A 45,492-nucleotide genomic window follows, 5' to 3' on the forward strand; every position below is an offset into this window, starting at 1 on the left:
TTGTTAACCCTGCAAGCATCTTGATAAATTATCCGGCATTGGTGGATTTTGACAATCTGCTCTCCCCTAACGGAGAATATATCCTTCAGGTCCCTGTAGATAAAACCATGACATTAATAAATCCCAATGACCAATTACTTGTTGACACCAATTATGATGGGATTTTTGAAAGCGGTATTACACAATTCTCTTCATTTGAACTCCGTTTCCGGTTAAATGGCGGTATTCCATTGAACGCCGGCGCGGGAACATTTTCAATTCGGTCAAAAGACATCGGTTATTTGATCTTTACCCAAAAAAATCTCATTGATTCTGGAAATATCAAAGCCAGTTTCAACTTACTGCTATCCTGTTTGCCTAAAGATTCTGATCTCGATGGGATTTTTGACCAGGATGATTTTGACAGTGACAATGACGGAATCCCGGATGCGGTTGAAGCACGGGGCATACTGGCGCAGAGTAGCCCTATCACAGACGCAAACCAAAATGGCATGGATGATGCTATAGAGCCTGGTCTCGGGCAGCTTGATTCTGATGCGGATGGTGTACCGGATTTTTATGATCTTGACAGTGATAACGACGGTATTTCTGATCTTATTGAATCCGGGGCCGGAGCTGCCGATGCCAATAATGATGGCGTTATAGACGGTGTTCCTGCAAACTTCGGAGCAAATGGCTATTTAAATACGCTGGAAACTGCTCTGGACAACGGCATTCTTAACTTTAGCATCGCAAATACAGATGGGCTGGACGAGATTCCAAATGCAATATCTAAAGACAGCGACAACGATGGCTGTAATGATGTGATTGAAGCAGGTTTTACCGATCCGGATGGCGATGGAAAACTCGGCAGCGCCCCAGTTTCTGTGAATCCAAATAATGGACTGGTGACTTCCGGTTCCGATGGAAACACGGCTCCTGTAAATAACAATTACACCACAGCGGCTCCCATTATCATTAATAGCCAGCCCGAAGCACAGACGGGATGTGAGGCATTGCAGGTTGTTTATACAATCGATACTACTCCGGTAGATGGATACCAATGGCAGGTAAGTACGGATGAAGTAAGTTACACCAATTTGGTCAACAACACCCAATATACAGGCGTGAATAGTATTTCATTGACGGTTGGCATGCTAAACCCGACAATGTCCGGCTATCGTTATCGCGTGGTACTAAGCAAGACTGGTAACACTTGTGGACTCGCGTCAGAAGCTGCCACACTGACGGTACTGCCAAGACCCACAGTTCCAGCAACAATCAACTTGGTACAATGTGACGACGATGCAGATGGCTTGTCAGACTTTAATTTGAGACAAAAAGAAAGTCAGATTTCTACGAATGCTGCCAATGAAACATTTAGCTATTTTAAAACACAGGCAGCAGCTGAAACAAATGACAGTACCCAACAAATCACGAACGAACTCGCGTACAACAACACCGATGGAAACACAGTTTGGGTTCGGGTGCAGAATAATGATGGCTGTTACAACGTTACCCGCATGAACCTGATTGTTTCCTTTACCCAGATTCCACCCGGAACGCTCTGGACCTTTTCAGAATGTGATGATTTTGTTGACACGGTTAATGATGACCGCGATGGGATTACAACTTTCAATTTCAGCAGCGTGAATACGAATATTAATGCTTTACTGGGAAACAGCGCCGCCTACACAATCAAATATTTCCGTAATGAAGTCGACGCATTGGCAGAAACCGATGCCTCGGGAAATTCGCTGGCCATCGCTGACATTTCAAATTATCGGAATATCGGTCTCCCAAATGAGCAATTCGTTTGGGTAAGGGTTGAAAGTAACGCGGACAATGCCTGTTACGGACTTGGACCTTACGTGAAGCTGACTGTAGAGGCGCTTCCAGTTCCAAATCCGGTTGCCGTTCAGCGCCAATGTGACAGGGATCCGTCCGATGCCGCTGTAGATTTTGATTTCGATACTTCAAATATCCAATCTATGATCCTCAATGGACAGTCCGCGGTTAGTGTTGCATATTTTGACCAAAATAACAATCCATTACCAAGTCCGTTACCGAATCCATTCAGAACAGCAACACAAAATATTAAGGTGGTGCTGACCAATGATAATGGCAAACAATGTACGGATGAGATGACCATCCGGTTTGTCGTGGATGCAAAACCGGTGGCAAACCCTGTAACTGTTGCTCCTGTCTGTGATGACGAGCCGGACGATACCGACGGTCTTTACAGTTTCGATACTTCAACTATTCAGGCTGACCTGCTCCAGGGACAAAGCGGCTTCAATGTAAAGTATATTGACGGAAACGGTACGCCACTGGCGAGTCCTTTGCCAAACCCATTCCTAAGCCCGACGCAAAACATCACAGCCGTAGTCGAAAACCCGATAAATACGACATGTGCCGCATCTACCGTAATCACATTTACGGTGAATCAGTTGCCGGAAATACTGGATGACAACGCCGAAATCATTTGTAGCGGAATCATTAATGAGTCCGTAACATTGTATGCCGGTCTCGCCAACGGAAATCCAAACAGCTTTACGTATGAATGGAGCCGCAATGGTGTGGTAATCCCAAACGAAACCAGGAACGAGCTTACTGTTAACCTTGATGGTGTATACACCACATTGGTTACAAATAAACTCACGGGCTGTTCAAGAACCCGCACGAATACAGTGACCTATTCACAGATTGCCACCATAACTTCAGTCGACATCAATGACCTGGTTCCGGAAAATAGTATTAATATTAACGTAACCGGGGCCGGAATCTATGAGTATAGCCTTGACAATCCTGTAGGTCCTTTTCAGGATAGTCCATTCTTTGAAAACGTTTCCGCCGGCTTCCACGAAATTTTTGTAAATGACAAAAATGGCTGCGGACAGGTAAAGCAAACCATATCGGTCGTCGGTGCCCCATTATTCTTTACACCCAACGGCGATGGATACAATGACTACTGGAAAATTAAAGGCGTAAATGCCGTCTATCATAAAAATACTGTCGTCTATATATTTGACAGATATGGAAAATTACTCAAAGAAATTCCTTCAGGTGTTGAGATTGGGTGGGATGGATTGCTCAATGGTAACCCGCTACCTGCCGATGACTACTGGTTCGTCATTAACCTTGATGACGGCAGAACGGCAAAGGGCCATTTTACGCTCAAAAGATAAGTTTGCCCGACCATGAAAAGCCTGTCTATATTAGTGCTATTTTTTTTACTATCCGTTAACACCCTTTTTTCTCAAAGTGATTGTGTCGATGCCATTGTGGTTTGCGGAAATTCAGGTTTCAGCGGGCTCACCGTGAGTGGCCCCGGAAATCAGGAGCTCAATAACAATGTTACCTGCGGGAGCTCCGAAAATAACAGCATCTGGTTGCGGCTCGATATTAGTACCACTGGCACGCTCGGCTTTGAACTCATCCCCGAAAGCAATAGTATCAATGAGGATTTTGATTTTTTTATTTTTGGCCCAAACCCCACTTGCAGCAACCTGGGTGCAACAATCCGTTGCTCAACTACCAATCCAGCTTCGATCAATCAATCCGATAATCACACTGGTCTTAATAGTAGTGAATCAGATACTTCAGAAGGGCCTGGTGCAGGCGGAAACAGCTTTCTTAGTATACTTAATGTAACCGCGGGGCAATTTTATTATCTCGTAATCGACCGTCCTGTGGGCAACAGTAATTTTTCCATTCAATGGACCGGAACCGCGAGTTTTAATACGCCACCTAGTTTCGAATTGCCCAGCGGTGTCGACAACCTCAACTTAAGGCAGTGTGATGTTGACGGAATTCCCGATAATTCCAGTGCATTTGACCTGACACAAAATACGCCGCTGATTATCGGGACACAAACCAACGTAACCGTAACGTATTATACCAACCAAAATGACGCTATTGTGGGCAACAATGCGATTACTGGCCCTACATTTTTCCCTAACACCCAGAATCCCCAAACCATTTTTGCACGGATTGAAAACAACACAACCCACTGTTTTACCAACACTGATTTTACCATAGGAATTAATGATGACATTGCTTTTCCTGTCGACTCATTTGCTGTTTGTGATGATGCTGCCGATGGCGATGACACTAATGGAAAAGCCACATTTAACATGGATGCAGTTACAGCCGGAGTTTTTACAGGAAATGACTTGTCCGGCTTTGACATCAGGTATTATGTGGATCAGGATGATGCAGATGCCAATCAGAATCAGCTGCCGCAGTTCTTCAATAACACAATACCATTCCAACAGAGAATCATTATCAAGGCGACGAACGGAACCTGTATCGGCACGCACGAAATAAACTTAATCGTCAATCCGCTTCCGGACCGCATCACAGCGGATTACGTGCAATGCGATTACGACGAAAACGCTGATGGCATCAGCCAGTTCAACATCCGTAATGCGGATCGCTTTTTCACAGGAAATCCAGACGTGGAAATTTCCTATTTTGAAGACATGCAACATGTGCAGGACCATCAGTCAGTGGGAGATTCATTTACGAATGCAACAAATCCACAGACCATTTTGGTACAGCAAACCAATTTGATCACGGGCTGTACGTCGTAAACACCGATGGTATACTGCCCGATATCGTCCTGCAGGGCTGCGATGTCCAGGGACAGGAAAATGGATTTACGACATTTAACCTAAACAATACCAATGTGGTGCTGTCGCCGGGACAAACCCTACAATATTATCGTACCATAGAAGATGCACTTCTTGAAGCCAATGCGATTACGAACACCACATCATTTCCCAATCCTGTAGCTTACGAAAGTTATGCTTATCTAAGGGTCGACAATGGCGGGGTAAACTGCGATGTCATCCGCAGGATAAAATTGGTCGTAAATACACTTCCACAAATCGTAGAACATAGCGAAGGTGTAGATTTTGTGTGCACCAACCTGCCCGACAAATACATCACAATCAATGCTGCGGTACTTGATCCTTTTTTTGGTGATTACGAATATTTATGGCGGTACAATGGCATTCCGTTTCATATGAACACCTATTCTGTGCAGGTAAATCAGCCAGGAACTTACGAAGTTACAGTTGTAAAACCAACTGGCTGCCGAAAAATCAGGACTATTGAAGTATCTGCTTCTGTCGATGCAACCATAGCGGCTGTGATTATTGAAGATATTACCGTCGAGAACAATACGGTAACGATAAATCTAAGCGCAGACAGTATTGGAAACTACGTCTACAGCCTTGACGATGAATTCGGCACTTTCCAGAACAGCCCTTTTTTCGAGAATGTGCCTCCAGGCATCCACACTGCCTATGTACAAGACATTAACGGCTGTGGAACCGTGTCAAAAATGGTAGCAGTACTTGGAGTCCCTAAATATTTCACCCCAAACGGTGATGGGATACACGATTTCTGGCGAATTGAAGGGGTTGATATTGTTTTCAACAAAGAAACAAAGGTACTGATTTTTGACCGTTTTGGGAAGTTTATCAAAGAGATTGCAACACGAGACACTGCTGGCTGGGACGGCAGCTATCTTGGCAAGCCGATGCCGTCAGATGATTACTGGTATGTTGTGAATTTTGAAGATGGCAGGACGGCGAAGGGCCATTTTGCATTAAAAAGATAGTAAAAACCTACGTTACACCATGAAAAAGATTGCTATCGTGTTATCTATTATATCATTCACGCTGAAGGCGCAACCGAAAGTTTCCACTGGCGCAATCAGGCATTTTGAGGATTTTAAGTCGGAGCTTGTTACTCCAAGAAACGTCGACGTCTGGCTTCCGGATGGGTACTCCTCCAATGAAAAATATGAAGTGCTTTACATGCACGACGGGCAGAATCTTTATGATGCTCCCGCAAACTGGAACAAACAGGCTTGGGAGGCCGATTCAATCTCCGGGAAACTCATCAGGGAAAACAAAACCAGGAAATTTATCATCGTGGGTATTTCGAATATTCCGTTGCAGCGTTTCAGCAACTATTTTCCGCAAAAGGCTTTTGAATCGCTGACCAGGAAAACGCAGGATTCATTGTATGCTTTGGAATGGAATGGTACAAAACTTTTTTCGGGGGCGGTTAGTTCTGACGCTTATCTTAAGTTCATTGTATCAGAACTAAAACCGTTCATTGACAAGAACTTTTCTGTCTACCCTGATCAAAAACACACTTTTATAGCAGGCTCAAGTATGGGTGGACTAATATCCATGTATGCCGTGTGCGAATATCCAAATATATTTGGTGGTGCGGCGTGCCTATCGACACATTGGCCGGGAACTTTTGAGAAAAACAACAACCCAATTCCAGCCGCCTTTTTTAACTACCTTAAAAATCATTTGCCAAATCCTGCATCGAACCGTTTCTATTTTGACTACGGCGACCAAACCCTTGACGCACTTTACCCGCCGCTTCAGGCTAAAGCTGACGAAGTGATGAAATTGAATGGGTTTAACGAAGTGAACTGGATTACAAAATACTATCCGGGAGCCGACCATTCTGAAAATTCCTGGCAAAAAAGATTCGAAATTCCGTTGGTTTTCTTGCTTGGAAAATAATGTTGCGCTGGATGCCTTTTCAGTGAGTAGATTTACCAAACTGATATTTAAACTTCATTTTCGGTTGGTTGGCCATTCATCTCATCCCGTATACGCTCCAAATACCGATTGTGTACTACGACCGTCCCCGCTATAAAATCGTGTGTCGCCCTTTTCCGTGGATTGGAAAGTAACACAATCAACCCGGCAATCACCCATAACGCAATCAACCATGAAGACAGTTGAAAAAGACCGGGCGACATTGACGTGAGGTATTCATTTTTATCCAAAAAGCCCAAACCCTCATATTCGTCCCAGTCCATCAACCGAATCGCATTGATGGTGATTGCTTCAGTGAGAAGGCTAAACAAAAACATTACGAGATACCGTAAATAAGATTCCTTCCATAATATTGGCTGTCCATCCAGCCTGATAATCTTAATTTCCAATATCATCTTCCCAGGTGTTGCACCAAATCGCTTTGGCAGGTAAATATTGTATATCAATACTGCTATCAAATTAATAAAGGCAGCAAGCAAATACAGATCCAATCCCATCGTCTTCATAAACATTACCACCAGTGTTACCGGGCTCAATATAAGGCCATCGAGGAGGATTGCGGCAATTCTGGGGCCAAACCCAGCGTAGATATTGCCGTGAACACCATTAAGGTTTAGTGGAATTTGTTTCATTTTTTTAATTATTTCAAGGTTATCGATTGACTATTTAAAATAGCATTGCAAATCTCATCATTTGTTTGGTTTTCAGCCTAAACAAGAGTACCGATTTTATAATTTTTCATTGCAGGAAATGCACAGGATTAGACGTCATTACCTTATTTTTCGAGATTCTTCTTGATGTTAACCAAGTTTTGCTCGTACGCATCACCGACAAATTTTTTACCAATCAATGACATCAACCGACCGATCGGGTAAGCACCATGTCCGTAAAACGTGCAGGTGATATTTGAGTTGTTCGCATCAACTGCGTCCACAATCATTGAGGCTTTGGCTTGGTCCGCCATCGGTTTAATAAAATTTAGATCGACCTCAATCTTATCGCTGCTAACTGCTGTGATGGTTTGGCTGCCTTCTCCCATTTTTTCACTTTTCCAGGCTGAAGACGAACCAACGGTGCCATCTACGCCGGTATAGGTGACTTGAATTTTGGGATCTTCCATCACCCAAACGCTATATTGTTCCTGATTTTTTAAGGATTTTACATAGTCAAACACTTCCTGTTTGGGCCGGTTTACAGTCGACATTCTCGTCACCGTATAATCCGCAGGAATAAAAATGGCAACAATTAACAACAATACAATAAGTACAACAATGCCAATTAGAATCTTCTTTACTATTTTCATAAAAATTTGGTATTGGTTCGGTATTTCTCTTTACTAAAGTAATAAAAAATGGATTGGCTTTATTTAAAATGATTGCTATTTTGGATTTCCGGCGCTCCTATTGCTCAATTACTGGCTGTTTTTTAATTAACTTTGACACTTTAAAATGACCAAAATTCAAGTTTAAAACATGACTGCACTTCAAAAAACGATCGAAAACGCCTGGAATGACCGCGCTTTACTCCAAAACACTGATACTATAAATGCGATCCGCGAAGTTGTCGATCTGCTTGACGCGGGAACACTGCGCGTCGCTGAACCTACGGCAAACGGCTGGCAGGTGAACGAGTGGGTAAAGAAGGCCGTTGTAATGTACTTCCCAATCCAAAAAATGGAGACGCTCGAGGCAGGAATCTTTGAATATCATGACAAAATTCCGTTGAAGCGCCACTACGCCGAAAAAGGAATCCGGGTGGTACCGAACGCCGTAGCGAGGCATGGAGCGTACATTTCAAAAGGAGTAATCCTAATGCCCAGCTACGTCAATATCGGCGCGTATGTCGATGAAGGCACTATGGTCGACACCTGGGCTACCGTCGGGAGTTGTGCACAAATAGGCAAAAATGTCCATCTAAGCGGTGGCGTTGGAATCGGCGGAGTACTGGAACCTTTGCAGGCCGCACCTGTAATTATTGAGGACGGCGCTTTTATCGGCTCAAGGTGTATTGTTGTGGAAGGCGTTCGTGTGGAAACTGAAGCAGTGCTTGGTGCGAATGTCTGCCTGACCGCGTCCACAAAGATTATCGATGTAACCGGCGACACACCTGTTGAGATGAAAGGTGTGGTGCCAGCACGATCGGTCGTTATCCCCGGCAGCTATACCAAAAAATTCCCAGCTGGAGCATACCAGGTCCCATGTGCATTGATCATTGGTAAAAGAAAACCTTCAACGGATTTAAAGACCAGTTTAAATGACGCGCTTCGGGAATATGACGTGGCTGTCTAAGTAATTTTATGCCTATGAAAATCCTCGTTATCCAGCAAAAGATGATTGGAGACGTCCTCGCATCCAGCATCATATGCAATAACATCAAGCAAGAATATCCTGATGCTCAGGTGGATTACCTGATTTATCCGTTCACAAAACCGGTCGTTCTAGAAAACCCCAATATCGACAACATCATTCTGTTTACGGACAACTATCGGAAAAGTAAGCTGTCGCTGCTCAAGTTTGCGTTTGAAATAAGAAGCCAACATTATGATGTGGTGATCGATGCCTATGGAAAAACGGAAAGCAACCTTATTGTGCTATTTTCAGGTGCAAAACAAAAGCTGGGGTTTTACAAGCGATACACGCAGTTCCTTTATACCAAAACAGTGCGGGAAATTCCAGTACCGCGAACCAATGTAGGAACGGCATTGGAAAACAGGCTGAACCTGTTGCGGTTATTTGATGTTTTCCCAAACGCGTACATCAAGCCGAAGATTTGGCTGACCGATGCAGAAATCGCACACGGTCAAAGAATCCTGGAAAACCACAAAATACCGTCCGGTCAGAAAATATTGATGATTGGCGTTTTGGGCAGCGGCGAGAATAAGACCTACCCATTTCCCTTTATGGCACAACTGCTCGATGTCATCGCATCAGAAACCAACGCAGCGTTAATTTTCAACTACATGCCTTCACAGAAAAACGAGGCATTGATGATTTACAACTTGTGCAAACCGGATACCCGGAAAAACATTAAGATTGACATTGTACCGGGAAGTATCCGGGAATTTCTTGCGATCACTTCCCACTGCGATGCCCTAATTGGAAATGAAGGGGGGGCTGTTAACATGGCAAAAGCAATAGAAATTCCAACATTTACAATATTCTCAACGTGGATTAAGAAGGAAGCGTGGAACGCCTTCGAAAATGGGAACACGAACATTTCAGTACATTTAAAAGACTTTAAGCCTGAACTGTATGGCGGGAAATCTCCTAAAGAAATGAAAAAACATGCCATAACACTGTATCGGGAATTTACGCCAGACCTCATACTGCCCTTACTCAAAAAATACTTAAGATTTTAGGATTTCTGCCCTTCTTTGATAATGCCGAACGGTGTCCAGGAAAGCCTTTTTTCCTTCACCTCTTTGCGAATCGCAAGATTTGCCGCAAGTGATTCAGGCGTTTTATAACTACGGGCATGGTCAAGGTGAAGACAAACCGCTTTGTGGCGTATTTGCAACCCTTTCACACCAAAATTCTCAAGCCGCTCTCCAAACTCCCTATCGGGACCTCCATATTTCATGCGTTCATCATAACCGTTAATCGCAATCATATCTTCACGGAATCCTGATGAATTGCAGTTGTTGAAGGACGGATTGGTTGGTGTCACCGTATCGAGGATATTCCCCAACAGTCCCTGAGAAGACAGCTTAAGGGTTTGCGAAAAACCAAGCTTTCCTTTTGTTTTGAGCCACCTGACGTTAAAGCAACGCCCGGAAAGAATATCATCGCCGGAAATCTCTTCGCTGACCTTCATATTCAGTTTGCAGTAACCCCCGGAAAGAAATCTTCCTTTTTCTGCATAAGCTGCATGAACGGCAACAAAATCCTTTCTCGGAATACAATCGCCATCGGTCATGATAATGTATTCGTTTGCCGCTTCCAAAATGGCAATGTTCAGTATTTCCTGCCTGCGATACCCTTTGTCTTCATGCCATAAATGCCTCAAAGGAACCGGAAAGTTTTGTGCGTAACTGTCAATCAGGCTCTTTGTTGACTCACGTGATCCATCATCAGCGACTATCACTTCAAAATCCTGGAAGGACTGATTGCTATACCCGATCAGGACTTTTTCGAGCCACTTTTCAGCGTTATAGGTACTAATAATCACAGATATTTTCATGCGTCGCAAATTGGCATTGGTTATAAAAAGAAATTACGTATATTTAAATCACACCCGCAAATCCTAAATCTTTGAGTTTTTTTAAATTAAACCTTTGCAAAAATAGTAAATAAATTATATTTGTTGAATATTTAATATTGAATGGAATTTAAGCCGCAAACCAACATATCGGTTCTTATCATAACATTAAATGAAGAGGTTCACATGCAGGAGTTACTAAGTGACCTCGATTTTGCAGAAGAGGTGATTGTGGTAGATTCCTACAGTACTGATCGAACCAAGGAAATTTCAGAGTCATTTGAAAACGTCCGTTTCATAGAAAATAAATTCGAGAATTATACGAGTCAGCGGAATTTTGCAATCAGCCAGGCAAAGAACGACTGGATACTTTTTATCGATGCTGACGAACGGCTGACACCAGAGCTCAAACGGGAGATTATCGACACGGTTCACCGCAACGAGGATATCAGTGCTTACCTTTTTTACCGGAAATTCTTTTTCAGGAAGAAACAGCTTCATTTTAGTGGATGGCAGACCGATCGCATTTTTAGGTTATTCAGGAAAGACAAAGCACATTATACCGCGAAAAGGCTGGTACACGAAAAACTCGATGTGGACGGCCGCATAGCTGTATTCCAGAACAAACTGATTCATTATTCTTATGCAGATTACGAATCGTATAAAAGAAAAATGATTGCTTACGGGAAGCTTAAGGCAATGGAGAAATTTCGTTCTGGTTTTAAACCGACGGTTTTTCATTATTTTGGCCACTCTGCATACAATTTTCTGTACCAATATCTTGTACGGCTGGGTATTCTGGATGGAAAAAAAGGAATTATCATCTGTTACCTGAATGCGCTCAGCGTTACCTACCGTTATAAGGAACTCAGACGGCTGTATCAGGGTGTTTCAAAAAAATCCGTATGATAGATGTTTCGATAATAATAATCAACTACAATACTTCGCTCCTGACATACAATTGCGTCGTTTCCATCATAGAAACCACGCCAAAAAATATGCAATACGAAATTATCGTAGTGGATAATGCTTCCAGAAAAGACGACTTTCACGACCTGGAAGAAAAATTAAAAGCGCTTCAAACGGACAATATCCAGTTGATCCGGAGCAGAATAAATACCGGATTCGCCTCAGGGAACATGTTCGGGGTACAATTTGCGTCGGGGAAATACCTCGCTTTCATTAATAATGACGTCGAACTCACCACCGATTCATTTACAGCGCTTGATCAATTTTTCAAGCAAAACCCGGATACCGGAGTCATCGGCATCCAGCCAATTTTTGCCGATAAAAGGAAACAGGTCGCTTTTGGACATTTTGACACCTTCAGCAATAGGTTTTTTGGGTATTGGCTTTATGAGAAACTAAATCCGAACAAAGCCAAACGCCATAAGACGTATACTGAACCCATACAGGCAGATTACGTAGTGGGCAGTTTTATGTTTTTTAAATCGGAACATTTTAACGCAGTCGGGGGATTTGACACGAATATCTTTCTGTATTTTGAGGAAATGGATATTTGCAAACGGTTGCTTAACAATAACCTGAAGACCATTTTTTACCCCTCAATCGACTATGTCCATATTAATGGGGCCAGTACGAATCTGGGATATACCAAGAAAATCGAGCTTAAGATTTCGCACCTTTATATCGTTCGCAAAAATCACGGCTTTTTCAGTTATGCGCTATTAAAAACTTTTTTTGTTCTCATCTTCTTTTTTAAATCCCTTTTCAACCCCAAGCATTTCCGTCTGTTTTTTAAGCTTATTACGCTGGGTCCTCCCATGGCATCTTCTATTCGCCACCTGCAGAAAATACAGTAACAACGCGCCTCAGAAATTTCATTCCGACGCTTATTTCGGCTGGATATTTACAATTTGTTAAAGAAATATTTATCGTAAATTTGCAGCATTTACAAACGCTTTTTTTATGGACAAAAACCAAAAGTGGAAATACTTCCTGAAAGAACTTGCCAATCAGATTTTTTTCTGGTTTTTCGGAATCATTTTCTTCACGCTCTTTCGCATTGTTTTCATCTTCCTTTTCAGAAAACAGTTGGGTCCTTCTGCCGACAGTACCGAAATATTCAAAGCCCTTGCTTCCGGTTTCAGTTTCGATGCTACCGTCATGGGTTATTTCCTCATTTTGCCCTTTTTGCTGCTGCTTGTGTTTGCTCCTTTTGATACATTCAGACCCGCAATTATCACCCGAAAAATTACACAGGCGCTTTTTGTCATTCTTTCCACCATAATTTGCATCGTAACCATTGGGTACTTCCAGGAATACCATGACCAATTTAACAACTTCCTCTTTCTGTCGCTGTATGATGATCAAAAGGCAGTCGCCAAAACGCTGATGGCAGATGAATACCACCCCTTATTGAACATGTTGACATTTATTGTCGTAATCGCAACGGGAATTGTCATTTTAATTTACTCAGAAAAGAAAGACATCACCTACAGGATGCTGCAGAAATTCAATTTCAAATACAGCAGGCCGCTCCTTGTCTTTATCAGCGTTGCCTTATTTGTTTGCAGCTTGCGCGGCTCGTTTTCTACGGTCCCGGCAATTAGAAAATGGGCTGGTGTTTCAAAAGACGCTTTTTTGAACAAAACCATTGTAAATCCATTTCGTTCGCTGAAATACGCATTGGAAGATTTCAATGAGCTGAATCTGCTTGAAGGCAAAAATCCCTATTTAGCCGAATCGGATTTTAAGGCCAGTTTTCCCGAAGATCAGATCACAGATATACTTCGTAAAACGGCTGGAGGGCCTACGATTGAAAAGCCAAAACAGATTTTCCTCGTGGTAATGGAAAGTTATGATTCCTGGCCGTTGATGGATAAGTACCTGCCTTTCAAATTGTCGTCAAATTTAAACCGTATCGCAAAAAACGGAACACATTTCACCGATTTCCTTCCCGCTGCCAACGCCACATTCGATTCGTTTGGCGCGGTAGTCACTGATGTGCCGCATTGTGGTGTCAATATCAGCCAGCTGGGAACCGTCAATGAACCTTTCGAAACCTCAATCTTTCGGCAGTTTAAAAAACTGGGATATGAGACCAATCTGTACTACGGGGGATTTCTCTCGTGGGAGAATATCGGTGAATTCTGCAAGTACCAAGGGGTCGACAGAATTTTCTCCGGTGTGGACGCAGGCGGAAAATCAGACTCGGGTGATTGGGGAATTGAAGATGAAAAGCTGTTTGGATTGGTCTTAAAAAATACAGATCCACAGAAATACTCGCTGAATATAATACTTACCTCCAGTTACCACCCTCCCTATGCAATAGATATCTACAAAAAGGGATTTCCTTACCACAGTGAGGAGGACTTTCCTGTGAGTGTCAGAAAGTATTATGACGGTGGCATGACGATGAAAGAACTTGGGCATCTTTGGTATGGAGACCAGGCCATCGGCGGATTTGTAGATGTCGCAGAAAAAAAGTACCCGGACGGTTTGTATTGCTTTACCGGTGATCATTTCGGCCGGCGTTTCATCAACCACAACCCCAATCTCTACGAAAAATCTTCCGTGCCATTTATTATGTATGGAAAATCAATCCCAAAAGCGATCAACAGGACGCCCGGCGGCCATGTGGATATCATGCCAACATTAATTGAAATGATTGCACCAAAAGGATTCCAGTACTATAGTTTTGGCACATCGCTGTTTGCAAAAGGAAAAAATAAGGCGTTTGGATTGGATAAAATGATTGTTCCCAACGAAATTTACTATTTCCCAAAAGACGCAAAAGTTGAAAAAATCAACCTGCGCACCTTTACAGAAAGCAAATTGGACAAAAGTGCCCTGAAAGCGGAATATGACCGTTATATGGCGTTGACCTGGCAATATACCATAAAGGGAAACAACCTTAAAAAGCAGACCGCAAAACCGAAAAAATCAAAATAATATGGGCGATATCAACCAGGAAGTACACAATGCCTTTGAAGTGATCCGAGAGGGCGGGATCATCCTTTACCCGACCGACACCGTTTGGGGAATAGGCTGCGACGCGACCAATGCCGCGGCGGTTGCTAAGATTTATGCTTTAAAAAAAAGGATAGAAACACACAGTATGATTGTGCTGATGAATGGCGAAAAAATGATGTACAACGTTTTTAAGGAAATTCCCGAAACGGCCTGGCAGATTATTGACCTTTCTGAAAAGCCTACGACCCTGATCTTAGACAACCCCAGAAATGTCGCCGAAAATATCATCGGCTTAGATAAAACGCTGGGTGTGAGAATTGTAAAAGAGCCATTTTGCTTTAAGCTGATGGAGCGCATGAAAAAGCCACTTGTTTCCACCTCTGCGAATATATCCGGTGAACCCACGCCAAAAAGTTTTAAAGAAATAACCGCCGACATTGTTAACGGCGTTGACTATGTCGTAAATTTGCAGCGCGATAAAGTGGCCGGCACCCCATCAACAATAATCAAGCTTACGAACGATCTTCAGGTAAAGATCATCAGGAAATAAAGGGCTATCGGAAATTGAATTTTACAATGAGCAACACTTCATATAAAGAAGACTTACAGCATCCTGTTTTCGGGGTGGTTTCTGAGGCTTCGGCGGCATTAGGACTGGAAAGTTATGTAATCGGCGGATTCGTACGGGACCTGATCTTAGGCCGCGAAAACAAAAAAGACATCGATATTGTGGCCGTTGGCAGCGGTATTGCGTTAGCCCAGCAGGTAGCCGACATGCTTCCACGCAAGCCCAAAGTACAGGTTTTTAAAAATTACGGCACCGCAATGCTGCGTTTTGAGGATACAGACATCGAATTCGTAGGGGCCCGGAAGGAATCTTACCAATCAGAAAGCCGCAATCCTGTTGTGGAAAATGGCACCCTGGAAGACGATCAGGACCGGAGGGATTTTACCATCAATGCACTGGCTCTTTCTTTAAACCGCGATAATTTTGGCACATTGCTCGATCCATTTAATGGATTGAAAGATCTTGAATCTAAAATAATCCGAACACCGCTAAATCCGGACATCACCTATTCTGACGATCCATTGCGCATGCTTCGCGCGATCCGTTTTGCCACCCAGCTTGGTTTTAACATTGAGGCTGAATCGCTGGAATCCATATCAAAAAACAAGGAACGCATCAACATCATCTCTGGCGAAAGAATCGTAGATGAGTTGAACAAAATACTGTCTGTAAAAAAACCATCAACCGGTTTTATACTACTTTATAAAACCGGACTGCTTGACCTGATCCTTCCAGAATTGACCGCATTGAATCAGGTCGAAGAAATTGAAGGACATACGCACAAAAACAATTTTTACCACACACTGGAAGTCGTTGACAACATTAGTGAAAACACCGAAGATGTTTGGCTGCGCTGGGCGGCATTGCTTCACGACATCGGTAAGGCACCTACCAAACGTTTCTTTAAAAAACAGGGTTGGACGTTTCACGGACACGAGTTTGTGGGAGGAAAAATGGTTAAAAAGATTTTCGAAAGGCTGCACATGCCCCTGAACCAGAAAATGAAGTTTGTACAGAAAATGGTGATGATGAGTTCCCGCCCGATTGTACTTTCTCAGGAAATCGTGACCGACTCGGCAGTGCGGCGGCTCGTTTTTGATGCAGGCGAAGACGTTGAAAATCTGATGACGCTTTGTGAAGCAGACATTACCACTAAAAATGCCATTAAGTTTAAAAAATACCATCAGAATTTTGATTTGGTGCGACGCAAAATCGTAGAAGTGGAGGAACGCGACCATGTGCGTAATTTCCAGCCACCCGTCACCGGCGAAGAGATTATGGAAATTTTCAACCTGAAACCATCCCGCGAAATCGGCATCCTGAAAGAAGCCATAAAAGAAGCGATTCTCGAAGGGGAAATTCCTAACGAGTATGAGGCAGCGTATCAATTCATGATGGAAAAAGCCGAAAAAATGGGATTAAAAACTATGTAATTATCATGAAAAATAAATTCGTCTTCTTTGCAAAAACCTCGCTGCTCTTAGTATACCTCGTTATTGTTGCCGGCGCACTAGTTCGGATGACTGGATCCGGGATGGGATGTCCGGACTGGCCTAAATGTTTCGGGTATTACATCCCACCAACCGACGTGAAGGAGCTGATGTGGAGTCCCAACCGCGAGTTCGAGGCGGGCCAGGTCATTATCAAAGACGAAAAACTTTGGGTAGCAAAAGACGATTTTATCACGGGTACATCCTATGACGCATCGCATTGGAGGCCTTATACCAAACATGATTACGCGATTTTCAACCCCACCCACACCTGGATTGAGTACCTCAACAGGCTGGTTGGCGCATTAGCCGGTCTTACCGTATTGCTAATGGCCGTTTTTTCATTGGCGTTCTGGAAAGAAAAAAAGATCATCACGCTGCTCTCGTGGCTTACAGTGGTAATGATGGGCGCACAGGCGTGGCTTGGCGCCACAGTGGTGTATTCGGTTTTGAACCCCGTGAAGATTACGCTGCACATGGTCGTCGCCCTTTTAATCGTAGCAGCCATCATATTCGTTGTCCGGAAAGCGAAGATAAACACTGGTAACGGAAACGCCGCCGACACTATTTTTCACAAACTCATTATTTTTGCGTTGCTATTGACTTTGGTACAGATTGCATTGGGAACACAAGTAAGGCAATTTGTCGATGGGCAGGTGAAGTTACTCGGTGAAGAAAATATTGGTAGTGCGTTAAACAATCCGTCCCTTGTTTTTTACATCCACCGCTCCTTTTCCTTCGTGGTATTGGGTATTAACCTGCTCTTGTTTTACAGAAACAGGAAGTATAAACTCGGGTTTGTAGCAATGAATGTCGTGATGCGCATTATATTGGTCGAAATCCTTTCCGGCGTTTTAATATATTATCTCGATTTTCCGTTTGGATCACAAACGTTTCATCTCGTGATGGCGTCCCTATTGTTCGGTCTGCAATTTAGTGTGCTGGTCGCCTCTGCGGAAGCGAAAAAAATTAAGTTATAACAATCCTGAAAAATTCTGTAATAGCCCAATCCTTTTAAAATGGCATTTTTGTAACTGAAAAAGAGATTACCAGTAACTAAAAAATTAAAAACGCTATGCCAAATTCAACGGAAATTAAAGGAGCCTGGGAAGAGTTTAAAGGAAAACTCAAAACAAAATTTGCCGATCTTACGGACGACGATCTGATGTACGAAGAAGGTAAAGAGCAGGAAATGTGGGGAAAATTGCAACAAAAACTAGGAAAGACCGAAAAAGAGATAAAATCCTTATTCGACTAAGCCGCTGACAACAACACAACCGGACTGTTTCGTTTTGAGTGTATAAATCATCACTGATTTGGCTTAAGACGAAACAGTTTTTTGTATTTATTGGATCCACGACTTAAAATCAGAAACCTTTTCCCGGCTCACAATCACCTCTTCTGATTTGTAGGTTGGCAACATCAATTTGAGCCTCGAGTTCGAGTACATGACGATCTCGCGGATGCATCGCATGGGAACTATAAATTTGCGGCTGATGCGGTAAAACTGCTTTGGATCCAGTTCCTGTTCCAACGTTTCCAACGTATTTTCAATCAGGTAGTCGCGGTTATCAGTGGTATGGAGGTAAGTTCCTTTGTTTTCGCTGTAGAAACATTCGACTTCGTCCACGTGGATTACTTTGAGCTGCGGACCGATTTTTACCGTAAATCTGGTTTTAAACGACTTCTCCGCTGGCATTGACAACATCTTACGGATGGTTTCAAAATCAAACGGCGCTGTCTTTGCCTGTATTGTAGCCCGGAACTTGTCTACCGCAACCGCCAGTTCATCTTCATCAATGGGCTTCAGAAGGTAATCTACGCTGTTCAGTTTAAACGCGCGCAACGCATATTCGTCATACGCTGTCGTGAATATTACGGCACTCCTGATATCGACTTTTTCAAAAATCTCAAACGATAAGCCGTCTGAAAGCTGAATGTCCAAAAAAATCAGTTCCGGATGTGGATTGTTTTGAAACCAATTGACGGCTTCCTCTACAGAATGTAACATCGTTGACGCTTGCAGTCCCATCTTTTCCAGCTTTCGTTGCAGCAATCGCGCGGCAGGTTTCTCGTCTTCAATAATGATCAGGTTCATCTATTCCCAGTTTTGTCGTTTTTTTTCTTCCTCAATAATCTTACGGATTTTTTTTTCTTCCCATTCCCTGCTGAAAAAATAATTAAATCCGAATACGGAAAGCCCATGTGCCACCAAGCCAATTCCCCAGGAAAAGGCCATCCAGAAGGTTTGTAGTTTCCAAAAATCGGCACTGTTTTTAGCCTTATAATAGGAAAAAACCAACGCTATCACATTGATGAATACATACACGAACACATGGGTGTAAAATCCCTTGATTTTTTTGACCCGTTTCTCGGCGTAAATATAATCATCATCCGGTTTCATGACTTCAAAGCTATTGGTATAGAAATCTGTAGGCTTCTTTATCATCACTGAAATTTTTCTGCATTTCGCCGCTTTTCCTCTTCCATGAACTGCCTGATTTTCCGTTCTTCCCAATCCTTATTGACGAAAGGCATGTAGTTAAAGACTTTCATCCCGTGAAAGAAAACGCCAATTCCCCAACCGATCAAAGGCCAGAAAAACCACAAATTTTTTGGTGAAGTCAGGAGATTTAGCACTAGAAAAAAAATGTTTAAGACAATGTAAGACGCCAGATTCCCGTAGAAGCCTTTTATTTCATTAACCCTTTTTCTTGCCTCAAAGTAGCGTTCGTCGTGTTTATAATTTGATTCCATTGCGTTGTATTTTACTTGTTAATCCCAGGTATTCTTAGTGTTTTCCTTTTTGAGTATTTCCTGAATCTTCCGTTCTTCCCAGTTTGAGCTGTATCCGAAAACTTTAAACGCATGCATTGTGAGTCCAAAGCCCCACCCCAAAGCCGAAAACCAAAACCAATGAAATTGAGGGGCATAATTTAAATTGATAAAAATCAGCAACGGGATAATACAGCAATAACTGATTAGATTCGCATAGAATCCTTTGAGCTCCTCTACCCTTTTCTTCGCCCGATAGTAGGCGTTACTTTCATTGTATTCATAGTTTTCCATCACTGAAATCTGTTTGGTTAAGATGGGTATTTTTACGATAAACGCCTCCCGGCTTTCCTCTACCAACACGGGCCTTTTCGTAATAATCCCATACCGGTTTACAATATTCTGCAATCCAACGCCTTTTCGGTCCTGAAGCACTTCTTTACGTTGGAGATTGTTTTGTATACACAGATAGTTCTCTTCAATGTAAATTCTGATGTTTAAAGGCTTTTGTTCGCTTACTACATTGTGCTTCACGGTGTTTTCCAGCAGCAGCTGCAGGGAAAGTGGCACTACCCTTGCTTCCGGATTGTAATCCTGTTGCGGCAGCTCGTAGAAAAGGCTGTTTTCAAAGCGCATTTTCAGCAGGTTCATGTACGTTTTCGCAAAGGAAAGCTCTTCTTCAACACTCACCAGTTCCTTGTCCTTCTGTTCCAACACATACCGGTAAATCTTGGAAAGCGAAGTCGTGAAGCGCTGCGCATTTTCCGGGTTTTCTTCTATCAGCGAACTCAATACATTCAGGCTATTGAATAAAAAATGTGGATCAATCTGATTTTTCAGGCTCTCGAATTGCGCCGACGCAGTGCCCGCAATGATCTTTTGCTGGTTGATACGCTTTTCCTGCAGTGCCTTGTAAAAGTAAAGCACATGAAAGAACAAAGAAAATACCAGCGTAATAATTAGGGAAACAATGTAATATCGAAACTGTTCTCCTTTTAAAAAATCGGCCACTCCCTGTCCTTCCAAAATCACATTGGTAAAGAACCGTAGCAGAAATATGCCAAACATGGTTAAGATCACACTGCCGCAGGCCCCGATGATCAGCCTGTATTTGGTGTAACGGTTCCAAACCACCCGCTTGTTTAGGTAATCAAAATACGACGCATTAATTGTGGTCAGGGTAATTCCATAAAGGCAATAATAACCCACTTCCTTTAGGAGTTTACTGTCAAATACCAATTGCTGGCCAAATGCCATTTCGATTCCTTTCAATACGAATAAAATAACCAGGCTGACAATTAAGCCTTTGATAAACAGTTGAAAAATGTAGCGTATCAGCATCAGCGGAAGTATTCAGGTGAAGTTAATTATTTTTTACAAGCCGCCTGCGTCTCCAGCGCACGGTCCAGTCCCCAGCTTGGCGCAAATTTGGTGTCATTTTTATAGGTTGCGAATAATCCTATTGCACGGTCAACTTCGGCACACATCGGCTTAATATCTGTACCCCAGAACTTGGCGCCTCCAATTTCGAATTCGGCTTTACAAAAAACAACCCTTGGATTTTCTGGCGCGATTTTTATAGCTTTTTCATAAACTTCCGAGGCTTTGGAACCATACTTCCTGCCGTTCGCCATCGGATCGTACACAATCCAGGCGGTGTAAATCATGGCCTGCACTACTAATAATTCAGGATTTTCCGGTGCTTTGGCCAATTCAACGTCTACCGCATCCTGTGCCTTGTTTAATAATGCACTTAGCTTATCCTTGTCCTGCGTCGTAAATGCCGTGGTAACGTTGACCAAAGCCACGTAATAATTCGGAAGCCAATTGTCCTTCTCCGCTGAAGCGATCCGTTCAAACATCGCCGAAGCTTCTGTGTTACTGCCCTCTTTCCAAAGCTGGAATGCTTTGCCCATCCCTTCTTCATATTTGCCTTGTCCGAAGAAAAGACTGGTTATAAAAAGGGCTGCGATTGTAATTAGTTTTGTCATGGTTTCTATTTTTTTTGTTAATAAATTATACTACAAATGTATTTCTGTGATTCGGTTTAAAAAATTAAAGCTGACTGAACTGTCGTTTTCCTGGGATGAAATGCTTCCCGATTGTGATTAGAGATTATTCAACTGATTGCTCTTTTTATCCTGGCTGATCGTCCAGAAAAAACCAACGAAAAAGAACCTGTCGGCGGTTGGCGTGATTGCACGGCTTTTGTATATTCCTGAGGCATCGGGACTATTGGCATACTCATACCCGAAAACATTATTGGTCCCCAACACATTCGAAATTGAAAAATACAAAATCTTTTGCTGGCTTAAAAGGTAGGCCCAGTTAAAGCTCAGGTTGTTGTATGCCTTTGTCCTGCCCTGCATAAAATTGGTTTGATTGGGATTATCATAAGGCCTCCCTGAGTTGAAGCTGTGTGTAAAACCAACCTGAGATTTCCAGCTTTGGATCCAATATTTGGTCACCAATGACGCGGAATGCTTTGACACAAAACTGGGCGTTACTTCATATTCAAAATCCCGGTAATCCCTTTGTGTATCAATGTAGGAATAAGAAAACCAATATTCCAGCGATTTGATATTGTGGTTGTCGCGCCAAAACACATCGATCCCTTTAGCATATCCAAAACCGTTGTTGCTGTAGGTGGTCGCGTCAAACTTCACCAGGTCTTTATATTGCTTATAGTAAGCTTCCAAACGCAGCGTCTGGTCGTTACGCGCATACTGATAATTGAGGATATAATGCTGCGTTTTTTCATTGTCAAACTGGCTGGAATATTTCAAATACTCCTGTTTTGGTGCCTGAACAAAATCGCCATAGGCAAACGAAACCTGTGCATACTTGTTTAGCTTGTATGCCAATGACGCCCGCGGCATTAAGGCTGCGCGGTTTAAGAAATCATTATTTGAACCACGAAACCCCACTTTTGCCGCCAGTTTCTTTGAAAAAAAGACATCCGCTTCTGCGTAACCTGCTGCGATATTGGCCTGATATCCCGTTGTGAATTTACCGCCACCAAACTGTTTAAAATGCTCGTTGAAATCGGTAACGAAATAATCTCCTCCAAAACTCAATTTGACGTAATCGGAAAAAGCCTTCTTAAATTTCAGCTTAAAGTGAGTGGCATTTTCTGTATTGTCAACATCGTCCTCATCAATTCCGATTTTATTCATTCCGTATCCATGGCTTATTCCGGCTGTCAAACCCCAATTATCGCCAAACGACCCTTTGTACGTGGAATTGAAATAAAAATTATTGTTGGTTAAATCAAACCGGACTTTTTCAGGCTGGTTGATGTTTACCTGATTCAGGTCAAAATTGGCGGCGTCAAAAGCGCCATACACTTTCAGCAGCCCATTGTTTTCGAAATGATACCGGTACACCGCTTCTCCCGATAACGATTGGTAAGGCTTATTCCAGTCGACCGCCTGCGGAACTGCTGCCTGATAGGGTGTTAAGTCAATAAACGCGGTGTTGATGCTCAGCGAACTTTTTTTCCACATTTGTGTATTGCCCACCCCAAGACCAACGGTCATCAAAGAAATATCCGTTTTCTCCTGGTCGGGATCATCCAGCGTATTGAGCAACAACACACTTGAAAGTGCTTCACCGTATTCAGCAGAATAGCCACCCGTTGAAAAGGAAATCCCGCTAAAAAGAAACGGAGAGAAACGCCCACGTGTCGGGATATTGTTTGCCGAAGCGCCATACGGCTGTGGCACCCTTAACCCGTCAACAAAGGTTTGGGTCTCGTCGGATTCACCGCCCCGCACGAAAAGCCTTCCACTTTCGCCCACAGTTTGCGTTCCCGGCAATGTCTGTAGTGCCGCAACAATATCCCCCGCAGATCCCGCGGTAGTGACAATGTCCAGTGGCTTCAAAACCGAAACCCGTGACTTGTCGCCGGCCTCAAAAGTCCCGGCATTTATGACAACAGTATCGAGAGAATTAAGGCTCTCTTTTAATGAAATGGTTTTAGCAACAAACGAACCCACTTCAAAAGTCTCCGAAAAAGGTTCAAAGGCGAGATAAGTGACCTTCATTGTGACCGTTCCTTTTTCGGTTGTTGTAAACGAAAAATTACCGTCACCATCAGTGGTAGCACCATCATAGGTTCCGTCAAGATATACGTTTGCGCCAGAAAGCGGCTTCCCCCTTTGGTCGGTAATTTTTCCAGATATTTTTGTTTGAGCTGCGCCTGACAACGTCAACATCAGCAGTAAAAAGGTAATTATGGGTCTCATATTGTTTGTTTTGGTAAGACAAATTTGCAACCTTAAATTCACATCAAAAATTATTATTAACCGAAATGTAGAAATTCGGTGATGAGTTGTCAATCATTGTTAAAAATAGTTTTAATTTGAACCAACCAAAAACAGTCAGTATGCAAAGGTACTTTTTACCAATGTTGTTCGCCACGATGCCGGCAATCGGAGAAATTCAGTCTCCACCCGGATACAATGTTGACAATGGCGAAATATATCTACAGTACGTTTTTCGCTTCGGAATATCGACCAATACCGTTCATCACTGATAATAAACTACTATAAAATGAGAAAAAAGCATTTCTTGTTGCTGCTCTTTTTTGCAATGACCGCATTTGCCCAGGAATCTAAAAAGCCGGCTTATGACGAAGCACTGGCAAAAAAGCTAAACGCAGATTCCCACGGAATGCGCAAATACATATTTTGTCTGCTCAAATCAGGGACCAACACGACTGCAACACAGGAAGAAATAAAAATCCTGTTTGAGGGTCACATGGCGAGTATCAATAAAATGGCCGCGGACGGCAAGCTTTCTGTCGCGGGACCATTTGGTAAAAATGACCGGAATTATAAAGGCATTTATATCTTCAATGTGAATACCATTGAGGAAGCGCAGGCATTGACAGAAAACGATCCGGCCATCAAAGCAAAATTACTTGAAGCCGAATTTACGCTCTTTTACTGCACTGCCGCACTCCAGGAAATTCCCGAATTGCATGAAAAAATTGCCAAAGAAAAATATTAGTCTTTTATGAAAATAAAGAAGTTAGCCCTACTGTTCGCCCTGCCATTACTATTTTCCTGTGCCAAGGAACCGCTGTCAAATGACGCCATCGATGCACTCATAAAAAAATATGACACGGAGGACTTTTCATCGCTAAAGAACGTATATGTAGGTTATCGGGGGAAAGACGAAACCGCCAATGTGATGCTGATGGTCGCCGAATTCGATATCAGCTGCCCCCCGTACATCGCAACGGTGTATCCTGAGACGAAAGAACTCATAAAAACGGACGACCACCTCATCAAGGACGCAGAAAAAGAATGTAAATTGTATTTCAAAAAAGAGCAAATAGCCCGATACTCAAAGGCATTTCTGAAATATAATTTTAAGGTACTCGGGGTCGACAGCGATGGCAACGCGTATATCAATCCAACCGAACAGGAGTTACCGAATCTGCTAAGGAAAGTTCCTTCGGCTCATCCAAAAGACATAGATGATTTCAAGCATTACCGCGGAAACTGGTATGTCAGAAAAGCACAATAATCGTTATCTTTGTGTAGCATACTAAAATTAATATTATGAGAAAATTTTCATTCCTTGTGCTTTTCCTGCTAGGTAATATTGGGTTTGCGCAGACGACATTTGAAAAATGGCCGGCTATAAAAACATTCCATGAAGTGATTTCACAAACGTTCCATCCCGCCGAAGAAGGAAATCTGGAGCCCATTAAATCACGCAGTAAGGAACTTGCCCAAAAGGCAGAAGCCATTAACAAATCTGAAATTCCCGCCGAGTTTAAGACCAAAGAAATCATTGTTGCCGCTGAAAACCTTCAGATTCAGAGCTGGGCATTGCATAAAAAAATAAAGCTGGGCGCAACGGACGAGGAAATCCTGAAAATGCTCACAGCGCTGCACGAAACCTTCCACCAGATTGTCGGCCTTTGCACAAAAGAGAAACACTAAAAATCAAAAGCCTGTCATGCAGGCTTTTTTATTTAAGGAAATATGCCACATTTAAAAATCAACCGCATCCATCATATTGCAATCATCTGTTCCGATTTCGAAGTGTCAAAATATTTTTACACTAAAGTACTCGGCTTTGAAATCATCAGAGAAACGTTACGAGAAGAACGGGGTTCTTATAAGCTTGACCTCAGCCTGAACGGTGTCTATGCACTGGAACTTTTTTCATTTCCGTCGCCGCCGGTCAGGATTACACGCCCGGAAGCCACAGGATTAAGACACCTTGCATTTGAAGTGGATAATGTATTGGACGCGATAAAATACTTTTCCAGCCACAACATTGCCGCTGAACCGATCAGGACAGATGAGATGACAGGGAAAAAATTCACTTTTATCGCCGATCCTGACCAGCTTCCAATCGAATTTTATGAACGTTAATCGCTAAATTTTACAACTTAAATAAAAATTACTGTAAACGATATTTGTATTATCTTTGACAACTTTGGAGCTCAATTTTAAATCAAACAAGATGAAAAAGTACATTTCAATCGCCGCTGCTACTGTCTTCGCTGTCGCTTTAGTCATGGCTTCCTGTAAGAATTCCAAAGATGAAGTTAAAGAAGCGAGGGAAGATGTCAATGACGTTAAACAGGAACAGATTGAGGCAGCAGCAGATGCAAATGCCGCAAAAAGTGATTCTGTTTCCGATTATGCAAAACTAAAAGCGGAGACCAATAAGTTGATTGCAGACAATAAAACCCGCATCGCCGAGTTTAAAGTAAAGCTTAAGACCGAGTCTGCCGCGAACCAAAAGAAATTTCAGGCACAGATTGACCAGCTTGAAGCAAAAAATGAAGTATTGCAGAATGACCTCGACAACTGGACTGAGAAAAGAAAAGTAGATTGGAACGCCTTTAAGTCAAGAGTCCAGAAAAGCGTTGACGACATCAATAAAGACATAGACGATTATAAAGAAGCACACAATTATTAAATTAGCACTTTAATCACCTGAATCATTGATTCTATCAAAGGGCGTCCTCACGGATGCCTTTTTTTATGTTCAAAAGTTTATATTTGTTTTCGATATAATTTTCGATACCATGAAAAAAGCATTCCTTATCATCGCAGTCATATCAATTTACAGCTGCAAAAAAGAAAACCGTTACGATAAAATCAATAATGCAAGCTGGGTTGTGGGGCGCTGGGAAAATGCCTCGCGCGCCGGATTGCTTGTAGAAACCTGGAAAAAACAGGATGATAGCACTTATATCGGAAGTAGTGCTTTTATGGTCGGGAATGAAACTAAATTTTTCGAAAAAATAAAACTCGAGCAGCACGACACGATTGTAACCTACACCGCCACAGTGAAAGACCAAAACAACGGGGAACCCGTATCTTTTAACCTCACATCTGCTACAAAAACGCAGCTCGTATTCGAAAACCCGGGACATGATTTTCCACAAAAAATCATTTATAATTTAGTAGGCAACGACAGCCTTATCGCAGAAATCTCCGGTGCCGAAAATGGCCAACCTAAAACCGAAACTTTCAGAATGAAAAAACAATTAAATCCTTGATTTGAAATAGTCGGAAAACGCATCGCAGTTGTCTGTCAATTGCTTGAAGTCGTCAGGATATTGTTTTTTCAACAAGTCAAACCGTTTTGAAAGGCGTAAACAAAGCGCTTTGAACTTTGGAGTTTTGGCATTTTGATAAGCCATGAAATAATAACGATGCGCCAGATTTCCATTGCGAAATTCCTGTTCGTCATACTGATATTCATTAAGGCTCACGGTAGAGTAACCAAACCTGCGCATCATCCAGCAATTTCCTGAAACGGTCATATTATAGTAACAATTTCCCGCCAGGAAATAGTAATAATCCTTGTTCTTTTCCTTTGGATTTCGCGCGCGGTTGAGACAGTATATCAGTTTTTGTGTGACATTTTTTTTGGTAAGCCTGAACTTAAAATCCTGCGGCATGAATTGTGGGGTATACTTCAGTACGGTAAAAGGATTGTTGTCGAAATATTCTGTGGAAGAAGGATAATTCCTTTGCCCGGGAAAATAGTTTTTCCAGTAATCTTCAGGAATCCTGCTGAAACTTTCAAGCGCTTTTGACAACTTGTCTTCACGGATGTACTTTGTACCAAGAGCATCATAAAGCAACGAAACATCTCCTTTTGCCCGGCTTAGCTTCCACTTTATGAAAGGATCAGTACTACCGCGGTGTTGCCGTGTGTAGTCGATCAACGCCTGGGTTTGCTTTACATTGTAATTGATGTCAAGATATTCGAAATAATCTGAATAACCATAATCATACACGCCCTTAACGTTACTTCTGCTTTTCCAATACACTGCATATCCGGAATTTTCTGCACCTACCTTCGAATATAAAAGTGCGGCATCGGTAGTGTTGCCGAGGTACTCCAGTTCCCTTCCCACTGCAAATACAAATTTCAGGTCATTTTGGTTTGCCATCAGGATGCGCTGCACTTCCGGAAGGACCACTGCATTCCCTTGATTCTGATTTGAGGTGAGGTCTAACGCCTTAATCTTCTCGAGTTGTACATAGACACTATCTGTTTTTTTCAGTCCTTGTTCTATTTTTTTGATTTCGGACAGGCTCTTCTCAAAATCCCTCGTCATGAATAGCAGATGGGCTTTGCAAACTTTCCATAAAATTGGATTGTCAGTATGTCTGGGGTCCATTAAATCGACAAATTTCAGGAGCTCCTTTGCATAAGCGCGGTCCCGAACCACACCATCCCAAACGATCTTAACCGTTAGGTCTTGCTGCTCTGAATAATCAATATTATTGACTGCTGGCAGGTAAAGCGTATAATATGGCGTGCAGATCCAGTCCTCAATTTTATTGACTTCGCGAAGCAATAGAAAACTAAGCCCATTTGATCCTGGATCCAGTTGATGAACCTTTTTAATGTGTTCTAATGCGCGATCCGTCTTCAAAGCAGCCGCCAGTAAATATACGTTTGCTTTCTGCTGATTCGTCTGCGCATATTTCAGGGTTTCGTCCAACGGTACGGTCCGATTGAACTGCTGTTGTATCATAAACCGCTTGTCTACCGCGTTCGCAAAAACCTGGGCGGCCAGAAAATTGGCAAATGCGCTGTCCTTTTCTACAATGGTCCTGAAATACATGCTCCAATAGTTAAGGATGGTTTTATTTTTCTCCGAAGCGAAATAGGCCTGATATAACGATTTTACGCCTTCCATATCCCGATTGTAATAACGCAGCCTGATGGCCAGGAACGCATAGCGGGACTTTATCTCTTTTGCCTTTGCTGTTTTCAGCCTTTGCAGGGCTTCCGCAATTTTCTTCGTCCTGATGGGAATGGCAGTGTAATCATTTCGCTCCCATGGGTCGTCGTATAAGGCGTTCATATCCTCACAGCTTTTTGCAAACTTCAGGTAGGATATCGCTTCAAGATCATTCACTCCATACAAATACCTGATCATGGCATTATCAGATTTTTCACTGACCTGCTGCAACGGGAGCTCATTCACCGCGACATACACCGCATCATAAGGAACTTTCCAGTTACAATATGTCATCCACAGTAACTCATTCGGCATTTGTTCGCCTTCTTTAAAAAGCGATTCCTGTGCAGGTGCAAATGCCAGGGAAGAATAGTGGAATTCCGAAAAAGAGCTAAATCCAAAGTATTGCGGATTCATAAAGCAGTACCGCACTTCCTCGCCTTCCAGATAAAATCCGCAGGCCGTCCCCTTAAAGCAAATGCTACTGAGTAAAAGCAGTATACAAACCCGAAATTTCCGCATTGCTGTAGTGTTTTAATTGTTGGTTATCCAAATGGAAAAGCGCAACCGTGATATCACTGTCAAGTTCCACATTTTGCTTAATGATCCTAATGGCCCGCTGTAATTGCTTTTCCGTGATTTCCTCTACCTTAATCTTATCTCCTGCCTTAAGGTAAAATCCGTCTGCAACGCTGTCTGTAGTCACAGCATACCATAGTTTTTTTTGAATCGGTTTTAATACCCGCCCAAAGTCATCGGCATTTCCGGGAATCACTTTCACAAAGTGATTATTCCTGTATACCTGTATCCACGAATATACGGGCAGGGCGATATCAAGGTGCAGCGGATATTTTTGGTTTACATTCAGATAAGCCGATAGTTCATCGACATCCAGGATTGAATTTTTTTCCTTGTTTTCCAGCGGATTCACCAGGTTGTAGCACATCAGCGTTACTTTGTCAACGGGTGGCACCCCCATTTGAGCAGGATATTTATACGGATAAAGCCTGAGCGTGCAACTGATCTGTAGCCCGGAAACGGCTTTCAGTTTCCTGAGGAAATAAAAATAATTGTCTTTTGTGCCGGGTGTCCAATCACAATCCATCTGGTATTCCGTCAGCGGGACTTTAAAGCCGTAATCCCTGCCTTCCCCGGAGTACTTCCGGATCAGGAAATTGATGTTGTCGGCCAAGGTATCCAATTCCCCATGGCGCACATTTTTAAAAACCTCATTGCGTAGGTAAACAATCGGTATGATTTGTGTGGAATCCCGGTTCCAAAATCGAAAATTGGTTTTCGCTACGGGTATAAGCCCCATTACAGGGTTCTTCTCGACTTCAAAATATTTTACATAAAACTTATGGATGCCTGCCTTCTTCACGACGCTGTCTTCCATTTGCGTAAACTGGTAGCCGTTGCTTTTCCAATAGTAAAAGGCGCGTTCAACGTGTTCTGTCTTGTATTGTTTGCAGGAAATAAAAGCTCCCGAAAGAACGAGGGCGAGCAACAATGGCTTCATTGATTTTGGTGGTTTCCGTTATAACGCAGATTCACGTTAAAAGTATGTTTTATTTCAAATATTATTCAAAAAAAAATCCCGCTTATTTCTAAGCGGGAATCTCTATCGTAATTAGTTGGCCACTGGAATATTTTCGAGTATTTCCAACACAAATTTCCAATATTTCTGTGCCGATTTGATACTGGCGCGTTCATCAGGGGAATGGGCCCCGTGGATGGTAGGCCCAAAAGAAATCATATCCATTCCAGGATAATTGGTCCCCAATATACCACATTCCAGTCCGGCATGACAGGCCACCACTTTCGGTTTATCACCATTCTGCTTTTCGTATATTTTCACCAATACTTCTAATATTTCCGAGTTTATATTTGGTGTCCAACCCGGATAAGATCCGCCGAAAGTCACTTCGCAACCACACAATTCAAAGGCTGACCGCAATGCGTTCGCCAAATCGAACTTGGAGCTTTCCACCGAAGAGCGGGTGAGGCATTGAACGGACAATTCGCCGCTTTTTACAGTAACTTTAGCCACATTGTTAGAAGTCTCAACCAGATCTTCCATATCGGCACTCATACGATATACCCCATTGTGAGCGGCATAAACCGCCCTTAAAAAACCTTCCTGCGCAGGAACCTGCATTACTTTTGCAGGAAGTTCTGATTTTTCAATGGTGATCTCCAGTTTCGGTTCTGTGGTACTGAACTCTTTTTTGATATCACCAATTACTTCCTGCATGTCAAACACAAACGCTTCGTCATACATTCCGGCAATAATTACCCGGGCAACGCTTTCTCTCGGAATTGCATTGCGCAGGCTGCCTCCATTAATTTCTGCAACCTGTAGCCCAAAGTTCTCAAACCCGCCGAAAAGTAGTCTGTTCATAATCTTGTTGGCATTCCCCAGCCCCTTATGGATGTCCATTCCTGAATGTCCCCCGTTCAGTCCTCTTACGGTAATTGTATACCCTTTTGACCCCTCAGGCGTATCTTCTTCGTCATATACGGCGCTCGCTGTCACGTCAACACCTCCGGCACAGCCAATGTCAATCTCATCATCCTCTTCGGTATCGAGGTTCAGCAGGATGTCACCGGTAAGAATTCCTCCTTTTAAGTTTAAGGCTCCGGTCATTCCGGTTTCCTCATCGATCGTGAACAAAGCCTCAATCGCGGGATGTGGAATGTCGTTGCTTTCCAGGATGGCCATAATTGTGGCTACACCCAATCCATTATCAGCACCTAATGTGGTTCCCCTCGCCCGCACCCAGTCGCCATCGACGTACATATCGATCCCTTGCGTATCAAAGTCAAACACGGTATCATTATTCTTTTGGTGCACCATATCGAGATGACCCTGCATCACAATTTTCTTTCGGTTCTCCATCCCTTTAGTGGCAGGTTTGCGGATGATCACATTGCGGATATCATCCTCAAAGGTTTCCAAACCCAGGCTGTTGCCAAAATTCTTCATAAATTCAATCACGCGTTCTTCCTTCTTCGAAGGGCGTGGCACCGCATTTAAGTCGGCAAACTTATTCCAAAGGGCTTTTGGTTCGAGGTTTCTTATTTCGTTGCTCATAATTTGAGTTAAAAGTTAATCGTCTATCATTTGTAGTAACGCGTCCCAAAGTTAAATGGTTTTGATCGGCGGTGCAAGTTGAAATTGGTTTAGATTTCTGGATTGGGGTGCCTTTGTTTCCTTTCGTCTCTGTTGAAAAGGTTTCTCCTGTGTTTAGTCCAAAACCCAAGGGCATTTTTCGCTCGGCTGTCTTTGGACACCAGGGACTTGGAGAATTTTATATAAAAACAGTTTCCTAACTTTGTTCTGCCTCAAACTAATGAACCAAATTAACTATATTTGAATTTCATAAATCGATCATCTCATGAAAATTAGAGTTTTTATATTGTCAACGGTGTCTTTGCTATTCCTGACCAGTGCAACACCGGTTAAGCAAAATGGAATCGGTATTTCGGAAAAATTGATCGGTACCTGGACATGGACCACTTTCATCAGCGCTGAAACCAAACAGGAACTTTCAATGGAAGCGTTTACGCAAATGCAGGTAAAGGAAATGAAAACCGAATTCAGAAGCGATAATACTTATATTGAAAGCAAACTAAAAAAAGGGAACAAGGATTATATCACTGTGAATGGGGAATGGAAGGTTGAAAATGAAGAAATATTAAGCCTGAAGGAAAAAGCAAACTGGACGCCAGCTAAAATCCTGAAATTTGCAAATGACTCGCTCCTGCTGCAAATGAATCCAAAAATAGTCCTTCTGATGGTAAAACAGAAATAGAGAGCGGGTTTGGAAAAGCAAAACCGCTTTATCTCAATTTATTTTACGAAGTCAAAAAAATGAACGAGACCGAATACGATTCTGATCTGAATACCATTTTGTGAAAAAAAAACACATTCTCCCTTTACTACTGATCATCCAGATTTTCGCAATCAAAATTCTCGGTCACTTTCCGGGAATAGTAGAAAAATATTATAGTAGCGGGCTTTATCTGACGATATCGAAAACACTTCGGATATTGATCGGCTGGATTCCATTCTCGTTTGGGGATGTTGTATACACGGCATTGATATTGGTCATCCTGAAATGGTTTTTAAAAAAACGGAACACCTGGAAAACAGCATGGAAAGAAAACCTATTGAAATCCTGTAGCTTCATTTCAGTGCTCTATTTTACATTTCATTTGCTTTGGGCATTCAATTATTACCGTCAGCCCATTAATATAGCGTTGAGTATTGGCCGGGAATACTCCGTTGAAGAACTGCATGACCTCACGTTGCGACTCATCACAAAAACAAATACAATCCAGCGCGAGATTACCCGGGACACTGCTCTAAAAGTCGTATTCCCCTATTCCCGCGACGCCATTTATTCGAAATCTGTGGACGGATACAGCCAGCTCGCCATAACTCATCGGCAGTTTACGTACACGAACCCGTCCATCAAGGGCTCGCTCTACAGCCTGCCATTGACCTACATGGGATTCTCCGGTTATCTAAATCCATTCACTGGGGAAGCACAGGTAAACGACAAAATGCCATTGTACCAGTTTCCGGTAACCGTTTGTCACGAAATGGCGCACCAGCTCGGATACGCTTCGGAAAGCGAAGCCAACTTCATCGGATTTCTGTCTTCCAAATCCAACACCGACATTTATTTTCAATACGCGGCATACTCATTTGCGTTACGTTACTGCCTCAATACGCTGGAAAAGGCGCAGCCGGGCAGCATATCGAAACTGCATCCGCTGATCAACAAAGGCATCCTCGAAAACTACAAAGATAGCCGCGAGTTTTGGGCACAATACGAGAGCTTTGTCGAAACAGGATTCAAGTTGTTTTACGACCGGTACCTTAAAATGAACCAGCAAAAAGATGGCTTGGAAGGCTACAGCCGTTTTGTCGAATTGCTCGTAAATTATTACAAAAACAAATCACTTTAATTGTATTTTTACTGCCATCCCGATTTACTCATGTAACAAAATCGGGATTTAGCTACTAACGCCGCATATGACTGAAAGTTTAGAGAAATCTTTTGTGCAGCAACTGCAGACCAACCAGAATATCATCCACAAGATTTGTAGGCTGTATACTTCAGGTGAAGACGCGCATAAGGATTTGTTCCAGGAAATTACGATTCAGTTGTGGAAGGCCTATCCGAAGTTTCGCGGCGACAGCAAATTCTCGACCTGGGCATACCGTGTTGCATTGAATACCGCAATCACTTTATACAGAAAAAGTACCCGTTCGGTTTCTACAGTCGAGTATGAAAACACCAAACATTTTATAAAGGAAGAAGACTACAACTTCGAAGAGGAAGAACAGCTGAAACTGATGTACCAGGCAGTATATCAACTCAACGATATTGAAAAGGCATTAATCTTTATGTATCTTGAAGACAAAGATTATCAGGAAATATCTGAAACGCTGGGTATCAGCGAAGTAAATGCAAGGGTTAAAATGAACAGGATCAAGGGAAAACTGAAAAAAATACTAAATCCGTAAGGTAATAATATGAAAGAGTTGGATTTATTAAAAAAAGACTGGCAGAAGGACGGCCAGCCATTCAGACAGGTTTCTGAAGCGCAGATCAACTCGATGCTGCACCGGAAATCATCGTCTATTGTCAAAAGAATCCTGATCATCAGCGTGATCGAGTTCCTGTTTTGGAGCCTTTTGACAGTGTTGCTAAGCGATGACAAATACCAGTCGAAGCAACACAATTCTACACTGGAAAGTTTTCTTGTTATTGCAAACATTGTGAATTATGCGGTACTGGTGCTGTTCATTTATTTTTTCTACACCAATTACAAAAGAATCTCTGCCACCGACTCCACCCACAAGTTGATGACAAACATACTGCGTACCCGAAAAACCGTGCAATATTACATCTGGTACAACCTCGGAATTGTCGCTTTAAACATTATATTGATATTGCTGGTGGAATTCTACTATGACCAAAACCTCGTCACGCTGCGCGAAAATGCAAATGCCCGTGGCAATGGCACGCTTTTCCTTATGGAGTGTATTGGGCTGGCAGTTGTTTTTATTGGCATCATCTTTGGTATATTCTGGCTGTTTTACAGGTTGCTCTATGGCATCCTTTTGAAAAGGCTTTACATGAATTACAACGAATTAAAGAAAACGGAAAAATGATAAAAAACATCCTCAAACTGCTTTGTTTTTTTGTACTGGCGCAAACCAATGCCCAGGCGCCTACCGAGAAATCACTACTGTGGAAAATCAGTGGTAACGGCCTCAAAACATCTTATCTTTTCGGCACTATGCACGCGACCTGCGATGCGGCACTGAGCCCCAAGGTAAAAGAAGGGTTAGACAATACACAGCAGCTCTATCTCGAACTGGACATGGATGATCCCAGTCTGCAATTGCAGATGATGAAAGGTGTTAACATGAAAAATGGCACGAAAATGAGCGAACTCGCTACTGAATCGGATTTTGCCGCGGTAGATACTTTCATCAAGGAAAACGTCGGGATTTCGATTAAATCCATGAACACCATGAAACCGTTCTTTGTCAGTTCTTTGCTGATTACCAAAATGTTGGATTGCCCAATGCAGTCTATTGAACAGGAATTGATGAAAGCGGCAACAGGAAACAATAAGCAGGTATTTGGCCTTGAAACCGTAGACGAGCAAATGGGAGTATTCGATGCGATTCCTTATCAGGATCAAATGAACGAATTGATTAAGACTGCCAAAAATGGAATGGTCGATGATAAAAAGGAGTTTCAGCAATTGTATTCACTATACCTTCAACAGGATTTAAACGGAATGCTCGCCATGTCAAAGGAATCAAAAAACTCCATGTCGTCTAAATTTGAAAACGAGTTGCTTTCGCAACGCAATGCGAACTGGATTCCACGCATCGAAAAAGTTGCTATTGAAAAGCCTACCTTTTTCGCGGTAGGCGCTGCGCACCTTGGCGGCGATGGCGGCGTAATTGCGCTGCTTCGGAAAAAAGGTTACAAAGTAGAGGCTGTTAAATAAGCTACCATCCCCGCTTTTTATTGAGTTCTTCCTGCAACTCCAGCTCATCCTGCGGAATAACCTTTAGGAACGAGGGATGTTGCTCAATGGCATACTCCACTTTCTCAACAATTTGCTCAATCGTATCGTTCACATAATCAATATCCAGCGGTTCTTTAATCTGAAAAGTCTGCAGGATACCTTTCTTTTTCATCCGCAATCCTTTTTTGTCGAACGAACGCCGAAAACCATCGATTACGATAGGGACAACGACAGGTTTGTAGTCCTTGATAATGTGTGCAGTCCCTTTCCTGACAGGTTTAAAGGACTTTGTCGTCCCCTGCGGAAACGTAATTACCCACCCGTCATTTAACGCTATTCCTATATTTTCAGTATCATTCGGATTGACCTCGCGCTGAATGTCTTTGCCCTCTGCGCGCCACGTTCGCTCGACCGTAATGGCGCCGGCATAGGATAGAATTTTAGGCAACAATCCTGACGTCATCGTTTCCTTTGCGGCAACATAGTAAAGGTTGAGCTTAGGTTGCCACAAATAACCGATGTTCTTTATGTTATCCTCTCTTCCACTGAGGCTCGCGTTAAACACATGAAACATTGCCACTACATCGGCAAAATAGGTCTGGTGGTTGGAGATGAAGAGTACGTTTGTTTCAGGCAGCGCCTTCAGGATCTCAGAACCATCAATCTGAAGTTCATTGAAACCACGGTAACGCCGATGTGTCAGTGCGCCCAGGATGCGGATGAGCCACTTCTTAAGAAAAAAAATATGTCCAAAAGGATTTCTTTTCAACAATCCCATAATGATGTATGCTTTACAAAAAATGAAATGCAAACATACAAAAACTTACCCTTTAAGAGCCTGATTTATGACTTGTTTAAGTTCGCTAAGCATCATCGCCGTTGCTCCCCAGACGATATTTCCTTCAAAGTCAAACACGGGAACTTCAATGTTCTTTGAATAGGAAGTAGCAATTTCCCTGAGAAAAACATTCGAATCATCCAACAGCGAGGCAATAGGCAGCTCGATAATTCCAGCCACCTCGCGTGGGTCCGGATTAAACTCTGGCCTATGATGGCTTATCGCGAGAAATGGTGCAACCCTAAAATTACTTGGCGGAATATATACTTCCGAAAGGGGCAGCTGCACCTGAATTTCGTCAGCCGCAACACCAATCTCTTCGGTGGTTTCCCGCAACGCTGTGGCTTCTTTTGACAGATCATATGATTCCACTTTGCCGCCGGGAAATGCAATCTGCGACGAGTGCACGCCTTCGTAGGAATTGCGGACGATCAATACAAGATGGGTGATGAGATCCTTTGGGTAAAAATAGACGAGCACCGCCGCATTTCTGGGATTTATGGTGTCCCAATCCAGTTTTTTCATTGCGGCTTGGCGCTCCGGTGGCGACATTATGGCGTGTGCAGCCTCACCTGGAAGCGGTTGCATTTTTATTTTCGGAAGCAGTGCAAGAAAGGCATCAAAGTACATGAAATGCATTATTTTTGTAAAAGTAACGGAAAACCGGAATACAAAACCAAATTTGATTTTAAATGTATAGCAAAGAAGAAACGCAAAGGCTGAAACGGGAGTTCTGGATTGCCTTCGCAGAAAAATATCCGCGGAAATGGATGCTTTATGATACCAAAATTAAAGACGCCGCCTTCAAATTCTATGCTGACAATAAAAAAGCCCAGGTCATTATGGAAATCGAGCCACGAAGCGATCACAAACGGTTTCAGTATTTCGAGAAAATGGAATCCTTAAAAAACATCCTCCGCGAAGAACACATCAAAGACCTTGTCTTCGAGCGCCACTTTATTTTGGAAAACGGCAAGAAAGTCAGCCGGATTTGGGTCGAAAAAACAGGCTTAAGCATGAACAACAGGCAACATTGGGATGCCGTTTTTGAATTTTTTAATGACCACATGGATGCCTTTGAGCGCTTTTTTTATGAGTATTCGGATTACATCATGGATATCGATTTGAACGAATAAAAAATATCGTCAATTCGTCAATTCATTTCTTAAAAAATATATATTTGGAGAAAATCCAAAAAAATGAAACAACTATTATTGTGGCTTGCTGTGGGGCTGGTTTCGCCAATTTACAGTCAGACAGACTATACCTTTGTTTATGATAATGCCGCCATTATTGCTAATGGTTCATCATTTCACGATGCAGAAAAATTTGACGAAGCCATAGCGCAGTACGACAAAATCGTGCAAAACGACCCGTTATACCTTACTGCACAATACGAAAAAGCCCTGACGCTCGCCGCGATGAAAAAACCAGACGACGAAAGTGCATTGCTGCACGGTCTGCACGAGAAAGGCCTTTTTACTGAAATGCCATCGCTCTACGTTTTATATGGCAGTTGCTTAAGTGATCTTAAAAAATTCGACGAGGCAGAAAAGATCTTCACAGAAGGTGAAAAAGTAATTCCAAATTCGGGATCCCTACTGTACAATTTCGCGCTGATGTACGTCCGAAAAGAACAGTTGCAAAAAGCGGTCGACTACCTCCAAAAAACCATCGCAATTGCACCTTATCACACCAGTGCACACTATTTGTTGGGCCTCATCGCTTTTGAAAACGGCAAAATTACGGAAGGTACCCTGGCGTTGATGACGTATCTGTTGCTCGAGCCTGAAAACAGTCGCGCAGGAGAAGCCATTCGTGAATTAAACCAAAAATTCGGTCAAAATTATCTTGATAAACCGAAAGTAATCCTATCAAAATCAGGCGATCATTTTGATGACCTTGAAACCATTTTAAGAAACCAACTGCCGTTAAAGCCTGCTTACAAGGTTCAATCTGACTTCGATGACATTATCATCAGGCAGATTCAGGCTATTTCAGAATACGTGGCAAAAGACCATAAAATGGAAAACGGCTTCTTTGAAACGACTTATATTCCGTGGGTTAAAGACATGATGGAACAAAAACAATTTGAGGCATTTACCTATTACATGCTTGAAAGTAAAAAGGAAGCGCTCGGGAAAAAACTAACCTCAAAGAAAAAAATGGTTGAAGCTTTCAATGAAAATTTCATCATCAAAAGACTTGTAAATGCGTTTTCAAAACGAACAATGGACCACTTTGGCAAGTTCCAGGAAGTTACTGTGCTCTATAAAAATAACTACCCCATGCTAATCGGGCCGGTCAAAGATGGTGTGAGTGACGGTCGATTCAAATTGTTGAATGCCGATGGCGTTGTTATTGGTGATATCAACATCGTTAAAGATGAGCTTGATGGCCCTCAAAAGTACTACAATGCGAAGGGTCAGCTTGTCAAGGAAAACAACTATGTTCAGGGCAAACTGAATGGCCTTGAAAAGGAGTATTATGAGAACGGTAACCTTAGCGTTACGGCGAACTACAAAGATTCGGAATACGACGGCCTGGCAACCACCTATTACTTAAACGGTGGAAAGAATTGCGACGTGAATTATAAAAACGGTAAGCTGGACGGCATCACGGCCTGTTACTACCAAAATGGCAGCAAAAAAGTGGAGTCATTTTACAAAGATGGCAATCTGGAAGGCAAATACACTTACTACAATGCCGTCGGTGACATCACCGAAACCAGCACCTATAAAAACGGCAAACTTGATGGGCAGTACTTTGAATATTATGATGGTAAAACCGTGAAAACTGAGGCGCTTTATGCAAATGGATCCGTTAAAAACAGTTACAAGACCTATTATGCCAATTCGCTGCCGTCACGCGATATTGTTTATGAAAACGGAAAAATAAAGGTTTCAACACAATACAACTCAGCAGGCAAAAAGCAATCGGTGAATTTGTACAACAGCAAGGAAGAACTGGAAGGAATTGATTATTATGATGCTGCCGGAAATCTTTTCTTCCAGGAAAAGCTGCGATCTGAAGACCTGAAGAAAAGCCTACAGTACTTAAAATCGAGTCCGAAACCCATTGAAGTCAACACCGACAAAAAGACCTTTACGATCAAAGACTTCGATGGCCAACTGATGAGTACAGGCGGCTTTGAAAAAAATAAGAAAACAAAGGAATGGCGCTACTATAATGGTTACGGTTCTTTAAAAAGTACCGAGCATTACAGCGAGAACCTGCTCGATGGCCTGGATTACAATTATGAAACCAATGGCGATGTGTCATCAATCGTGAACTATAAAAATGACACGATCAGCGGCGTGTATGAAAATTACGACCATGGTAGGTTGCGCAGTATTTCTAACTATAAGGGAGGATCCATCAACGGCCCTTACAAAAGGTTTTATGCCGATGGGAAAGTAGTCAACGAATCGTATTATTCCGATGGCGAGTTAAACCGTGACTCATATACTTTCAGGCAGGATGGAACCCTTGCCGTAAAAACTACTTATGTTGATGGGGTGGCAAAATCAGTGGAATACATCGATTCATCTGGTAAAAAAGACGTTGTCGATTACAAAAACCTAAACGGCAAAGTGACCTTCACAAGAAATAATTTTGTAATGACGACTGCCGAAATGAAAAATGGACTCTACAACGGCGCGTTGGTTACAAAAGACAAAATGAACAATAAGGTTGCTGAAGGACAATATTTAAACGACATGGCAACCGGAAAAGCAACTGATTACGGTCCTTTAAGTGTACCCTCAAGCGAAGTTATCTATTACTGTGGCAAAGCAAATGGCACGGCAAGATACTATGATCTCGTCGGAAACGTCTACCTGACCAACGATTACGCTTTTGGCGACGACAGCGGAAAAGTAATCCGGTACTTCCACAACAAACAAAAATTGTTCGAGCATACCACTTTTGACGAGGCTATTGACGGTCCTTACACGTACTTCAACCAAAGTGGAAAACCAATTCTGATTGTGAACTACGAAAACGATGAAATGAAATCTTACACCCGAATTGGAAAATCCGGTGAATTAAATGAAACCGCTGCGATCGCAAATGGTACAGTGGATATCGTATCTACTTATACAAATGGAAAACCGGCCATTAAAATAAGTTACGATAAAGGAAGCATGAAGGGCAAATTCCAAATTTTTGGAGAAGACGGTAAAACCCAATACGAGAGTAACTATATAAAAGGTACATTGCAGGGTGTCAGGACAGAATATTTTTCAAACGGAAACGTTTATAAAAAGGAAAATTTTAAAGACGGTGATTATGAAGGCGCGCAGGAATACTACACGGAAGATGGCAAATTACGCCTGAAAGCCAACTACAAAAACGACGAATTGCACGGAAATACGGAGATCTATGAGAATGGAAAATTATTACTTACAAAGAAATATGACTCGGATGAACTGGTTGGAACTACCAAATAAACTTCTTTTAACGGCAATTTTAGGATTTGCAGCAGTTGCAAATGCGCAGACACCACTTCAGGATTACAAGAAAGCATGGCCCGATTTCAACGAAATTATCATCGAGGACAGCCAGTCTTACGACCTTTCTATCGAGGATAAAAAATTGAAGGTCATACAGGACAATCACTATGAATCGATGATCTTGTCTGAAAATGGCATCCAGAACAACTCTGAATCGTTCAGTTATTCTGAATTGGTGAAATTAAAAAGCTACGACGCATGGTCAGTGGTGAACAACAACGGTAAGGAAAAAAAGATTAAGGTCACGCAGTCCAATGAAAAACTTTCCCGCGACAATTCGGTGTTTTATAACGACGTCAAGGAGCGCCAGCTAATTTTTCCAAACCTCGAGACAGGTGCCAAAAAAGTCTATGATTACCAAACCGAATTCCTTGATCCTTTCCTCCTGCATAAATTTGTGTTTGGAAACAGCCTGCCTATAAAAAACTCGACGCTCGAAATTCGGACCGGGAAAGATATAAACATCGGCTACAAAATTTTCAACGACCCAAACAACGCAATTGAATTTTCAAAATCAGAAAAAAAAGGCAAGTGGATCTACAAATGGACATTAAGGGACGTGAAACCTGTGAAATTCGAATCGAACTCACCCGGATTTCTTTACATCGTGCCGCACATCGATGTTTATGTAAAAGATTATACCGTCGACAAAACAAATATCCCAGTACTTGATGATGTTCCCCAATTGTTCAACTATTATAAAGGATTTGTCAAAAACCTGAATAAAACTGAGAATGCCGAGTTGAAGGCAATCACGCTCGGACTCACCGCTGGACTAACATCCGATAAAGAAAAAATGAAAAGTATCTTCTATTGGGTAAAAGACAACATCAAGTACATTGCATTTGAAAACGGCTATGAAGGGTTTATTCCGCGAGAGGCTGGCTTAGTATGCGAACGCAAATTTGGCGATTGCAAAGATATGGCAAGCATCATAACGTCAATGGCAAGCTATGCCGGCGTGAAAGGCGTTTCCGTTTCATGGATTGGGACACGCAGCATTCCTTACTCTTATAAGGAACTTTCCACACCTGCAGTCGACAATCACATGATTGCGGTATTCAAGGATGGTGAAGAATATGTGTTTCTAGATGGAACGGACAAAGAAACGCGTTATGGCATTCCGACCTCATTTATCCAGGGTAAAGAAGCGCTTTACAACGAAGGCGAGACATACAAAATTATTCCTGTGCCGATAGTACCCGCCGAAACGAATGAGGTCAACGAAGAATTGTCATTAACGATTGAAAACAATAAGCTGATTGGTTCCGGAAGCGTTGCGTATAACGGTTTTAGCCGTAGTAACATCCTGTTGCAGATGGGCGATGCCGTCAACAAAACACGTTTTGAAATGATCAAAAGTCTGGTTCTGAAAGGCAATAACAAGTTCAATCTCAAAAATTACAAAGAAGAAAATTTGAAAGATCGGGACAAGCCGTACCAAATCAACTTTAATTTTGATCTCGACAATTACATTATCAAAGTCAATAAGGAAATGTATGTCAGTTTATTCCTCGACAAGGCTTTTGAAAAATTAATTATCGAAAAAGACAGGGTGGCAAAGTATGAATTTGACTTCTTAACCTATACAAACAGTGTTTACACGCTGGAGGTTCCGTCAAATTACGCCGTGAAATCACTGCCAGAACCGTTTAGTCTCGACAACGACTATTTTAAAGCGGATTTTGTCCATCAAATAAAAGGCAATACTGTGGTGTTGTCGATGAAATTAAAACAGAAAAAAATATTACTAGACCACCCTGATTTTGAAAAATGGAATGAAACCATTAAAAAACTGAAGTCGGCCTATAACGAAACCATAATTTTACAGGAAAAATAAATGAAAACACTCCCGAAAACAATCTACCTTCTCATTGCATTGGTCAGTACCTCACTATTCTATGCACAGGACTACACGTTCCAAACTTATGATTGGGATCCCAATGCCAAAAAAATTGAAATTCCTGAAAAGTATAAAAATGAAAATGAGGTCATCCTGAAAAGGGTGATTAAAACGGAAATCACCGTAAAGGATAACAAGGCAGCCCAGTTCCACCTAATGCACGATCAGGTTTACATCAACTCCAACGACGCGATAGAACGCAACAACAAGATTTACATTCCCTTTAATGAAAAAGAAAGTAGTATTACAACAAAGGCACGTGTATTCCAGAAAGACGGCAAAATCATAAACCTCAATCAAAAAGACGTTAAAGAAGAAACCGACGAGGAGCGCGGTGTAAAATACAATTACTTTGCCGTAAACGGACTTGAAAAAGGCGCTGTCATTGAGATGATTTATATTCTCAGGGAAATGCCTGAACTTGACGGCGAAACGCTGAAACTCCAGGACGAATATCCCATAGCTTCATTGGACTTTGAATTGATTTTTCCAGAACACCTCGTTTTTAAAACCAAATCCTACAACGGGCTTCCGGACGCTAAAGAAAACAATGATAAATTTCCAAAAAAGGGATCACTTTCAGTCGTCACTTCAGATATTCCGGCATTGACAGATGAAGAGAAATACTCGAATCGAGATGTATTGCTGAAAATGTTACGGTACAAACTCGACGAGAACCTGTATAACAACTCCAAAAACCTCTACAATTTTAAGGAATTTGCGACGATGATCTATGATCGTTTTAATCCTGAATTGGACAAAAAAGAACAAAAAACGCTGGATGAATTTTACAAATCAATCCCCAACGCTGCCAACACCCAGGACCAAATCTGGAACATAGAAAACAAGATTAAAAAAAGCATTACCTACAACCGTTTTATCGAGGGAAAAGAAAAACTAAACGAAATCATCACTTCCAAACAGGCAAACCAAAGTGACATCCTGAGGCTGTACCTCGCAGTTTTCAAAAAATTCAATATCGAGCACAATATGGTATTTACCTCAAACAGGTATAAAATCCCATTTGATCCGGAGTTTGAAAGCTACGAAAACCTAAACGACATGCTGATTTACTTTCCTGCGGTGAAAAAATTCATCACACCTACGGAAATTGAATACCGCATTCCGCTCATTCCGGCTAATATTGCGAACAACTACGGCCTTTTTATTAAATCAAAGGAATTTGCCGGGGTAAAAATGGGTATTGGAGAAGTGGGATTTATCGACATTCCGGGAACAGAAATCACGCATGACACGATGGACATCACAGTGGATTTTACCGAAGATATCGACAACCCACTCATAACCGATAAAATTAACTTCGGCGGCTATTCAGGTTTGAATTTCCAACCCATAAAAGATTTCGCCTCCGCCGAACAATACCAAACCATCCTTAAAAGTGTCGCTGAAAACTACACTGTGGACACAGAATACAAGACATTGAAATCAGAGAATGAAGGCACAGAGTTTATCGGCAAAAAACCATTCACACTAAACGTTACTTTTGAAGGAAAAGACCTGATGCAAAAGGCAGGAACCAACCATCTTTTCTCTGTAGGACAGGTAATCGGCAGGCAAATGGAACTGTACCAGGAAGACAAGCGAACCATGCCTGTAGAAATCGACTATCCGCATTCCTACACCCGCACGATTCGTATTTTACTGCCCAAAGGCACAACGGTCCAAAATCTTGATAAATTCAATATGGATTATAAAACGGTGATCAATGGGAAGACGGAGGCTGCATTTACAAGTAAATACACCCAGAAAGGCGACGAAATTGTTGTCGAGAACACCGAATATTATAACATCATCAATTATCCATTGGACAAGTTTGAAGATTATCGGGCGGTGATTAACGCCGCTGCCGACTTTAATAAAATTGTGATTATCCTTAATAAATAGGTGAAGATCCATTTCAATAAAAGGGCCTGCTGTAAAGCAGGCTTTTTTTATAGCTTCATTTTTAGCTTCTATTTTGGCGTGTCCCGGCGCTCACGAAAGATCAATGGTCGTGCCTGACTTGGCCGGGTCGGGCTCTGCGCTGTATCTTTTTTGGATGCCGCTGCCCTATGCTCCGCGCCCATCCGAAAAAAGGATGCCGCTTCCCCCGAAGCTTCGGGGCCTCACGCAGCCGATCCCACACTTGAGCTTCGCTTATCTTTCACTGACGGTAATCGACATTAAAAACGACCTCATACCAGATTCAAAATACCGCCGCCCAAGCACTTTGTGGCTCATTCAACATCAGTAGATGAAGGGTTATGCTTCGCCAGTTTGCTATCGCTCGTGTCAAAAAAAGGCAGCGACCCGAGGGCTTTGCCCGAACTGGCGAAGCACATACGCTCCCACTCCCGATAGCTATCGGGATGCAGTACTCCCGAAGCGTCGGG

42 protein-coding genes are annotated in these 45,492 nt (G+C 42.4%); 28 read left to right on the forward strand and 14 right to left on the reverse strand.

The window, feature by feature from the left end; all coding sequences use genetic code 11:
• The 4 genes from CFE23_RS03085 to CFE23_RS03100 form a co-directional block, all read left to right on the forward strand.
• On the forward strand, positions 1-3,167 hold a 3,167-nt coding region (locus CFE23_RS03085), incomplete at its 5' end, for a T9SS type B sorting domain-containing protein (protein ID WP_291083842.1).
• A gap of 12 nt (positions 3,168-3,179) precedes the next feature.
• On the forward strand, positions 3,180-4,574 hold the full coding sequence (locus CFE23_RS03090) for a hypothetical protein (RefSeq protein WP_291083845.1): 1,395 nt from the start codon (positions 3,180-3,182) through the stop codon (positions 4,572-4,574).
• 95 nt (positions 4,575-4,669) lie between these two features.
• Positions 4,670-5,608: a T9SS type B sorting domain-containing protein gene (locus CFE23_RS03095; protein ID WP_291083848.1), complete on the forward strand. Its 939-nt coding sequence runs from the start codon at positions 4,670-4,672 to the stop codon at positions 5,606-5,608.
• Between the two features lie 19 nt (positions 5,609-5,627).
• Entirely contained in the window at positions 5,628-6,536 is a 909-nt protein-coding gene (locus tag CFE23_RS03100; RefSeq protein WP_291083851.1) for an alpha/beta hydrolase-fold protein, read from the forward strand.
• A gap of 47 nt (positions 6,537-6,583) precedes the next feature.
• Here the strand turns inward: CFE23_RS03100 and CFE23_RS03105 are convergent, their stop codons facing one another.
• Both CFE23_RS03105 and CFE23_RS03110 read right to left on the reverse strand, forming a co-directional pair.
• Positions 6,584-7,207: an RDD family protein gene (locus CFE23_RS03105; RefSeq protein WP_291083854.1), complete on the reverse strand. Its 624-nt coding sequence runs from the start codon at positions 7,205-7,207 to the stop codon at positions 6,584-6,586.
• 143 nt (positions 7,208-7,350) lie between these two features.
• Positions 7,351-7,878 carry an SRPBCC family protein gene (locus CFE23_RS03110; RefSeq protein ID WP_291083857.1) on the reverse strand — a complete coding sequence of 176 codons (528 nt, stop codon included), beginning with the start codon at positions 7,876-7,878 and terminating at the stop codon, positions 7,351-7,353.
• 169 nt (positions 7,879-8,047) lie between these two features.
• Between CFE23_RS03110 and CFE23_RS03115 the strand changes: the two genes are divergently transcribed.
• Both CFE23_RS03115 and CFE23_RS03120 read left to right on the forward strand, forming a co-directional pair.
• Positions 8,048-8,863, forward strand: a complete 816-nt coding sequence (locus CFE23_RS03115) for a 2,3,4,5-tetrahydropyridine-2,6-dicarboxylate N-succinyltransferase (protein WP_291083860.1) — start codon at positions 8,048-8,050, stop codon at positions 8,861-8,863.
• A 14-nt stretch (positions 8,864-8,877) separates the two neighbouring features.
• Positions 8,878-9,933, forward strand: coding sequence for a glycosyltransferase family 9 protein (locus tag CFE23_RS03120; protein WP_291083862.1), 1,056 nt, complete (start codon positions 8,878-8,880; stop codon positions 9,931-9,933).
• Here CFE23_RS03120 and CFE23_RS03125 read toward each other — a convergent pair.
• The gene (locus CFE23_RS03125) at positions 9,930-10,754 is read right to left on the reverse strand and encodes a glycosyltransferase family 2 protein (protein WP_291083865.1); all 825 of its coding nucleotides are present in this window, start codon (positions 10,752-10,754) and stop codon (positions 9,930-9,932) included. The genes CFE23_RS03120 and CFE23_RS03125 overlap by 4 nt on opposite strands.
• A gap of 141 nt (positions 10,755-10,895) precedes the next feature.
• Here CFE23_RS03125 and CFE23_RS03130 point away from each other — a divergent pair, with 141 nt between their 5' ends.
• The 7 genes from CFE23_RS03130 to CFE23_RS03160 all read left to right on the forward strand — a co-directional run bounded on the left by CFE23_RS03130 (position 10,896) and on the right by CFE23_RS03160 (position 18,024).
• Positions 10,896-11,681, forward strand: coding sequence for a glycosyltransferase family 2 protein (locus CFE23_RS03130; RefSeq protein WP_291083867.1), 786 nt, complete (start codon positions 10,896-10,898; stop codon positions 11,679-11,681).
• A complete protein-coding gene (locus CFE23_RS03135) occupies positions 11,678-12,595 on the forward strand; it encodes a glycosyltransferase family 2 protein (protein ID WP_291083870.1) in 918 nt (305 codons plus the stop codon). The genes CFE23_RS03130 and CFE23_RS03135 overlap by 4 nt, the downstream gene beginning before the upstream one ends.
• A 106-nt stretch (positions 12,596-12,701) precedes the next feature.
• Positions 12,702-14,687, forward strand: coding sequence for an LTA synthase family protein (locus CFE23_RS03140; protein ID WP_291083873.1), 1,986 nt, complete (start codon positions 12,702-12,704; stop codon positions 14,685-14,687).
• A gap of 1 nt (position 14,688) precedes the next feature.
• Complete coding sequence (locus tag CFE23_RS03145; protein WP_291083876.1) at positions 14,689-15,258, forward strand: L-threonylcarbamoyladenylate synthase; 570 nt, start codon at positions 14,689-14,691, stop codon at positions 15,256-15,258.
• A 26-nt stretch (positions 15,259-15,284) separates the two neighbouring features.
• On the forward strand, positions 15,285-16,709 hold the full coding sequence (locus CFE23_RS03150) for an HD domain-containing protein (protein WP_291083879.1): 1,425 nt from the start codon (positions 15,285-15,287) through the stop codon (positions 16,707-16,709).
• Positions 16,710-16,714: 5 nt separating this feature from the next.
• Positions 16,715-17,746: a COX15/CtaA family protein gene (locus CFE23_RS03155; protein WP_291083882.1), complete on the forward strand. Its 1,032-nt coding sequence runs from the start codon at positions 16,715-16,717 to the stop codon at positions 17,744-17,746.
• 95 nt (positions 17,747-17,841) lie between these two features.
• Complete coding sequence (locus CFE23_RS03160) at positions 17,842-18,024, forward strand: CsbD family protein (RefSeq protein WP_291083885.1); 183 nt, start codon at positions 17,842-17,844, stop codon at positions 18,022-18,024.
• Between the two features lie 87 nt (positions 18,025-18,111).
• On the opposite strand, the gene CFE23_RS03165 is transcribed toward CFE23_RS03160, so the two are convergent.
• The 6 genes from CFE23_RS03165 to CFE23_RS03190 form a co-directional block, all read right to left on the reverse strand.
• Positions 18,112-18,864, reverse strand: coding sequence for a LytTR family DNA-binding domain-containing protein (locus CFE23_RS03165; protein ID WP_291083888.1), 753 nt, complete (start codon positions 18,862-18,864; stop codon positions 18,112-18,114).
• The gene (locus CFE23_RS03170; RefSeq protein WP_291083891.1) at positions 18,865-19,215 is read right to left on the reverse strand and encodes a 2TM domain-containing protein; all 351 of its coding nucleotides are present in this window, start codon (positions 19,213-19,215) and stop codon (positions 18,865-18,867) included. It abuts the gene before it with no gap.
• The gene (locus CFE23_RS03175) at positions 19,215-19,523 is read right to left on the reverse strand and encodes a 2TM domain-containing protein (RefSeq protein WP_291083894.1); all 309 of its coding nucleotides are present in this window, start codon (positions 19,521-19,523) and stop codon (positions 19,215-19,217) included. The genes CFE23_RS03170 and CFE23_RS03175 overlap by 1 nt, the downstream gene beginning before the upstream one ends.
• 18 nt (positions 19,524-19,541) lie before the next feature.
• Positions 19,542-20,882: a histidine kinase gene (locus CFE23_RS03180; RefSeq protein WP_291083897.1), complete on the reverse strand. Its 1,341-nt coding sequence runs from the start codon at positions 20,880-20,882 to the stop codon at positions 19,542-19,544.
• A gap of 26 nt (positions 20,883-20,908) precedes the next feature.
• Positions 20,909-21,532 carry a hypothetical protein gene (locus CFE23_RS03185; protein WP_291083900.1) on the reverse strand — a complete coding sequence of 208 codons (624 nt, stop codon included), beginning with the start codon at positions 21,530-21,532 and terminating at the stop codon, positions 20,909-20,911.
• Positions 21,533-21,649: 117 nt separating this feature from the next.
• Positions 21,650-23,788 carry a TonB-dependent receptor gene (locus CFE23_RS03190; protein WP_291083903.1) on the reverse strand — a complete coding sequence of 713 codons (2,139 nt, stop codon included), beginning with the start codon at positions 23,786-23,788 and terminating at the stop codon, positions 21,650-21,652.
• 307 nt (positions 23,789-24,095) lie between these two features.
• Between CFE23_RS03190 and CFE23_RS03195 the strand changes: the two genes are divergently transcribed.
• The 6 genes from CFE23_RS03195 to CFE23_RS03220 all read left to right on the forward strand — a co-directional run bounded on the left by CFE23_RS03195 (position 24,096) and on the right by CFE23_RS03220 (position 27,075).
• Positions 24,096-24,554 carry a YciI family protein gene (locus tag CFE23_RS03195; RefSeq protein WP_291083905.1) on the forward strand — a complete coding sequence of 153 codons (459 nt, stop codon included), beginning with the start codon at positions 24,096-24,098 and terminating at the stop codon, positions 24,552-24,554.
• Between the two features lie 6 nt (positions 24,555-24,560).
• Entirely contained in the window at positions 24,561-25,076 is a 516-nt protein-coding gene (locus tag CFE23_RS03200; protein ID WP_291083908.1) for a hypothetical protein, read from the forward strand.
• Positions 25,077-25,111: 35 nt separating this feature from the next.
• Positions 25,112-25,498 carry a hypothetical protein gene (locus CFE23_RS03205; RefSeq protein WP_291083911.1) on the forward strand — a complete coding sequence of 129 codons (387 nt, stop codon included), beginning with the start codon at positions 25,112-25,114 and terminating at the stop codon, positions 25,496-25,498.
• Between the two features lie 42 nt (positions 25,499-25,540).
• The gene (locus CFE23_RS03210; protein WP_291083914.1) at positions 25,541-25,936 is read left to right on the forward strand and encodes a VOC family protein; all 396 of its coding nucleotides are present in this window, start codon (positions 25,541-25,543) and stop codon (positions 25,934-25,936) included.
• 91 nt (positions 25,937-26,027) lie between these two features.
• Positions 26,028-26,489 (forward strand): hypothetical protein, encoded by a 462-nt coding sequence (locus tag CFE23_RS03215; protein WP_291083917.1) that lies wholly within the window; start codon positions 26,028-26,030, stop codon positions 26,487-26,489.
• Positions 26,490-26,598: 109 nt separating this feature from the next.
• Entirely contained in the window at positions 26,599-27,075 is a 477-nt protein-coding gene (locus CFE23_RS03220; protein ID WP_291083920.1) for a DUF6265 family protein, read from the forward strand.
• Here the strand turns inward: CFE23_RS03220 and CFE23_RS03225 are convergent.
• The 3 genes from CFE23_RS03225 to CFE23_RS03235 all read right to left on the reverse strand — a co-directional run bounded on the left by CFE23_RS03225 (position 27,064) and on the right by CFE23_RS03235 (position 31,873).
• On the reverse strand, positions 27,064-29,301 hold the full coding sequence (locus tag CFE23_RS03225; protein WP_291083923.1) for a hypothetical protein: 2,238 nt from the start codon (positions 29,299-29,301) through the stop codon (positions 27,064-27,066). The genes CFE23_RS03220 and CFE23_RS03225 overlap by 12 nt on opposite strands.
• The gene (locus CFE23_RS03230) at positions 29,261-30,298 is read right to left on the reverse strand and encodes a hypothetical protein (protein ID WP_291083926.1); all 1,038 of its coding nucleotides are present in this window, start codon (positions 30,296-30,298) and stop codon (positions 29,261-29,263) included. Before CFE23_RS03230 ends, CFE23_RS03225 begins: the two co-directional genes overlap by 41 nt.
• Before the next feature lie 111 nt (positions 30,299-30,409).
• Positions 30,410-31,873 carry an aminoacyl-histidine dipeptidase gene (locus tag CFE23_RS03235; protein ID WP_291083929.1) on the reverse strand — a complete coding sequence of 488 codons (1,464 nt, stop codon included), beginning with the start codon at positions 31,871-31,873 and terminating at the stop codon, positions 30,410-30,412.
• Between the two features lie 304 nt (positions 31,874-32,177).
• On the opposite strand from CFE23_RS03235, the gene CFE23_RS03240 reads away from it, so the two are divergent.
• From CFE23_RS03240 to CFE23_RS03260, 5 genes are all read left to right on the forward strand, one after another.
• The gene (locus tag CFE23_RS03240) at positions 32,178-32,594 is read left to right on the forward strand and encodes a DUF5004 domain-containing protein (RefSeq protein WP_291083932.1); all 417 of its coding nucleotides are present in this window, start codon (positions 32,178-32,180) and stop codon (positions 32,592-32,594) included.
• Positions 32,595-32,694: 100 nt separating this feature from the next.
• Positions 32,695-33,756: a DUF3810 domain-containing protein gene (locus CFE23_RS03245; protein ID WP_291083935.1), complete on the forward strand. Its 1,062-nt coding sequence runs from the start codon at positions 32,695-32,697 to the stop codon at positions 33,754-33,756.
• 67 nt (positions 33,757-33,823) lie between these two features.
• Entirely contained in the window at positions 33,824-34,318 is a 495-nt protein-coding gene (locus tag CFE23_RS03250; RefSeq protein WP_291083938.1) for a sigma-70 family RNA polymerase sigma factor, read from the forward strand.
• Positions 34,319-34,327: 9 nt separating this feature from the next.
• Positions 34,328-34,969, forward strand: a complete 642-nt coding sequence (locus tag CFE23_RS03255) for a hypothetical protein (RefSeq protein WP_291083941.1) — start codon at positions 34,328-34,330, stop codon at positions 34,967-34,969.
• Complete coding sequence (locus CFE23_RS03260; RefSeq protein ID WP_291083944.1) at positions 34,966-35,823, forward strand: TraB/GumN family protein; 858 nt, start codon at positions 34,966-34,968, stop codon at positions 35,821-35,823. Before CFE23_RS03255 ends, CFE23_RS03260 begins: the two co-directional genes overlap by 4 nt.
• Position 35,824: 1 nt before the next feature.
• On the opposite strand, the gene CFE23_RS03265 is transcribed toward CFE23_RS03260, so the two are convergent.
• Both CFE23_RS03265 and CFE23_RS03270 read right to left on the reverse strand, forming a co-directional pair.
• The gene (locus CFE23_RS03265) at positions 35,825-36,622 is read right to left on the reverse strand and encodes a lysophospholipid acyltransferase family protein (protein WP_291083947.1); all 798 of its coding nucleotides are present in this window, start codon (positions 36,620-36,622) and stop codon (positions 35,825-35,827) included.
• A 45-nt stretch (positions 36,623-36,667) separates the two neighbouring features.
• A complete protein-coding gene (locus CFE23_RS03270) occupies positions 36,668-37,321 on the reverse strand; it encodes a CoA pyrophosphatase (protein ID WP_363331544.1) in 654 nt (217 codons plus the stop codon).
• Between the two features lie 53 nt (positions 37,322-37,374).
• Between CFE23_RS03270 and CFE23_RS03275 the strand changes: the two genes are divergently transcribed.
• The 4 genes from CFE23_RS03275 (at position 37,375) to CFE23_RS03290 (ending at position 45,004) form a co-directional block, all read left to right on the forward strand.
• The gene (locus tag CFE23_RS03275) at positions 37,375-37,818 is read left to right on the forward strand and encodes a DUF4268 domain-containing protein (RefSeq protein ID WP_291083950.1); all 444 of its coding nucleotides are present in this window, start codon (positions 37,375-37,377) and stop codon (positions 37,816-37,818) included.
• A gap of 63 nt (positions 37,819-37,881) precedes the next feature.
• Positions 37,882-41,133: a tetratricopeptide repeat protein gene (locus tag CFE23_RS03280; RefSeq protein ID WP_291083953.1), complete on the forward strand. Its 3,252-nt coding sequence runs from the start codon at positions 37,882-37,884 to the stop codon at positions 41,131-41,133.
• Positions 41,108-43,036: a DUF3857 and transglutaminase domain-containing protein gene (locus CFE23_RS03285; protein WP_291083956.1), complete on the forward strand. Its 1,929-nt coding sequence runs from the start codon at positions 41,108-41,110 to the stop codon at positions 43,034-43,036. Before CFE23_RS03280 ends, CFE23_RS03285 begins: the two co-directional genes overlap by 26 nt.
• Entirely contained in the window at positions 43,037-45,004 is a 1,968-nt protein-coding gene (locus CFE23_RS03290; RefSeq protein ID WP_291083959.1) for a DUF3857 domain-containing protein, read from the forward strand.
• Positions 45,005-45,492 lie beyond the last annotated feature (488 nt).

Source organism: Flavobacterium sp. BFFFF1 (assembly GCF_002256285.1).
GTDB lineage: Bacteria > Bacteroidota > Bacteroidia > Flavobacteriales > Flavobacteriaceae > Flavobacterium.

Excerpts from the sequence above, each read along its gene's own strand:
- CFE23_RS03145 (WP_291083876.1), top strand. The coding sequence starts at position 14,689 with ATGGGCGATATCAACCAGGAAGTACACAATGCCTTTGAAGTGATCCGA.
- CFE23_RS03150 (WP_291083879.1), top strand. The coding sequence starts at position 15,285 with ATGAGCAACACTTCATATAAAGAAGACTTACAGCATCCTGTTTTCGGG.
- CFE23_RS03200 (WP_291083908.1), top strand. The coding sequence starts at position 24,561 with ATGAAAATAAAGAAGTTAGCCCTACTGTTCGCCCTGCCATTACTATTT.
- CFE23_RS03275 (WP_291083950.1), top strand. The coding sequence starts at position 37,375 with ATGTATAGCAAAGAAGAAACGCAAAGGCTGAAACGGGAGTTCTGGATT.
- CFE23_RS03230 (WP_291083926.1), bottom strand. The coding sequence starts at position 30,298 with ATGAAGCCATTGTTGCTCGCCCTCGTTCTTTCGGGAGCTTTTATTTCC.
- CFE23_RS03180 (WP_291083897.1), bottom strand. The coding sequence starts at position 20,882 with ATGCTGATACGCTACATTTTTCAACTGTTTATCAAAGGCTTAATTGTC.
- CFE23_RS03175 (WP_291083894.1), bottom strand. The coding sequence starts at position 19,523 with ATGGAATCAAATTATAAACACGACGAACGCTACTTTGAGGCAAGAAAA.
- CFE23_RS03160 (WP_291083885.1), top strand. The coding sequence starts at position 17,842 with ATGCCAAATTCAACGGAAATTAAAGGAGCCTGGGAAGAGTTTAAAGGA.
- CFE23_RS03210 (WP_291083914.1), top strand. The coding sequence starts at position 25,541 with ATGCCACATTTAAAAATCAACCGCATCCATCATATTGCAATCATCTGT.
- CFE23_RS03255 (WP_291083941.1), top strand. The coding sequence starts at position 34,328 with ATGAAAGAGTTGGATTTATTAAAAAAAGACTGGCAGAAGGACGGCCAG.
- CFE23_RS03170 (WP_291083891.1), bottom strand. The coding sequence starts at position 19,215 with ATGATAAAGAAGCCTACAGATTTCTATACCAATAGCTTTGAAGTCATG.
- CFE23_RS03165 (WP_291083888.1), bottom strand. The coding sequence starts at position 18,864 with ATGAACCTGATCATTATTGAAGACGAGAAACCTGCCGCGCGATTGCTG.
- CFE23_RS03270 (WP_363331544.1), bottom strand. The coding sequence starts at position 37,321 with ATGCATTTCATGTACTTTGATGCCTTTCTTGCACTGCTTCCGAAAATA.
- CFE23_RS03290 (WP_291083959.1), top strand. The coding sequence starts at position 43,037 with ATGAAAACACTCCCGAAAACAATCTACCTTCTCATTGCATTGGTCAGT.
- CFE23_RS03125 (WP_291083865.1), bottom strand. The coding sequence starts at position 10,754 with ATGAAAATATCTGTGATTATTAGTACCTATAACGCTGAAAAGTGGCTC.
- CFE23_RS03185 (WP_291083900.1), bottom strand. The coding sequence starts at position 21,532 with ATGACAAAACTAATTACAATCGCAGCCCTTTTTATAACCAGTCTTTTC.
- CFE23_RS03115 (WP_291083860.1), top strand. The coding sequence starts at position 8,048 with ATGACTGCACTTCAAAAAACGATCGAAAACGCCTGGAATGACCGCGCT.
- CFE23_RS03225 (WP_291083923.1), bottom strand. The coding sequence starts at position 29,301 with ATGCGGAAATTTCGGGTTTGTATACTGCTTTTACTCAGTAGCATTTGC.
- CFE23_RS03220 (WP_291083920.1), top strand. The coding sequence starts at position 26,599 with ATGAAAAAAGCATTCCTTATCATCGCAGTCATATCAATTTACAGCTGC.
- CFE23_RS03205 (WP_291083911.1), top strand. The coding sequence starts at position 25,112 with ATGAGAAAATTTTCATTCCTTGTGCTTTTCCTGCTAGGTAATATTGGG.
- CFE23_RS03265 (WP_291083947.1), bottom strand. The coding sequence starts at position 36,622 with ATGGGATTGTTGAAAAGAAATCCTTTTGGACATATTTTTTTTCTTAAG.
- CFE23_RS03155 (WP_291083882.1), top strand. The coding sequence starts at position 16,715 with ATGAAAAATAAATTCGTCTTCTTTGCAAAAACCTCGCTGCTCTTAGTA.
- CFE23_RS03120 (WP_291083862.1), top strand. The coding sequence starts at position 8,878 with ATGAAAATCCTCGTTATCCAGCAAAAGATGATTGGAGACGTCCTCGCA.
- CFE23_RS03100 (WP_291083851.1), top strand. The coding sequence starts at position 5,628 with ATGAAAAAGATTGCTATCGTGTTATCTATTATATCATTCACGCTGAAG.
- CFE23_RS03215 (WP_291083917.1), top strand. The coding sequence starts at position 26,028 with ATGAAAAAGTACATTTCAATCGCCGCTGCTACTGTCTTCGCTGTCGCT.
- CFE23_RS03090 (WP_291083845.1), top strand. The coding sequence starts at position 3,180 with ATGAAAAGCCTGTCTATATTAGTGCTATTTTTTTTACTATCCGTTAAC.
- CFE23_RS03140 (WP_291083873.1), top strand. The coding sequence starts at position 12,702 with ATGGACAAAAACCAAAAGTGGAAATACTTCCTGAAAGAACTTGCCAAT.
- CFE23_RS03195 (WP_291083905.1), top strand. The coding sequence starts at position 24,096 with ATGAGAAAAAAGCATTTCTTGTTGCTGCTCTTTTTTGCAATGACCGCA.
- CFE23_RS03235 (WP_291083929.1), bottom strand. The coding sequence starts at position 31,873 with ATGAGCAACGAAATAAGAAACCTCGAACCAAAAGCCCTTTGGAATAAG.
- CFE23_RS03130 (WP_291083867.1), top strand. The coding sequence starts at position 10,896 with ATGGAATTTAAGCCGCAAACCAACATATCGGTTCTTATCATAACATTA.
- CFE23_RS03190 (WP_291083903.1), bottom strand. The coding sequence starts at position 23,788 with ATGAGACCCATAATTACCTTTTTACTGCTGATGTTGACGTTGTCAGGC.
- CFE23_RS03135 (WP_291083870.1), top strand. The coding sequence starts at position 11,678 with ATGATAGATGTTTCGATAATAATAATCAACTACAATACTTCGCTCCTG.
- CFE23_RS03280 (WP_291083953.1), top strand. The coding sequence starts at position 37,882 with ATGAAACAACTATTATTGTGGCTTGCTGTGGGGCTGGTTTCGCCAATT.
- CFE23_RS03110 (WP_291083857.1), bottom strand. The coding sequence starts at position 7,878 with ATGAAAATAGTAAAGAAGATTCTAATTGGCATTGTTGTACTTATTGTA.
- CFE23_RS03285 (WP_291083956.1), top strand. The coding sequence starts at position 41,108 with ATGAACTGGTTGGAACTACCAAATAAACTTCTTTTAACGGCAATTTTA.
- CFE23_RS03260 (WP_291083944.1), top strand. The coding sequence starts at position 34,966 with ATGATAAAAAACATCCTCAAACTGCTTTGTTTTTTTGTACTGGCGCAA.
- CFE23_RS03240 (WP_291083932.1), top strand. The coding sequence starts at position 32,178 with ATGAAAATTAGAGTTTTTATATTGTCAACGGTGTCTTTGCTATTCCTG.
- CFE23_RS03105 (WP_291083854.1), bottom strand. The coding sequence starts at position 7,207 with ATGAAACAAATTCCACTAAACCTTAATGGTGTTCACGGCAATATCTAC.
- CFE23_RS03250 (WP_291083938.1), top strand. The coding sequence starts at position 33,824 with ATGACTGAAAGTTTAGAGAAATCTTTTGTGCAGCAACTGCAGACCAAC.